A 57671-nucleotide genomic window follows, 5' to 3' on the forward strand; every position below is an offset into this window, starting at 1 on the left:
CTTCCGCCGCGAGACGACGGATACCTTCACGGTTCATGGTCAGCTGTGTTGCGCGCGCAGTCGGAATCACGACGGCGAGGCCGTCGCTTTCGATGGTGGCGAGCGCATCGGTGGCGATGGCCTCGATTTCCGGCACGATCAGATGCGGCTTTTCCGCTTCGACGAGCGCGCGCAGCGCGGCGCCGTCCGTCATGTCGATCACGTGCGCGCGGTGCGCGACCTGATGGCCGGGCGCATCAGCGTAACGGTCGACGGCGATCACTTCGACGCCGAGACGCTGCAGCGCGATGATCACTTCCTTGCCCAGTTCGCCTGCGCCGAGCAGCATGACGCGCGTTGCGGATGTCGACAGCGGCGTGCCGATCCGTTGACCGATCTGCATGGGGTCTCCAGAGAGAAATCGGTGGTTGAAAAGAGAACAGGCGATGTTAACATGCGCTCGCGCGCAGCCTGTCGAGTGCGTTACCCTTACGCCTTCGTTAGTTTTGAAGAGGAACGACGTCATGGCCCTCCGGTCTTTCGCGCGACATCACGCGCTTTCCGTCGCCCCGCTGCTCGCGCGCGTTCGCGCCTCCTTTCAGGGCTTCGGCGCATCCGGCTTCATTGCCCGCGCCGCGTCCGGTTCGCCGTGGCGCGCGCCGGTCGCCGCGCTCTGCCTCACCGGCCTCGTCACCGCGTGCTCGCTTCCCGTCCACACCGACGCCTCCGCCGAAGCGCCCGACCCGTTCAACCCGGCCGCCACCCAGCTGCTCGACAACACGACGTGGGAGCTGACCAGCTGGAAGCAGGCTGACGGCACGCTGCGCGACGTGCCGCACGGCGACAACGGCGAACCGGTCACGCTGACGCTGTCGACCGCCAATGGCCAGCGGCGCGCGAGCGGCTTTTCCGGCTGCAACCGCTATATGGGCACCTACGCGCTGAAGGACGGCAAGCTGTCGTTCGGACCGCTCGCCGGCACGCGGATGGCGTGCGCGACGCTGGGCGGACAGATCGAAGGCGCCTATCTCGACGCGCTTGCGCATATCGACCGCACGGGCGTGCAGATGCGTGCACCACAAGAATTGCAGCTGATTCCCGACAACGGCGACACGCTCACGTTCGCGCGACGCGGGCAATGAGCGGCCACGCGACGGACGCTTTCCGGATGTTTCCGGGTACGCCGCGAAGCAGGTGCGAAGCCGCGTCGGACGCGCTACCTGCCGCTCTTTTCGCTCCTGCGTTCCGGCGCCTGCCTTCGAAGCGTCGCGCTTCACCGGTTAAACTCGGCGGATCGCGTTTTCAGGCGTCCTTCATTCGTTGATGTCCAGCATGCACACGGTAGTTTTCAACTGGTTCGGCGCATCGGCCGTCTGGTTTATTCCTCTTTTGTGGCGTCTCGTGAAATCCGTTCTGCCGGGCGGCGTCGGGCTGCGCGGCCCGGGCACGATCCGTCTGTGGCTCGGCTTCGTCTGCGTGATGGTGACGAGCTGCACGCTGGAGGCGTCCCTCGTTCATATCCAGGGCATCGACGGTTTCGGGCACGCGCTCGCGTCCGGATTCGCGCAGCTGCTCGGACCGGTCGCGACGCCGCTCGTGATGGCGGCCCTGCTGCTCGTCTGCGTGCCGTGGCTCGTCGGCTTTCGCTGGTCGCAGGCCGCGATATGGGCCGACGGCGCGTTCGGCCTCGGCTTCTCGCGTGCGTTTTCGAAGCGCGACGATGAAGCGCGCCCGCGTCCGCGCCGCGCGAGTGCGGGCACTGGCGACACGTCATCCGCTCACATCACGCCCACACGCACGATGTCGCCGAAATCCGAAGGCCGTTACGCGCGGCCCGTCGGCTGGCGGCCGCCCGCTGTCGGGCGTGGCGCCGCGGCGGGCGCGACAGGCGCAGGCATCGCGGCATCGACGGGCGATGCGCGGGCTGCGGGTTCGCAAGCGGGTGCCAGCCGGTTTTCAGGCGCGCGCGCGGATGCGCCGCAGCCGGCCGACGGCACCGCTCGCACAGCCTCGATGACCCCGCCGCGGCAAAGCGCGCGCGCCACGTCGTGGACACCGTCGGAGCCGGTCGCGCCTGCTGACTGGCTTCGCGCTCCGGCAGCGACGCCGGGTTCGAATGCCTCCGTGGGTGGATCCGGTTCGACAGTGGCTCGCGCGAGCCGCGATGCGTTGCGCGCGGGGTTGCATGCCGCGGGCGCAGGTTCGGCGGCGGGTTTGCACGGTGTTGCTGCTGCGGGTATTACGACTGCGGGCAGTGCAGTTCCCGATGCATCGACGTCATCGAGCGCTGCACGCGGTGCGTCAGGCACCTCGTCCGGTTCCGTGCCGGGCGCTCTGGCGAAAGCTCGCTCCGATACGGCGATTCGCCCGAACGCGTCGTCCGGCGGTACATCGACGCCAGGATTGACGCACCCTGTTTCCGGCTCGGCTCCGGCACCGTCCCGCCCGGGACAACCTGCGCCGGGCACCGCTCACGCGCCGGCCTGGTCACGTCCGTCGATCAGTGCGCCACGCGTGAGGCCACCGGCGAGCGTGCAGGAAACGCTGCGCAGCATCGAGGAAAACGCGGCCCGCTGGACGACGCTCGCAGGCGCCGGCCTCGCGCGCATCAACGCGAGCGAAGCCCGCGACGCCAGGGCGAATGCGGCGCCAGGACCGAGCGCTCCCGATCATACGGTTGACGTTCAGCAACCCGTCGCCCCGGATAGTGCCGCCCGCATCGCGACTGAATCGGTTGAAGCGCAGGAACCGTCGCCCATCGAACCCGAGACGCGCGCCGGGACCACGACCACTACGCACGAATCGACCACGGCGGGCTCCGAGCCCTCAGTGACCGGCTCGTTCAGCGCGCCGACGGAACCGCCCCTTGTCGTGACCACAGTCGCGCAACCGGTCGTGACGACGCCGGACACAACCGCCACGCCGGCCACGAGCGACGAACCGCCGTACCCGGCGCCGTTAAACAAACCATCGACAGGTCTTGCAGACGCGACTTCGACCGCCGAGGAAATCCCGCTCGCACCGGGGACGTCGCCCGATGCGCCCGCCGAACATCACACGGCGCCACAAACACAAAACGAAGCTGGGTCCGCTGTCCCCCTCACCGCGACTGTTACGCCAATCGCACCAGCCACACCGGTCGCGTCGGCCACCGCACCCTTCATGTCAGTTACACCCGCCGCACCGGTCATCGCCCCCTGGGACACCGTGGAGGAAAACATCGACGACGTCGCCGAAATGCGAACCGGCTCGTCGATGGCTTCGCATCACGCGTCGACGCCCGCGCATGGCGATCCCACGTCGCGCCCCGCCGCGCCTGCGCTGCACGTCGTGAGCGCGAGCAAAGAGGACATTCCAGCGCAGCCTGCCCCGTCGAACGTCGTTCGCTTCCCTTTCGCACCGGTCGACGCGACGACGCCAGGCCTCGCCGCCGCAGCCGTCGAACCTCACGACGAACGCGTGAGCGAAGAAGCCACCCTCGACACCCCCGAAGCCCCGCCCGCGCCGCCCGTCATCACACCGCCACCGCCGCGCGGCCACGCGCCGACCGGTTTCGAATTCCACGCACCGGCCGCATCGATGGTCGAGTTGCCGTCGCTCGATCTGCTCGAACGCACCTCGTCCGACGTCGAACCGATCCCCGAAGACCAGCTCGCCGAAACCGGCCAGCTGATCGAGCAGCGACTGCAGGAGTTCAAGGTACCGGTGACGGTGGTCGGCGCCTCCGCCGGTCCCGTGATCACGCGCTTCGAGGTCGAACCCGCGCTCGGTGTGCGCGGCAGCCAGATCGTCGGGCTGATGAAGGATCTGTCGCGCGGCCTGGGTCTTACGTCGATCCGCGTCGTCGAAACGATTCCCGGCAAGACCTGCATGGGGCTCGAGCTGCCGAACGCGAAGCGCCAGATGATCCGCCTGTCGGAAATCCTCGAGGCGGACGTCTACCAGAACTCGCGCTCGAACCTGACGCTCGCGATGGGCAAGGACATCACCGGACATCCGGTGGTCGCAGATCTGGCGAAGGCGCCGCACATGCTGGTCGCGGGCACGACCGGCTCGGGCAAGTCGGTGGCGATCAATGCGATGATCGTTTCGCTGCTCTACAAGGCGACGCCCGAGGAAGTGCGCCTCATCATGATCGACCCGAAGATGCTGGAACTGTCGGTCTACGAAGGCATTCCGCATCTGCTCGCGCCCGTCGTCACCGACATGAAGCTCGCAGCGAACGCGCTCAACTGGTGCGTCGGCGAGATGGAGAAGCGCTACCGGCTGATGTCGGCCGTCGGCGTGCGCAACCTGGCGGGCTTCAACCAGAAGATCCGCGACGCCGAAGCGCACGGCAAGAAGCTCGGCAACCCGTTCTCGCTGACACCCGAAGCGCCGGAGCCGCTCGCGCCGCTGCCGCTGATCGTGGTCGTCATCGACGAGCTCGCCGACCTGATGATGGTCGCCGGCAAGAAGATCGAAGAGCTGATCGCGCGCCTCGCGCAGAAGGCGCGCGCCGCCGGCATCCACCTGATTCTCGCGACGCAGCGTCCTTCGGTGGACGTCATCACGGGTCTCATCAAGGCGAACATTCCGACGCGCGTCGCGTTTCAGGTGTCGTCGAAGATCGACTCGCGCACGATTCTCGACCAGATGGGCGCGGAGTCGCTGCTCGGCCAGGGCGATATGCTGTTCCTGCCGCCCGGCACCGGTTATCCGCAGCGCGTGCATGGCGCCTACGTCGAAGATGAAGAAGTCCACCGCATCGTCGAACATCTGAAGCAGTTCGGCGAGCCGCAGTACGAGGAAGGCATTCTCGACGGCCCGGCAACCGAAGGCGCGACGCAGGACCTGTTCGGCGAAGCACCGGATGCCGAAGCCGATCCGCTGTACGACGAAGCCGTGGCGTTCGTCGTGCGGACACGGCGCGCGTCGATCTCGTCGGTGCAGCGGCAACTGCGCATCGGCTACAACCGCGCGGCGCGGCTCGTCGAGCAGATGGAAAGCGCCGGGCTGGTTTCGGCGATGGGCATCAACGGCAGCCGTGAAGTGCTCGCGCCCGGACCCGCCGAGTAACCACGAAGCGACCGCGCTACCTCACGAAGTCACGAAGTCACGAGGTCATGAGGTCACCCCATCGCGGGGCGCATGAAGACGCGCCCTGCTCTTCCGGTCTAGTTCGGCGCGACCAGCTTGAAATCCACCGGCGCCGGAATATCGAAGCGCTTCGGGTTCGCGTCGAGCAATCCGGTCTGCGCGTCGCGACGGAACACATAGACCGTATCGCTGTTCTGGTTGCCGACGATCAGCCACTTGCCGGTCGGATCGATCGCGAATTCGCGTGGCGAAGCACCGAGGCTCGACTGATGCCCGACGAGCTTCAGATGCCCGTTGGCGGCATCGACCGCGAAGATCACGATCTCGTTCGCGTCACCACGATTGCTCACGTAGACAAAGCGTCCATCCGGCGACAGATGGATCGCCGCGGCGCCCACCGCGCCCTTGAAACCGGGCTTCGTGAGCGGGAGCGACTGCAGCAGCGTGAGCTTGCCGTGGTCATGGCGCAACGTGTCGACGGTCGCCGCCATCTCGCTGGTCAGGTACGCATACCTGCCGTCCGGGCCGAACACCAGATGACGCGGGCCGGAGCCGGGCTTCAGCGCCGTGTAGCGCGTTTCGGTGGGGCCGAGCAGGCCGCGGCTGCCATCGGGCGTGTAGCGATACGAATAGACCTTGTCCGCGCCGAGATCCTGCGCGAAGAGATACCGGCCATCCGGCGAAAACACCGTGGAATGCACGTGCGTATTGTCCTGCCGCCCCTTCACCGGGCCGCCGCCCTCATGATGAACGGTGAGCACCGCCGCGCCCACCTGGCCGTCCGGCTGAAGCGGAAACACCGAGAAGCTGCCGCCGGGGTCGGCCGCGACCGAATAGTTGGCGGCCGTCAGATACCTGCCGTCCGGCGAGATGCTCAGATAGCACGGGTCGTTGCCTTCCGATGAAACCTGGTTCAGAAACGTCAGTTGCCCGCTTTGCGGATCGAAGCCGAACGCGCTGACGCCGCCGCGCTGGTTCGCCGGTCCGTTGTCGCCAGGCAGCTCGTTGACCGCATACACGTGACGCCGGTCGCCGCTCACCACGAGGTACGACGGGTTCACCGTCTTCGCCGACGAAACGGGCGTCATGTCGCCGGTCTTCGTGTCGAAGCGGTAGACGTAGATGCCTTCACTCCTGCCGGCCGTATAGGTGCCGACCAGCAGGTCGTACACGCCATCGGCGGGAACGGCCGCGGCGCCCTGGGCAAGCGCCTGGGTTGCAACGATAGAGACCATGAGTACGAAGCCTTTTATGATCGAGCGGGCAGACGGTGGCACGGCGAATGCTGCTGCGCGATGACGGACAAGCATGACGGGCTCCCTTGACATCGTTCCGGTTTGACTGGTGTCACTGGTCTGCCGCGCGCCCCGTGTGATTGTTCTGTGTTCCGGCAAGTATAGGAGCGTTGCGCCGGAGTACACAGCCGGAAAGGCTGACGGCTGTGCTCCAGCCGTAGCTCCAGGCGAGTCTCACCGGCACCAGATGCGCAACGAAGCAGCACGTGGTTGCGTCACTGCTTCATGCATCATGCGTATGCCCGGCAAGTCGTACTTTCAATAAAAACAGTTCCAACCCGTGGAGTTTTCATGAACGTTACACTCAGTCTCGGTCCGCTCGTCTCCCTGATCGCCGGCATCCTGATTCTCGTCATGCCGCGCCTGCTCAACTACATCGTCGCGCTGTATCTGATCATCATCGGGATCATCGGTCTCTTCGGCATGGGCGGCACGCATTTCTGATTCGCGCAGGCCGCGGCAGGCGTGCGCGGACGCACGCGCGTTTGTCTCGCGCGCGTGCGGCTGAATCATGTTGCAGGGTCATCATGGACACGGACGGCACGATCGCCGCCCGTTGCGGGTCGTCTGGGTGAAGCCGCCCGGCGGGCGCTCAGCCGTTCGAGAGCTGGTCGAGGCGCAGCTTGCCCTGCAGCGACAGTCCACCGACGGCATAATGACCGTCGCTTTCCTGATAACGCGTAAAGCATGCGCGTTCGACGAGAAATGCCGCTGCCGTTTCCATCCCGTTGCGGGAAAGGCCGAGCCGGTCGGGATCGAGCGGAAGCATCGCGTCGTCGGCGAGGCTGCTGGCGGCGGAGAGTATGGTGATGCAATCCGATTTCGACAGGTTCAGCATGGCTTCAATCCTCGAAAAACAGCGTTACGTGGAAAGGGTGAAAGCGATACGAAACAGCAGAACGGTACACACACGACTATGACAGCGGATGCAGCGGGCAGTGCCCGGATCCAGTTTCCCAATTACTGGGCAGATGTCGGGATTGTAAGCACCCATATTTCAAAACGCCAGTCAGGGTTACCAATATTCCGTGCCGATGCTGACCCTGCCGCTTCCATACGAGTCAACGCAGGTTAATGTGCCGCCGTGCAAACGCCGCGCCCGAACCCGACTGACCCTCTCCATGCGCCCCCGACGCGCTCCAGATAGCTCTCTCCATGCCCTCACTCATTGAAGATTACGCACTCGTCGGCGATGGCCACACGGCCGCACTGATCGCCCGCAACGGTTCCGTCGACTGGCTCTGCTGGCCGCGCTTCGATTCAGGCGCGTGCTTCGCGGCCCTGCTCGGCACCGAGGACAACGGCCGCTGGCTGATCGCACCCGTCGTCGAAGAAGGCGCGCCCGCGCCTGTCACGTCGCGCCGTTATCGCGGCGAAACGCTGATTCTCGAAACCGACTTCGAAACACCCGAGGGCACGGTCACCGTCATCGATTTCATGCCGCCCGGTAATGGCACGTCCGAACTCGTGCGGATCGTCGTCGGCAAACGCGGCACCGTGCGCATGCAGATGGAACTGGTGCTGCGCTTCGACTACGGCTACTCGGTGCCGTGGGTCAGCCGCCTCGCCCGCGACAGCGGCATCAAGGCCATCGTCGGCCCCGACACCGTCGTGCTGCGCACGCCCGTCGACGTGCATGGCGAGAATCTGCGCACCGTCGCCGAATTCACGGTCACGGCCGGCGAGCGCGTGCCGTTCACGCTGACCTACACGGCGTCGCATCTGCGCACGCCGCCCGCGCGCGACCCGCACACGGCGCTCGCCCGCACCGAGAATCACTGGCTCGAATGGTCGGCGCGCGGCACCGTCACCGGCCGCTGGGCCGAGCCGATCCGCCGCTCGCTGATCACGCTGAAAGCGCTCGCCTACGAACCGACAGGCGGCATCGTCGCCGCGCCGACGACCTCCCTGCCCGAACAGCTCGGCGGCACGCGCAACTGGGACTACCGCTACTGCTGGCTGCGCGACGCGACGATCACGCTGCTCGCGATGATGCGCGGCGGTTACTACGACGAAGCGCGCCTGTGGCGCCAGTGGCTTGGCCGCGTGATGGCGGGCTCGCCGCAGCAGTTGCAGATCATGTACGGCATCGGCGGCGAGCGACGGCTGCCGGAGTTCGAACTCGACTGGCTGCCAGGCTACCAGGGCGCCAAACCGGTGCGGGTCGGCAACAACGCGGTCGACCAGCTGCAACTCGACGTCTACGGCGAAGTGATGAATGCGCTGCATCTGGCGCGTGTCGGTGGCCTGCAGGCGGACGAAACCGCGTGGAACATCCAGTGCGCGATGCTCGAACACCTCGAAAAGATCTGGAGCCAGCCCGACGAAGGCATCTGGGAAACCCGCGGCGGCCGCCAGCATTTCACGTTCTCGAAGGTCATGGCGTGGGTCGCGTTCGACCGCGCGATCAAATCGGCCGAAGCGTTCGGTCTGCCGGCGCCGCTCGATCACTGGCATGCCGTGCGCGCGCAGATTCACGCAGATGTCTGCGAAAAGGGCTATAACGCTTCGTTAAACGCGTTCACCCAGGTCTATGGCGGCGACGAACTCGACGCAAGCGTGCTGCTGCTGCCGCTGCTCGGCTTCCTGCCGCCGTCGGACCCGCGCATCGCGCGTACGGTCGCGGCCGTCGAAAAGTTTCTGCTGCATGGCGGTTTCGTGATGCGCTACCGCACGACCGGGTTCGACGACGGGCTGCCACCCGGTGAAGGCACGTTTCTCGCATGCAGTTTCTGGCTGGTGGACAACCTGGCACTGCAGGGCCGCGTGAAGGAAGCAACGGCGATGTACGAGCGCCTGCTGTCGCTCGCGAACGATGTCGGACTGCTTTCCGAGGAATACGACCCGGCGGCGAAGCGACTTGTTGGTAATTTTCCCCAGGGCTTCTCCCATGTTGCGCTGGTTCATACAGGCCTGAATCTGATGAAACACGAACAGGAAATGGCGAAGGCGACCGGCCAGCCCGCGCACGAAGGCGCCGCCCCCAACGGCCAGGCGGACAGTGCGCGGGCCACGACCCGGGAAGCGTTGCCGGGCGCGGCACCAAACCCTTGATTTATTTACATTCCATACGTGCGACACAGCACGGTTGCTGCGTTGCACAAGTGGTGTTTGTCCGATATCATGAAATTTCAGTATCGGCCGATAAACAAATGGTTCATTGATGATCCACGAACTCATAACGGCCCCGCCGCAACGCATTACGCGTTATTGCGCCGCCCCACGCGAACAACACTAACGCTGGAGCACCCATGCTCTATCAAATGCACGAATTCCAGCGGGCAGTCTTGAGCCCGCTGACCGCCTGGGCCCAGGCAGCGTCGAAATCCTTCGCGAATCCAGCCAGCCCGCTCGCCTATGTGCCGGGCGCAACCCGTCTGTCCGCCGGCTACGAGCTGCTATACCGGCTCGGCAAGGATTACGAAAAACCCGAGTTCAACCTGCACCAGATCGTTAAAGACGGCCACAAGATTCCGATCGTCGAGCAAACCGTCATCGAAAAGCCGTTTTGCCGCCTGCTGCGCTTCAAGCGTTACGCCGACGACAGCGACGCCGTCACGCAGCTGAAGGACGAGCCGATCGTGCTGGTGTGCGCGCCGCTGTCGGGCCATCACTCCACGCTGCTGCGCGACACCGTGCGCACGCTGCTGCAGGACCACAAGGTGTACATCACCGACTGGATCGATGCGCGCATGGTGCCGCTCGAAGACGGCGCGTTCCATCTCGACGACTACGTCGACTACATCCAGGAGTTCATCCGTCACATCGGCGCGAAGGATCTGCACGTGATCTCGGTGTGCCAGCCGACCGTGCCGGTGCTCGCGGCGATCTCGCTGATGGCGAGCCGCGGCGAGGACACGCCGCGCACGATGACGATGATGGGTGGCCCGATCGACGCCCGCAAGAGCCCGACCGCGGTGAATTCGCTCGCCACGCAGCACTCGTACGAATGGTTCGAGAACAACGTGATCTACACGGTGCCGCCGAACTATCCGGGTATCGGCCGCAAGGTCTATCCGGGCTTCCTGCAGCACACCGGCTTCGTCGCGATGAATCCGGAACGGCACGCCGCGTCGCACTGGGACTACTACCAGAGCCTGATGCGCGGCGACGAGGAAGACGCCGAGCAGCACCGCCGCTTCTACGACGAGTACAACGCCGTGCTCGACATGGCCGCCGAGTATTACCTCGAGACGATCCAGATCGTCTTCCAGGAATTCCGTCTGGCAGAAGGGACATGGGAAGTGGCCGGCGAGCTGGTGCGTCCGCAGGATATCCGGCGCACGGCGCTTTTCACGATCGAGGGCGAGCTCGACGACATCTCGGGCAGCGGTCAGACGCGCGCCGCCCAGGATCTGTGCAGCGGCATCCCGGAGAAGAACAAGCGGCACTTCACCGCCGAAAAGTGCGGCCACTACGGGATTTTCTCGGGGCGTCGCTGGCGCACGATCATCTATCCGCAACTGCGCGACTTTATCCTCGAGCACAACAAGCCGCTCAAGGCAGAGAAGAAGGAAAAGGTCGAAGCGCAGCAGGCTTGATGCCGCGAACAGGCAACGCGCCGCGCCGATGAACGGCGCGGCGCACGATGCATCCAGTCAAGTCACAGTCGCGGCCGGCCGCCTCGCGATGTCCTGGCCAGGCGACTAGCGCCGCATCAGGTAAGCCAGCAGCAACTCGGTGTTCATCTGCATGATTTCGCTGCGCTCGCTCGCCGAGCTGAAATCGCGGCCGAGCGTCGCTTCGAGTGTGAAGCGGTTCGACACGATGTAATACCCCATCCCCGACAACGTCACATAGAAGCGCAGCGGATCCACGTTCGTGCGAAAGAGCCCCGCGCGCTGGCCGCGCTCCAGGATGTTGCCGAGCGTCGTGACGATCGGCGAGATCATCTCGCGGATGCGCGTCGACTTCTGCATGTAGCGCGCCTCATGCAGGTTCTCGTTGTTCACGAGACGAAGCAGTTCGGGGTGATCGCGGTAGTAGTCCCAGACGAAATGCGCGAGCCGCGTGATGGCCTCGACGGGTGCGAAGCCGGCAAGATCGAGCGTGCGTTCGGCTTCGGTGAGCGCGCCGAATGCGTGCTCGAGGACCGCGGTGAACAACTGCTCCTTGCTACCGAAGTAGTAATACAGCATGCGTTCATTGGTTTCCGCGCGGCGGGCGATCTGGTCGACGCGCGCGCCGAATAGCCCACCATTTGCAAATTCCTCTGCCGCCGCGAGCAGGATGCGGCGACGGGTGCCTTCAGGATCTCTTTTGATTTTCGGCTGATTCATGGTGGCATCGTGCTTCGTGAGCCGCGTTATCCGGATCGTGCCGCCGGCCTCTCCTCTCCTCGGCCAGGTACCCGCGGCACTGAGCGGGCGCGCCATGGTTGGGGGACACCCTGTTGCGGTCTTTCGAGAAAGCGCTTCGATTATGGCACATGGTTTGCGAAGCACAATCAGGGAAATCGGCGATAATCCCTTATTTGGCGCAAGCCCCGTCGCGCAAGCGCTCCAGCCTTGCCGTACACCGTTGCCGTGCCTCCGGGTGGGCCGCTTCACGCCCCGCACCGGCCGCCGGCAAGCCCTGATGTCGTGACCGTGACCGATTCCATAACACTAGCCGATCGCATCGAATATCTGCTGCCCCAGACGCAATGCACAAAGTGCGGCTACCCCGGTTGCCGCCCTTACGCCGAAGCCATCGCCAGCGGCGAGGCCAGCTATAACCAGTGCCCGCCTGGCGGCGCCGGGGGCATCGCACGCCTTGCCGGTCTGCTCGGTCGACCGCTCGTGCCGCTGAACCCGGAGAACGGCGTCGAGCGTCCACGTCCGGTGGCCGTCATCGACGAAACCCTCTGCATCGGCTGCACGCTGTGCATGCAGGCGTGCCCGGTCGACGCGATCGTCGGGGCGCCTAAACAGATGCACACGATCATCGCCGCGCTCTGCACTGGGTGTGACCTTTGCGTTCCGCCCTGCCCCGTCGACTGTATCGCGATGGTGCCGGTCACCGGCGTGCACACCGGGTGGGACGCGTGGTCGCAACCGCTCGCCGACGCCGCCCGCGAACGCCACGACGCGCGCAACGCGCGGCTCGCGCGCGAGCGCGAAGCCGCCGAAGCGCGCGCCGCCGCGCGCCGGGCGTCAGGCGGAGCGGCGGCTGTCGCGGCCGCGTCCGGCGCGGTTGTGGCTGCTGCCACACCTTCCGCGCCTTCTCCAGGGCTTGCCGACGATCACGAAGCAAGGAAACGCGCAATCATCCAGGCGGCGCTCGAACGCGCCCGCAAGAAGAAGGAAGAACTCGCGGCGCAGGGCAAAGGCCCACACAACACACAGCAGGTTAGCGCCGACGTGCAGGCGCAGATCGACGCGGCCGAAGCGCGCCGTCGCCGGCTTGGCATCGCGCAGGATGGCGACGACATTGACCCGGCATCGGCGGAAGACGCTCCCGGCAACCCCTCACAGGAACCCTGACCGCCAGCATGAACGCGAACAAACGCCGCGCGATCTTCGAGACGCTGCAGGAACTCAACCCGCATCCAGCCACCGAACTCGAATACACGACGCCATTCGAGCTGCTGATCGCCGTCATGCTGTCGGCGCAGGCCACCGACGTGTCGGTCAACAAGGCGATGCGCACGATGTTCCCGGTCGCGAACACGCCGCAATCGATCTTCGCGCTCGGCGAAGAAGGTGTCGCCGGCTACATCAAGACGATCGGTCTTTACCGCACGAAGGCGAAGAACGTCATCGCGACCTGCCGCATCCTGCTCGACCGGTTCGGCGGCGAAGTGCCCGACGACCGCGAAGCGCTGGAGAGTCTGCCGGGCGTCGGCCGCAAGACCGCGAACGTGATCCTGAACACCGCGTTCGGCCATCCGGTGATCGCCGTCGACACGCACATCTTTCGGGTTGCCAATCGAACCGGACTCGCGCCGGGCAAGGACGTGCGCGCCGTCGAAATCGCGCTGGAGAAGTTCACGCCCGCCGCGTTCCAGCACGACGCGCATCACTGGCTGATCCTGCACGGGCGATATGTGTGCAAGGCACGCCGGCCGGAGTGCTGGCATTGCGCGATCGAGCCGCTGTGCGAATACCGGCCGAAGACGCCGCCACCGGAGCTTTGAGCGGCAGCGCCGTGCATCGGGTGACCCTGCCGGCGCGCTCTGTCGCCAGAACCCGCGCCGTCAGCGCGCGTTGGCCCAACCACGTAAAATAGCGGCTTGCGGTTGCGACAGGCACGCCGCCCCCCTTCGATACAGCCCACGATGTTCAATCCCAGCCGCGACGAAGTTCGCCTCTTTTTCACCGACACCTGGCGCAAGCAGCGCGCGGGCGAAATCCTGACGCCGCTCGAAGCGATTGCCGCCGACTGGATCGTCGAGCACCCCGAGTATCACGCCGATCTCACGAACGCCGAAGCCGCGCCGTCGCAGGATTACTCGCCGGAGCGCGGCCAGACGAACCCGTTCCTGCATCTGTCGATGCATCTGGCGATCACCGAACAGCTGTCGATCGACCAGCCGCCGGGCATCCGCGCGGCGCACGAGCGGCTCGCCTCGCGGCTCGGCTCGACGCACGACGCCCAGCACGCGATCATGGATTGCCTCGGCGAAACGATCTGGGAAGCGCAGCGCACCGGCACGCCGCCGGACACCGACGCGTACCTCGCCCGCATCGAGCGCCGCGCCTCACGCGACTGACCACCGCCAGACCGTCACTCCACCGGCGGCCGCCGGATCCGAAGCCCCAAAACAAAACACCCTGCCAGAAGCAGGGTGTTTTGTTTCGACTTGCTGAAAGACGCCGCGCTTACTTCTTCTGCACGAGATCGCCGTCGAGCGACTGGATGTAGGCCGCGAGGTCCTTCATGTCGCCTTGCGACAGACTTTGCACCTGCGCCTGCATGATCGGGTTGTTGCGACCGAGGTGCGGGTTGCTGGTGCCCATCTGATACTGGCGCAGCGCCCAGTAGACGTAGTCGGCATGCTGACCCGCGAGCTTCGGATAATCCGGGCTCACCGGCTTGTTCAGGTTCGGACCGTGGCAGGCCGCGCAGTTGTGCGCGTCGGCGAGCACCTTGCCGTTGGAGGCGTCGGCGGCATGCGCCGCGTTTGCCGCGACGAGGCCGGTGAATGCAACTGTCGCAACCGTCGCGCACGCGGCCTTCAACACCGTGTGGAGTGCCTGATGGGGCTTCTTCATGAATTCTCCTATCCCGCGAATGTGGTGAACTGTGAGTGACCTGTACCGGTCATTTGTCGGGATTGTTCTTCGAAGAGGATGTCTGCGCCGCGTAGTACGCCGCGACGTCCGCGATGTCCTGGTCCGACATCGACGACGTGATGGCATGCATCGTTTCGAAATGGCGATCGCCCTTCCGGTAGGCGCGCAGCGCGCTTTCGAGGTAGGCCTGGTTCTGGCCGCCCAGCATCGGCACCCGGTAGACCTCCGGGTACGCGGTGCGGTATTCGGGGATGCCGTGGCAGCCGATACACATCGCGACCTTGCCCTGGCCCGCCTTCGCGTTGCCAACGACATCCGCCGCCTGCGCGCTGGCCGCAAAGCCTGCGAGCGCTGACAGCGCTGCGATCACGAGGTGTTTGCCGACGATTCTGTTCATAGGTTCTAACCTGGCATGAGGGGAAAACGGGCGCCCGAAAAAGGCAACGGCCTGCGCCGTTATTCTTGTAGAGGTGCCACGCAGGCCAAAAAAATCGGGCTAATTGTACCGCGACGCCACGCCGGGCGTCCACATGGCAGGCGCAAGGCCGCCATGACCGCACCAGCCCGGCAGGCCGCCGCCTTCATCGCGGGCACGTCGAGGGGCCGTCGAGGGCACTGCGCGGACACCTCACCGGCACGGGCAGACGCGGGCCGCGCCGGGTTCACACCCTACCCGGACACGCTTCGGCGCAACAGGGCTTCTGACTTATACTGGACTTTTTCCACGAGAGCAGTTCGCCATGCGCTTCGAAGGCTCATCGCAGTACGTCGCCACCGACGATCTCAAGCTCGCGGTCAATGCCGCGATGACGCTCAAGCGTCCGCTCCTGATCAAGGGCGAGCCGGGCACGGGCAAGACCATGCTCGCCGAGGAAGTCGCGGCGGCGCTCGGCATGCCGCTCCTCCAGTGGCACATCAAGTCGACCACGAAGGCACAGCAGGGCCTCTACGAATACGATGCGGTGTCGCGCCTGCGCGACTCGCAGCTCGGCGACGAGCGCGTGAAGGACATCCGCAACTACATCGTCAAGGGCGTGCTGTGGCAAGCGTTCGACTCCGACGAACAGGTCGTGCTGCTGATCGACGAGATCGACAAGGCCGACATCGAATTCCCGAACGACCTGCTGCGCGAACTCGACCGCATGGAGTTCTATGTGTACGAGACGCGCGAACTCGTGAAGGCGAAACAGCGTCCGCTCGTCATCATCACGTCGAACAACGAGAAGGAACTGCCCGACGCATTCCTGCGCCGCTGCTTCTTCCACTACATCCGCTTTCCCGACGCGCAGACGATGCAGCAGATCGTCGAGGTCCACTATCCGGGCATCAAGAAGGAACTGCTGGCCGCCGCGTTGCAGAGCTTCTTCGAGTTGCGCAACGTGTCGGGCCTGAAGAAGAAGCCGTCGACGTCCGAACTGCTCGACTGGCTGAAGCTGCTGCTCGCCGAAGACATCCCGCCCGAAGCGCTGCGCTCGCCCGACCAGAAGCAGATCATTCCGCCGCTGCACGGCGCGCTGCTGAAGAACGAGCAGGACGTGGGCCTCTTCGAGCGCCTCATTTTCATGAACCGCAACAACCGCTAGGCCCGCACCCGGTGCGAGGACGCGAAGGCGCCAGGGTGCGACAGTATGTCGCGGGCCGCCTGCCCTGTCGGGATGCAAATCGATCGAACCCGTACGGAGAGCCGTTACATGAGCCGCTGGATAGAGCCCGTTACGCTGAAAGGACAGCACGTCACGCTTGAGCCGTTGACGCCCGATCACGAAGCGGCCATCGCCGCCGCGGCCGCCGACGGCGAACTGTGGAAGCTCTGGTACACCTCCGTGCCGGCGCCCGGCACCGAGCGCGCGTGGATCGACGCCGCGCTCGCCATGCGCGACAACCTCGGCGCGCATCCGTTCGTGGTGCGCGACGCGACCGGCGACATCGTCGGCTCGACGCGCTTTTTCAACGTCGACTCCGTCAATCGCCGGCTCGAAATCGGTCATACGTGGTACGCGCAACGCGTGCAGCGCACGCCGCTCAACACCGAGGCGAAACTCCTGCTGCTCACGCATGCGTTCGAATCGCTGCACGCGATCGCCGTCGAGTTCCGCACGCATTTCATGAACCATCAGTCGCGCACCGCGATCGCGCGGCTCGGCGCGAAGCAGGACGGCATCCTGCGCAGCCATCAGATTGGCAAGGACGGCGTGCTGCGCGACACCGTCGTGTTCTCGGTGATCGAACCGGAATGGCCCGCCGTGCGCGCCAACCTGAAATACAAGCTCGCGCGCTGACGCGCCCGCCACGACCAGCCATCACGAGCGCACGGGCCCGGACACGCAGAGGAAACAGCATGCTGATCGACTTCTTCTATTCGTTGCGCACCGCGAAACTGCCGGTTTCGGTGAAGGAGTACCTGACGCTCCTCGAAGCGCTCAAGGCGAACGTGATCGCGCCGTCGCTCGACGATTTCTACTATCTCGCGCGGCTCACGCTCGTGAAAGACGAGCAGTATTTCGACCGCTTCGACCAGGCGTTCGGCGCGTATTTTCGCGGTGTCGCGGGCAAGACGGAGCTCGCGTTCGACATTCCGCTCGACTGGCTGAAGAAGAAATTCGAACGCGACTTCACCCCCGAGGAGAAAGCGCAGATCGAGGCGATGGGCGGTCTCGACAAGCTGATGGAACGCCTGAAAGCGCTCTTCGAGGAACAGAAAGAGCGTCATGAAGGCGGCAACAGGTGGATCGGCACGGGCGGCACGTCGCCGTTCGGGCACGGCGGCTATAACCCGGAGGGCATCCGCATCGGCGGCGAGGCATCGGGCAACCGCAGCGCCGTGAAAGTGTGGGAGGCGCGCGCGTACAGGGATTACGATGATCAGGTCGAAATCGGCACGCGCAACATCAAGATCGCGTTGCGACGCCTGCGCCGCTTCGCGCGCGAAGGCGCCGCCGAGGAACTCGACCTGCCCGACACGATCCGCAGCACCGCGGCGAACGCCGGCTGGCTCGACCTGAAGATGGTGCCCGAGCGTCACAACAACGTGAAGGTGCTGATGCTGCTCGACGTCGGCGGCTCGATGGACGATCACATCAAGCGCACCGAAGAGCTGTTCTCGGCGACCCGGGCCGAATTCAAGCACCTCGAGTTCTACTACTTCCACAACTGCGTGTACGACTACCTGTGGAAGAACAACCGCCGGCGTCACGCCGAACGCACGCCGACGTACGACGTACTGCACAGGTTCACGCCCGACTACAAGCTGATCTTCGTCGGCGACGCGACGATGAGCCCGTACGAAGTCGTGCAGGCGGGCGGCTCGGTCGAGTACAACAACACCGAGCCGGGCGCCGTCTGGCTCAGGCGCCTCGCCGACCAGTTCCCGCATCACGCGTGGCTCAACCCCGAACCGGAAGGTCTGTGGGAATACCGCCAGTCGGTGTCGATCATCCGCGAGGTGCTCGGCCAGCGCATGTATCCGCTGACGCTCGCCGGACTCGAAACCGCGATGCGCGTGCTCAGCAAATAACGCCACGTCCACCCCTCTCACGAAAAAATCCGCATGACGCAGTCTTCCACGCCCGAACTCTCCCCCGCCGAAGTACGCCCCGCGAAGCTGCGGCCGTTTGCCGACACGTCGGTATCGGCGATCGTCGCAGGGTTCGTCGCGATGATGACGGGCTACACGAGTTCGCTCGTCCTGATGTTCCAGGCAGGCCAGGCCGCGCATCTCACCGACGCGCAGATTTCATCGTGGATCTGGGCGCTCTCGATCGGCATGGCGCTCACCTCGATCGGGCTGTCGCTGAAATTCCGCGCGCCGGTCGTCATCGCGTGGTCGACGCCCGGGGCCGCGCTGCTGGTGACGTCGCTGCCGCACGTCGCGTATCCGGAGGCGATCGGCGCGTTCATTGTCTGCGCGTTGCTGCTGACGGCGGTCGGCCTGACGGGCTGGTTCGACACGCTGATGAAGAAGATTCCGGCAGGCATCGCGTCCGCGCTGCTGGCGGGCATCCTCTTCGAGATCGGCATCGCGATCTTCCACGCGGCGCAGGTTCAAACCGCGCTCGTGCTCGTGATGTTCTTCACGTACCTCTTCATCAAGCGCGCGGCGCCGCGCTACGCGATCGTGACGACGCTGATCGTGGGCACGGCCTTCTCCGGCGCGCTGGGCCTCCTCGACTTCAGCCAGTTTCATGTCGCGCTGGCACACCCGGTGCTCACGATGCCGGCGTTTTCGGTTTCCGCGATCGTCAGTATCGGCATTCCGCTCTTCGTGGTCGCGATGGCGTCGCAGAACGTGCCCGGCATCGCCGTGCTGCGCGCGGACGGCTATACGACGCCCTCCTCGCCGCTCATCGCGACGACGGGCATCGCCTCGCTGATCCTCGCGCCGTTCGGGTCGCACGGCATCAATCTTGCGGCGATCACGGCGGCGATCTGCACAGGCCCCGAAGCGCACGAAAACCACGCGAAGCGCTACACGGCGGCCGTCTGGTGCGGCACGTTCTACCTGATTGCCGGTATTTTCGGCGCGACGATCGCGGCGCTTTTTGCTGCACTGCCGGATGCGCTGATCGTTTCGGTGGCCGCGCTCGCGCTGTTCGGCTCGATCATGAGCGGTCTTGCCAACGCGATGCAGGACGTGAAGCAGCGCGAGGCAGCGCTCGTCACCTTCATGGTGACGGCCTCGGGCCTGACGCTGCTGTCGATCGGCTCCGCTTTCTGGGGTCTGGTGGCGGGCGTGCTGACACAGTTCGTGCTGAACGCGCGCCGGGCATGACTTCAGCGCACCGGAGCCGGAGCCGGAGCCGGAGCCGGGCAGCGGAATACGCACACTGTCAAAACCCTATCACCCGATCCGCCATAGAATAGCGTTATTGGGCGGCGCTTCGCGGTAAGCTTCACAGTTCCATCGCATGAACGCCGCATGATGACCGCTGCCGCAGCGGCATGGCGGCAGTCCCATCTTTCCCCTGGACCACGGCGCGTGCGCGCCCAGAAGGCTCGACATGACAACCGCACTCGATCAACTCAAGCAGTACACCACCGTCGTCGCAGATACGGGCGACTTCCAGCAACTCGCGCAGTACAAGCCGCAGGACGCGACGACCAACCCGTCGCTGATCCTGAAGGCCGTGCAGAAGGACGACTACCGTCCGCTGCTCGAAAAAACCGTCCGCGATCACGCGTCGAAACCGGTCAGCGCCATCATCGACCAGTTGCTGATCGCCTTCGGCACCGAGATTCTCAAGATCATTCCGGGCCGCGTCTCGACCGAAGTCGACGCGCGCCTGTCGTTCGATACGAAGGCGTCGATCGACAAGGCCCACGAACTCATCGGTTTCTACAAGGCCGCCGGCATCGGGCGCGAACGCGTGCTGATCAAGCTCGCGTCGACGTGGGAAGGCATCCGCGCCGCCGAAGTGCTGCAAAAGGACGGCATCAAGTGCAACATGACGCTGCTGTTCTCGCTCGCCCAGGCCGCCGCGTGCGCTGAAGCGGGCGCGCAGCTGATCTCGCCGTTCGTCGGCCGGATCTACGACTGGTACAAGAAGAACGCCGGCAGCAACTGGGACGAAGCACGCGACGGCGGCGCGAACGACCCGGGCGTGCAGTCGGTGCGCCGCATCTACGCGTACTACAAGAAGTTCGGTTACAAGACCGAGGTGATGGGCGCGAGCTTTCGCACGACCTCACAGATCACCGAACTGGCCGGCTGCGACCTGCTGACCATCAGCCCGGACCTGCTGCAAAAGCTGCAGGACAGCAACGACACGGTCGAGCGCAAGCTGTCGGCGGAAACGGGCAGGAACGAGAACATCGCGCGCGTGCCGGTCGACGAGCCATCGTTCCGCTTCCTGCTGAACGAAGAAGCGATGGCCACGGAAAAGCTCTCGGAAGGCATCCGCACGTTCGCCGCCGACGCGGTCAAGCTCGAAAAGCTCATCGAAAGTCTGCGCTAGGGTCAACGTCCCAACGTCCGGCCGGGCCAGTAATACCGGTACCGGACAGCGCGTACTCACCAGACGAACCGCTTCACCTGCGCGTGACCCGCTCGCGGTCACGCGCACGGCCTTGCCGGCGCCTCGGGCGCTGCCCCGCTTTCGCCTCCTGACACACTGTCACAAACATCCGCGAAACAGCGTCTACACTCTTCTGCACGGTCGCTTTCCGGCGCGTTCCCGCACAACGGGACGGCCGGGGGCACTGCTTGCGCGGACACCCCGCGACACTCTCAAGGAGACGACGATGCAAGTTCAGCCTTATGTGTTCTTCAACGGCCGCTGTGAAGAGGCGATGAAGTTTTACGGCGAGAAACTCGGTGCCGAAGTGCTGCTCCAGATGCGCTTCAAGGACGCGCCGCCGTCCGCCGGCCATACCATGCCGCCCGGCAACGAAGAAAAGATCATGCACACGACGTTCAGGATCGGCGCGACCGAACTGATGGCCTCCGATGGCGACTGCAACAGCGCATCGCCGCGACCCGCCGGGTTCAGTCTTTCGCTCACCGCCGACGACGTCCCGTCGGCCGAAAAATACTTCAACGCGCTGGCGGAAGGCGGCAGCGTGATGATGCCGTGGCAGGCGACGTTCTGGTCGAACGGCTTTGGCATGGTCGTCGACAAATTCGGCATTCCGTGGATGGTAACCGTTCCCCACCAGGGCGGTTAAGCCCTTCGCTTGCGGCACCCTCATGCCGTGTACGCGCGCCCGCCTGCTCAGGCGGTGACGCGCGTGCCCTGCTCGATATTCCAGTTCGCCTCGGTTTCCAGTAACAGCGCGCGCAGGCTGTCGACCTGCTCCGCGAGCCGCAGCCCGAGCCAGTACGGGCCATGCAGGTCCACGGGCAGGCTTGCCAGCAGCGCCGGGTCCGGCTGCGTGGCGAGCGTCGATGCGCCGGGAACATGAAACCGCGTCGCGCCCGCGAAGCGCAATGCGCGCGCCATGCCGAGCAGCGCGGTGCGTACGGCATCCACCTCGATCCCGCATTCACGCGCGAAGGCCGCACGGCCGGCGGCGTCGAGATGCGCGATCGTACCCGTCGACATCAGCTCCAGCGCGCTTAGCACCGCCCGGTGCAGGCGCTGCATTTCCTCCAGCCGGTCCTGCGGCACGTCGATTTCCTTCGCCACCGATGGAATCAGCGAGCGCAGCTGCACGAGCCGCGCGTTGAGCGCGAGAAACGTCTTCAGGGTGTCGTCGGCGGATGGGGGGCTGCCCCGCACGAGGCGCGCATAGAGGCGCGCGCAGGCGCGCAGGTTGTCCGCCAGCAGGTAGCGCCACGAGTACGTGGCGTGCAGCGGCAGCGCGAAGGAAAACGCCAGCGCGATCGCGATGCCGACCAGCACGTTCAGCGTGCGCCAGAGGCCGACGTCCATCGGATTCTCGCCGTGACCCGCGACGATGCACATCGTGATCGCCGTCAGCAGCGCGACGTAGCCCGCCTTGCCGATCGCGAACCACGCGCAGATCGCCGCCACCACCGACATCAGCACATACGTGAGCGGCAGCGAGCCGATCAGGTCGCGCTGCACGATCAGCAAAAGCCCGATCGACGCGCCGAGCAGCGTGCCGGCCGCCCGGTCGGCGGCCTTCTTGCGGATGTTGCCATGGTGTTGCAGGCCGCCGATCACCACCAGCAGCGTCACCGATGCCCAGATGCCGTGCGGCACGTCGACGCCGGTCGTAGCCAGAATCGACACCAGCATGGCGAGACCGACGCGCAGGCTGTGAAAGAGCTTCGCGTGACGATAGCGGTAGTACGGCGAGACGATCGTGCGCAGCAGGCGCCGGGCGCGACCGGGGTGCGCGCGACGGGTTTGAAGGTGGTCGGAATCGGCTGTGGGCATGCGTATCGAGGCGGATTTCAGATGAAGGCGTTGAAAGACACGTTCAACGCATGCCCAGTATCCCGCACCAGAAGCAGAAACGCCCGCAACTTTCGTCGCGGGCGTTTCGGGTACAGCGAAGATCCGGATGCGCGCGGGGCGCCACCGGATGTCTTTCGATCAGCTTTCGACCACGTCCAGATAGTCTTCCGGACGCGTGCGGTCTTCAGCCTTTGTCATGCCGAACGTGCGCACCAGCAGGCTCACGATCACCGACACCACCAGGTTCACGATCAGCGACCACACTGCCGCGTAGCCCGGAATCGCGAGGCCGAACAGGTGAATCGTGAAGATCGAGCCCGCCAGCTTCAGCGAAATCGCCATCCACGTGCCGGTCGCGATGCCGACCGCCCAGCCAACCAGCAGGCCACGGTAGTCGAGCACGCGCGTGTACAGGCCGAGCACGATCGCGGGCAGCGTCTGGATGATCCAGATCCCGCCGAGCAGCTGCAACTGGATCGCGTAGGTCAGCGGCAGGCCGAGAATGAACGCCACCGCGCCGACCTTGACGATCAGCGAGACGAGCTTGGCGACGTTCGTTTCCTGCTCGTGCGTCATGTTGCGGTTCACGAACTCCTTGTGAATGTTGCGTGTGTACAGGTTCGCAGCCGCGATCGACATGATCGCCGCCGGCACCAGTGCGCCAATGCCGATCGCCGCAAACGCGACGCCGACAAACCACGACGGGAAGAAGTGCAGGAACAGCGCCGGCACCGCGAAGTTCGGACCGAACGCCTTGAAGTACGGCACGAATTCCGGCATGTCCTTCACGCCGGCCGCGAGCGCCATGAAGCCGAGCAGCGCGAGGAGACCGAGCACCAGCGAATAGGCCGGCAGCATCGCCATGTTGCGGCGGATCGTGTTACCCGACTTCGACGACAGCACGGCCGTGATCGAGTGCGGATACAGGAAGAGCGCGAGCGCCGAGCCGACCGCGAGCGTCGCGTACGCGCTATAGCCGTTCAGGTTGCTCACGTCCGGCGCCTTCAGGAGCAGCTTGGCGGGCGGCACGGCCGAGAAGATATGCCCGAAGCCACCGAGTTGCGGCGGAATCACGATGATCGCCGCGATGATCGTGATGTAGATCAGCACGTCCTTGACGACCGCGATCATCGCCGGCGCGCGCAGACCCGAGGTGTACGTGTACGCCGCCAGGATCGCGAACGCGATGATGAGCGGCAGGTCGCCCATGAAGCCCGTCGTGTCGAAACCGAGCGCACCGATCACCACTTCGATACCGACCAGTTGCAGCGCGATGTACGGCATCGTCGCCACGATGCCGGTCACGGCGATCGCCAGCGCGAGCATGCGGCTGCCGTAACGCGCGCTGACGAAGTCGGCGGAGGTCACATAGCCATGACGCTTCGCGACGCTCCACAGCTTCGGGAACACGACGAACGCGAACGGATAGATCAGGATGGTGTACGGCAGCGCGAAGAAGCCCGTCGCGCCGGCGCCGAACACGAGTGCGGGCACGGCCACGAACGTGTACGCCGTGTACAGGTCGCCGCCCAGCAGGAACCAGGTGACGATCGTGCCGAAGCGGCGGCCGCCGAGGCCCCACTCCTCCAGATGCGCGAGATCGCCGCGGCGCCAGTGGGCCGCGACGAAACCGAGAATCGTGACGCCGACAAAGAACAGGACGAAGACAAAGGTTGCGATAGCGTTCATTTCGCGTCCCCTTGCGAGCCATTGGCCGTCGGGCGCGTTTTGGTCTTGACGTACACGAGTGCGGTGATGACGGCGCTGATCAGCACCCACAGCAACTGGTACCAGTAGAAGAACGGGAAGTCGAACAGCTGCGGTTCGACCTTGTTGTAGGACGGCACCCAGATCATGGCGATCCAGGGAAGTAGCAACAGCCACAACCAGCCTTTGCTGGATTTGTTGGCGCCGGCGTCGTGAGCCATGACGTCTCCTCTTCTTTACTTTTATTGATTAGTCCGCCGATGTCGGCGGATACCGGCCCCCGTGGGCGGATAGCCGACGGGCACCCCGAAAGCTCCGAAAGAGTATAGGAGCCGCGAACATGCGGTCAAGCGGGTTCTTCCCGAGCGCGCAACACCCTGTCAAGTGGAAAAAGGTCGGATTCGGCTGCGTGATGTGCGACGCAGCGTCGCGTCCGATGCCGCGGCAGCGCTGTGGCGACGCCCCGTCCGCACGCTGCCGCCGGCGTGGTGCGCTGGCGTGGTTCGCCGGAAATGACGAAGGCCGCGACGGCCTGTGCCGTTCGCGGCCTTCGCTGTCGCCTTGACACGACGCGCTACCGCGCGCGCCCGTGAGCGCGTGGGGACGTCAGATCGAGAACGAACCGGACGTCTGTCCCGTCGACTCCTGCAAGCCCTTGAGCCACTTGCGCGCCGGCAGCGCGAGCGTGTCTTCGATCAGCTTTGCGCGCTGTTGCAGCGTGGCAAACGGCACATCGATGGCCGGACCCGAGAACGCAATCGCGACACGATTGCCGTCGTGTACTTCCGGCAACGCGAAAACGCGGCCGTCGAACGCTTCGTTCAGGCGCTTCATGTTGCGCACGAAGCTCGGATGGTCGCCGAACAGGTTGATCGTCACCACGCCCGCATCGGTCAGGCACGCGCGCACCGCGCGGTAGAACGCGACGCTGTCGAGCACCGGGCCGCGCGCCGTCGCGTCATAGACGTCGATCTGCAACGCGCCGATCGTGCGGTGATTCGCGCGATCGTTGACGAAGTCCCATGCATCGGTCTCATGCACGGTCAGGCGGGCGTCGTCGTGCGGCAGCTCGAACATCGTGCGGGCCGCCACCACCACGGCCGGGTTCAGCTCGACGGCCTCGACCTTCGCGCGCTTCAGGAAACGGTGCGCGAACTTGGTCAGCGCCGCGGCGCCCAGACCCAGCTGGACGACACGCTTCGGCGTTTCGAGAAATAGCAGCCAGGCCATCATCTGCTGTGCGTATTCGAGTTCGATGTGATTCGGCTTTTTCAGGCGCATCGCACCCTGTACCCACTCGGTGCCGAAATGCAGATAGCGCACGCCACCTTCTTCCGAGAACGTGACCGGCGCGAAACGCGGCTTTCTCGGTGCCTCGATGAGCGGCGCGTCGTCAAGGTCGTCGTCGCGGTTCCGGCCGGACGCGCGATGCTTCGCGCGCGACATTTTCTGCTTCGATTCCCCGGAATCAGCTTGCTTGTTGCGGAAAGCACGCGCCTCGGCGGATGCACGCTTGATCAGTTTCGTCATGTCAGGATGTCGCGCCAGAGACGCAATTTTTGGTCGAACGAGAGCATAGCATTCGCCGGACTCGACGAAGGCAATACGAGCGTTTCGTACCCTGCCGCACCGATCACTTCAGCAAACCGCCCCGCCGTCTTCCCGTTGAAGCAGACCTTCCTCAACAACGGTGCATGCTCGCGTAACGAAGCGAAGTCATTTGGCTGCGCGTTGCGAATCGCCGAATCGAGACTGCCCTCACGCTGACACGCATCTAGCACGTCCCAGATGCCGATGCCATGCGCAAGCACGCGTTCGAGTCGCGCATCGTAAGGCAACTCGTGAAGCGAAGCCTCACCGGTCACGGCACCCAAAAGCCGCCAGAACTGGTTGCGCGGATGCGCATAGTACTGCGTCGCCGCGAGCGACGCTTCGCCCGGGAAACTGCCGAGCACAATCGTGTGGGTATCGGCCGCGACCACGGGAGAAAAGCCGCGCAGCATCAGCGGCTTGCCTTGCGCGGTGCCCGTTCGAGGGGCTGCGTGGAATGTGCGCCGTACGCCGAATGGGCGCGCGACGTCGTGTGATCGAGCGGACGTCCATGTTCACGCGGATACACACGCCCCGGCGCGTCGTAGCCGGATTCGCGCGCATCATGCGTTCGCGTGCGCGAGGCAAGATGCGCCCACAGCGCGGGCAGCATGCATTCGGTGACCATCAGCGGTGCACCGTGTCGCTCGAACACCGAGCGACGCGCGACGAGCCCGTGTGGCACAGCCGCTTCGATCTCACGCGAAGCGAGCCGGTACAGCGGATGTCGCGCGTTGAGCCGACGGCTCACCAGCGCGGATCGTGCGACGCTGCCGTCGCTGTACAGAAGTTCGGCGAGCGGCCGGTTGCGCAGGCGCCGCATCGATTGCCACACACCGACGCTCGCGGCGAGCGGCGCGATGCTGTGCGCGGCGACGAACGGCGTGCCGTCGATGGACAGCACGACTTCGCGCACCCAGACCGGCGCACGCGACGTGACACACAACGCAGCGCATTCATCGTCCCACGCACGCGCGACCATTTCACGCGTCACGCGGATGGTGACCACGCCGAGCGTCGCGAGATGGGCGGTCAGCGAACCGCCGCGGGTGAGCCAGTCTTTCTGGTCTGGCGAGAAACCGGGCATGGGCGCCACGCGCCAGTGCGCGTCGGCGGCATCGAAACGGATAGACATGCGCCACATTATAAGATGCACCCCGCCCTGCTTTCCGCACGGCGACGTTTTACGTGGACTGGCGCGTCGACGCTGCCGCGAGCTGCTGCAACCGCGCGATCACGCGCTCGACAACCGGTGACCAGTCGCCCGCCCGCGGCTGACGGAAAAGGTCGACCGTGTCGTACCACGGCTGCGCTTCCGCGACGCCCCAGCACCAGTGCGACACGTAATCGAGCATCGCCAGCACCGGACGCCCAAGCGCGCCGCCCAGATGCAGGGGCGCACTGTCGATGCTCACGAGCGCATCGAGCGCCGCGACGTGAGCGGCCAGATCGTCGAAGCCTTCGATGTAATGGGCGGTCAGGTCCGTCATGCGGGTACCCGCGCAGGCAACGTTGAACGCGGATGCCAGTTCTGCGCCGCTGCCTGGCGTCAGGGGATGGAACACGACATCCGGCAACTCAAGCAAAGGGGCAAGCGCCGCGAGCGGAATCGAACGCTTTGCGTCGCGTCGATGCGAAGGACTTCCGCGCCACACCAGACCGACCTGCAATTTCGTCGACGAACCGCCCGCGTTCGCGCTCACACGCTCACGCCACGACGCGGCTTTCCCCGCATCCGCGCGCAGATAAGGCGTGCCATGAACCTGCTCCGGCTGAAGGCCAATCACGAACGGCACGCTCATCATCGGCAACGTGAAGTGACACCGGCCGGGCGTATCGTCTTCGATCGACACGCAGTCCGCGAAATAGCGCGAGAACAGCGGCTTGAGCGCGCGTCGGCAGGCCAGCGTGACGCGACCGCCCTCGTCCCGCACGCGCGCCGCCAGCATCGGCAGAAAACGCACCATCTGGATATCGTCGCCGCTACCCTGCTCGCTGTACACGAGCAGCGTCTTGCCCGCGAGCGGCTCGTTGCGCCAGCGCGGACCGCGTCGCGCCATCACGTTGACGATGTTCTCCGCCGTGCGGTCGCCGCGCGCGAGGCGTGCCTCGTAGCGCGGCCATGCGTCACGCCACGCGCCGCGACGCAATTCCAGTTCGGCCAGGTCGACCGCCGGCATGACCGCGCCCGGGTCCAGCGCAAGCGCCGCGTGTAGCGCGGCTTCGCTGTCGGCATACCGCGCCTGCTCGGTCAGATACAGGCCGATGGCCGCCACCACGCTCGCGCTGCCTGGTGCGGCGCGGTCGACGGCGCGCATGGTAGCTTCGGCCGCGGCTGCGTCGTTGCGCTGCCATTGCGCGTGACTGAGCTGCCAGGCCATTTCGGCATCGGCGGGATGTTTCGCGAGCGCTTCGCGGGCCACGCGCTCCATGAGGTCCCATGCGCGCATCTCGCGGCAGGCGATGGCAAACTGCAACGGCAAGTCGGGATGAATCGCGGGATCGAGCGACCAGGCACGGGCGAGCGCAGCGTGACGCTCGGCCGAAGACTCCGGGTTCGCGATTGCCGCAAGGGTTTGCGTGAGCCACCACGGCGCGCGGGCGTCGTCCGGGAAACGATGTCCGTACGCGCGCAGCATGTGCGCGGCAGCCGGATGCGCCGCGCAGCGATTGCTCAACCACACGATCCATTCGATGCTCGCTTCGCGGGGCTGCACGAGGACGGCCTGCTCGCTATAACGCGTCGCCGCGTCGGTATCGCCGAGCGCATCGGCGAAGAGCGCGAGCCGCGCGAAACGCGCACCCGGGTTCCCATCCGGCGCACTCATCGTGGCGAGATGCCACGCGCTTTCGAAATCGCCGGCGCTTGCGCACAGTTCGGCGTGACCAGCCGCTGGCACGCCATCCACCGCAAGCGTGGGCGCGCATTGCAGCGCTGCGTCGAAACCCTGCTGCCGCAAGGTCGACCATACGATGAAGACAGATTCGGACACTGACGCAAACACTGGCTCTGACATGGGAAGACTGCTCGGCGCAACAGATTGACGTGTCGCAGAACACGGTCGAATCCGACCGCCTCTGCCCGCGGACGCCCGACGGCGCGGGCAGACGGCAGATTACGACGCCACGGCTTCACGCCATCTCACAAACGATTCTGAAAGCGCCGGTGCTCAACGGCATGCGTCGTTATCCATACTGTTTCGCGCGGCCCGCGTCCTGCGGGTCGTGTCATTTGAACCGGAACAGGTCCGCAAACAGGGAGAAGAGATTGACCATCAACACAAAACACACGTCCGACCGCATTGCCCATCTTGCCGCCGTCGTGCTGGCAACGCACGGCGCGTCGCATCAGGAAAAAGAACTGGCCGGTTCGGCGCTCGCGCAGCATCACACGGCGAAGCAGTCGAGCGTCGCGATGGGACGGCTCGCGGCACACGTACTCGACGACAGGCACGCGACCGAAGCCGCGAAGGAACTGGCCGGGTCCGTCCTCGCGCAGGTTCGCCGGCTGATTTAGATCAGGCGGCCGGTGTGCCGCCACGCAAGGCAAAAAAAAACGCTGCCCGAAAAACGGCAGCGTTTTTTTCACCATGACACATCACACGAAAGCCGGGGCACGCAGCCCCGTTTTCACGCGCTGCGAGCCAGCAGCAGCGCGTTGGTCCGCTTCACGAAACTCGCCGGATCTTCCAGCGCGCCGCCTTCCGCGAGCAGCGCCTGATCGAACAGCAGATGGCACCAGTCGTCGAAATTCGCGCTGTCGGTGTGCAGGTTCTTCACGAGCGCGTGCTCCGGGTTCACTTCCAGGATCGGATGCGACGCCGGCGCCTGCTGCCCCGCCGCCTTCAACATGCGCTGCAGGTAGCCGCTCATGTCGCCTTCGTCGGCCACGAGGCACGACGGCGAATCGGTCAGCCGGAACGTCAGGCGCACGTCCTTCGCCTTGTCCTTCAGCGCTTCTTTCATGCGTTCGACGAGCGGCTTCAGTTCTTCACCGACCTTTTCCTGCGCCTCTTTTTCCGCGTCGTTCAGCGCGCCGAGATCGAGGTCGCCCCGCGCGACGCTTGCGAGCGGCTTGCCGTCGAATTCGTTCAGGAACGACAGCATCCATTCGTCGACGCGGTCCGTCAGCAGCAGCACTTCGACGCCCTTCTTGCGGAACACCTCGAGATGCGGGCTGTGCGTCGCGGCCTGGAACGTGTCGGCGGTGACGTAGTAAATCTTCGACTGTTCCGGCTTCATGCGCGAAACGTAATCAGCCAGCGAAACCGTCTGTTCCGGCGAATCCGTTTGCGTCGACGCGAAGCGGATCAGCTTCGCGATGCGTTCCTTGTTCGCGAAGTCCTCGCCGACGCCTTCCTTCAGCACCTGACCGAATTCCGTCCAGAACGTCGTGTACTTTGCCTTGACTGCTTCGTCTTCCGAATTCGCCAGTTCCTCGAGCATCGACAGCGCGCGCTTCGTCACGCCTTCGCGGATCGCCTTCACGTCGCGGCTTTCCTGCAGGATTTCGCGCGACACGTTCAGCGGCAGATCCGCCGAATCGACCACGCCCTTCACGAAGCGCAGATACGACGGCAGCAGCTGTTCGGCGTCATCCATGATGAATACGCGCTTCACGTACAGCTTCAACCCGCCGCGATGATCGCGGTTCCACATGTCGAACGGCGCGTGCGCCGGCACGTACAGCAGCTGCGTGTATTCGCTGCGGCCTTCGACGCGGTTGTGCGTCCACGTCAGCGGATCCTGATGGTCGTGCGAGAGATGCTGGTAGAACTGCGTGTACTGTTCGTCGGTGATGTCGCTCTTCGAACGGGTCCACAGCGCGCTTGCCTGGTTGACGGTCTCGTCTTCATCCTTCGTGACCATCCCGCTCTTTTCCGCGTCCCACTCTTCCTTTTGCATCAGGATCGGCAGCGCGACGTGATCCGAATACTTCTGGATGATCGACTTGAGCTTGTAGGTGGAGAGCAGTTCGTCCTCGTCGGCGCGCAGATGCAGCGTGATCGTCGTGCCGCGTGCCGCGCGCCCGATCGAATCCACCGAGAAATCGCCCTCGCCCGCGCTTTCCCAGCGCACACCTTCGCTGGCGGGCAGGCCGGCGCGACGCGTCTCGACCGTGATGCGGTCGGCGACGATAAAGCCCGAGTAGAAACCCACGCCGAACTGGCCGATCAGCGCCGCGTCTTTCTGCTGGTCGCCCGAGAGCTTGCCGAAGAATTCCTTCGTGCCGGAGCGCGCGATCGTGCCGAGGTTCGCGACGGCTTCGTCGCGACTCATGCCGATGCCGTTGTCGTCGATGCTGATGGTGCGCGCGGTCTTGTCGTACGACACGCGGATGCGCAGGTTCGGATCGTTTTCGTACAGCGCGCTGTTTTCGATGGCCTCGAAGCGCAGCTTGTCGGCGGCATCCGACGCGTTCGAAATCAGTTCGCGAAGAAAGATTTCCTTGTTGCTGTACAGCGAATGAATCATCAGATGCAGAAGCTGTTTCACTTCTGCCTGAAAGCTCATGGTTTCTTGTGCCATGGTCGGATGTCCTCTCTGTTGCTGGATGGTTCAAAACAGGTGTGTTCCGCGCGTTCCGCACGGGTCGCGCGACGTCGCGATGCGCTTCGGGCGCATGCGCGGCGCGCGCGTGCGGTGCATCAGCGCAAAACGCGAATTGCCGGCGTAAATGGGGTCGCCCGCGCCCGTTTCAAGAGGCGCGGCGCGCGACGCTGTCCAGATAGCGGCACAGAAACACCGACAGCGCCGGATCGCCACAGTTCGCGATGTTAAAGCGCATCCACGTGGCGGGCGACTGGTTCGGCGAGAACAGGCTGCCGGGCGTCAGCAGGAAACCTTCCTCGTGGCCGGCGGCGGCGAACACGTCGGCGTCGACGCCCGTGTCGGCCCACAGGAACATGCCCGCGCCCGGCGCGAAGAATATCTTCATGCCGGCTTTTTCGAGCATGCGCACGGCCTTGTCGCGCACGCCGTCGAGCCGCGCGCGCAGCCGCTCGACGTGCCGCCGGTAGTGGCCTTCGGTCAGGATCTTGTAGAGCACGCGCTCGTTCAACTCGGGGCTCGTCATGCCGACCAGCATTTTCTGGTCGGTGATCGCGTTCGCCACCTCCGGCGCGCACGCGATGAAACCGACGCGCAGGTTCGCCGCCAGCGTCTTCGAAAAGCTGCCGAGGTAAATCACGCGCTTGAGCTGGTCGAGGCTCGCGACGCGCGTCGCCGCGTAGCCGGACGGGCACAGATCGCCATAGATATCGTCCTCGACGACGATGAAGTCGTGTTCCTCGGCAAGCCGCAGGATGCGAAACGCCTGCGCGGCGGTGAGCGATGTGCCGGTCGGATTTTGCAGCACGGAGTTGATGACGAGCATTTTCGGGTGCCACGTCTGGATCAGCTGTTCCAGAGCGTCGAGATCGGGACCGTCGGGCGTGTACGGCATGCCGACGAGCCGCGCGCCCTGCGACGCGAAGCGCCCGAACATCTGGAACCACGCTGGATCGCCGACGATCACCGCGTCGCCCGGCTGGACGTAAATGCGTGAGATCAGATCGATGGCCTGCGTGATGCCGGACACCATCACGATCTGCTCCGGCGAGGCGCCGATTTCCAGCTCCTCCAGCCGCGTCTGCAACTGCTGGCGCAGCGGCAGAAAACCCTGCGGCGTGCCGAAGCCGAGCATCTGCGCGCCGCTTTGCCGCCCGAGCGTGCGCAACGCGCCCGTGATCAGGTCGCCGTCGAGCCAGCGGCCCGGCAGATAACCGAGACCGGGGCCTTTCTCCGGACGCGTCGACGAATGCAGCATGTTGCGCAACAGCCAGACGACGTCGATCGTGCCCGGCGCCGGCGCCGCCTCGGTGAGCGCGCGGCGCTCGCCCGGCAACGGGCCGACGGCGCGCTCGCGTACGTAGAAACCCGAACCGCGCCGCGAATCGAGGTATCCCTGTGCGACGAGCCGTTCGTACGCCTCGACCACCGTGAAGCGCGACACGCCTTTTTCGAGCGCGAGCGTGCGGATCGACGGCATGCGCATGCCGGGCCGGAACACGCGTTCCTCGATGCGGCGGCGCGCCCATTGCACCAGCTGGTCGACGAGCGTCAGCGACGACGCGTCATGGGGCGCGGGAATCAGGTCGAGCGGGACGGACATGGTGGGGCTCCAACTGTACCGAACAGTATCGAACCGATTGTACCGTTACTGTGCCGGTCGCAGGCGCTACATTGGGCTCTATGCTGCGCGCAGCGGCGTGCGCACGTGTGTTCGTATTTTCCATCTGCCCGGCATCCGGCTGATCGCGGCCATGCCGCGCATCGCATAGCCCGCCGGTCAGGTGAACGGTTATGCTGGCAACCCGGGTCGCATGACCTTTCGCGTCGTCCGATGGTGCGTGGCGATGCGCCCGCCCTTCGCTGAAAACCGTCTTTTATCGTGTGCCCATGACCGTCCAGAAGCTGCATCTCGATCACCTCGTTGTCACCGCCCGCACGCTCGACGAAGGCACGCAGTACGTCGCCGACACACTCGGCGTCACGCCGGCCGGCGGTGGTGCGCATCCGCTGATGCGCACGCACAACCGGCTGCTGAACCTGTGGGGCGGCGTCTATCTGGAAGTGATCGCGATCGATCCGCAAGCCGATGCCCTTCCCGCTGAACCTGGCATTGCGCCGCGTCCGCGTCTTTTCGCGCTCGACGCGCCCGCGACACACGCAAGGCTCGAAAGCGGACCGTACCTGTCGCACTGGGTCGCGCGCGTCGAGCGCCCTAAAAACCTGCCGCGCTGGCGCGAGCAGTATCCGGAGCGGATCGCGCCGGTCGTGCCGATGTCGCGCGGCGACTTCACGTGGGGCCTCACCGTGCCGGACGACGGCGCGTTTCCCGCGTGGCAGGGTGCGGGCGACGGCATCGCGCCTTCGCTGATCCAGTGGGATACGGCGCTGCATCCTTCGGCGGTGTTGCCGGAGCCGGAAGTCGCGCTGAAGTCGCTAAAGGGTTTCCACCCACAAGCCGACGTGATCCGCACGCAACTGGAGTGGCTCGGTGCGGCGCATCTGATCGTGCTCGACACCACGCCGGGTAGTGCGGGCCTCGTCGCCGAATTCGACACGCCCGCCGGGCTTCGCACGCTCAAGTAGCGTGCGTCATCGCCCACGAACTGAAGCTGGATCAAGAGAGTAAAGAGAGACCCCCGCAATGAAACCGCGCGAATCCCAAGGCATGATGCTTGGCCTCATCGGCGTCATGATCTTCAGCCTGACGCTGCCAATGACACGCATCGTCGTGCAGGAATTTCATCCGCTGCTCAACGGCCTCGGCCGCGCGCTCGCCGCCGCGGTGCCTGCCGCAGCGCTACTCGCATGGCGCCGCGAGCGCCGGCCGAGCTGGCCGCAGGTCAAGAGCCTCGCCGTGGTGTCGCTTGGCGTGATCATCGCGTTTCCGGTGTTTTCCGCGTGGGCGATGAAGACCGTGCCGGCTTCGCATGGCGCGGTCGTCAACGGCCTGCAACCGCTGTGCGTCGCGCTGTACGCCGCGTGGCTCTCGCACGAACGGCCTTCGAAGGCGTTCTGGGCGAGCGCGCTTGCCGGCAGCGCGATCGTCGTCGCGTTCGCGCTGCAATCGGGCGGCGGCTCGCTGCAGGCGGGCGACCTGCTGATGCTCGTCGCGGTCGGCATCGGCGCGCTCGGTTACGCGGAAGGCGCCCGGCTCGCGCGGCAGATCGGCGGCTGGCAGGTGATCTGCTGGGCGCTGGTGCTCTCGGCACCGTTCCTCGTGATTCCGGTCGGCTGGCTCGGCTGGGAACATCACGTGCAGCATCCCGGCCCCGTCGCGCTGAAGACGTGGCTCGCGTTCGGCTACGTCACGATCTTCTCGCAGTTCATCGGCTTTTTCGCGTGGTACGCAGGGCTCGCGATGGGCGGCACGGCGCGCGTGGGCCAGGTGCAGCTGCTGCAGATCTTCTTCACGATGGCGTTTTCCGCGATCTTTTTCGGCGAGCACGTCGCGGCTTCCACCTGGCTTTTCGCGGCCGCCGTGATCGCCACCGTCATGCTCGGCCGCAAGGCGACCGTGCGCACCGTACACGTACCCGCGCGCGCGGCCTGACAAAGACGCGCGATAATCACGCATTCGACCGACCCCTTTCAGCTTCAGCACCACACCAGCAATCGAGGAGACCATGGACCAAAGCGACCTTCAAGCCCCGACGTGGCAACTGTCCGAACGCGCGCGCAAGCTCACCAGCTCGGCGATTCGCGAGATCCTGAAGGTCACCGAACGGCCCGAAGTCATTTCGTTCGCGGGCGGGCTGCCTTCGCCAGCGACCTTCCCGGCCGAACGGATGCGCGAAGCGTCCGACTGGATCCTGCGCCACGACCCGGCGGCCGCGCTCCAGTACAGCGCGACCGAGGGCTATCTGCCGCTGCGCGAATGGATCGCCGCACGCTACTCGGCAAACGGCGCGGCAAAAGGCGCGGCGAACGGCGCCGCGATCCGCGCGTCGCAGGTGCTGATCACGACGGGTTCGCAGCAGGCGCTCGACCTGCTCGGCAAGGTGCTGATCTGCAAGGACAGCCCGGTGCTCGTCGAAACGCCGACGTATCTCGGCGCGCTGCAGTCGTTCTCGATGTACGAGCCGCACTACGTGCAGGTGCCGACCGATGAGAACGGCCTGATCCCCGAAGCGCTCACGCCAGACCTGACGGCGGGCGCGCGCCTGCTGTACGCGCAACCGAATTTCCAGAATCCGACGGGTCGCCGTCTGCCGCTCGAGCGCCGCCGCGCGCTCGCCGCGTTCGCGAAGACCGCGCCGTTCCCGGTCATCGAAGATGATCCATACGGCGCGCTCGATTACGCGGGCGAACCGCTGCCAACGATGCTCTCGATGTCGCCCGATCACATCGTTCATCTGGGCTCGTTCTCGAAGGTGCTCGCGCCGGGTCTACGGATCGGCTACATCATCGCGCCCGAGGAACTGCACTTCAAGCTGGTGCAGGCCAAACAGGCCACCGATCTGCACACGCCGAGCTTCACGCAGCGCATCGTGCACGAGGTCGTGAAAGACGGCTTTCTCGACACGCACGTGCCGACGATCCGCGCGCTCTATCGCGACCAGTGCGCCGCGATGCTGGCTTCGCTCGAACGCTACATGCCCGAAGGCGTGAGCTGGAACCGTCCGGAAGGCGGCATGTTCGTGTGGGTCACGCTGCCCGCGCAGATGAACAGCATGAAGCTGCTCGAGGAAGCGGTCGCGCAGAACGTCGCGTTCGTGCCGGGCGGCCCGTTCTTCGCGAACGAGGCGCAACACAACACGCTGCGCCTGTCGTTCGTGACCGTGTCGCCGACGAAGATCGACGAAGGCGTCGCGAAGCTCGCCGCATTGATCCGCGCGCGAATCTGATTACCCATCCATTTCACCGATTTCATCCAGAGATAAAGGACACGTCATGGCTCAAGCAAATGTGTATGACCGGCTGAAGGAACTCGGCATCGAACTGCCGACCGCGGGCGCACCCGCCGCCGCTTACGTGATGAGCGCGCAGGCCGGGAACACGGTGTATCTGTCCGGTCACATCGCGAAGAAGGACGGCAAGCCGTGGGTCGGCAAGCTCGGCGACACGCTGACGACCGAAGAAGGCAAGGTCGCCGCGCGTTCGATCGCGATCGACCTGCTCGCCACCCTGCATGCGCACGTCGGCGACCTGAACCGCGTGACGCGCATCGTCAAGCTGATGAGCCTCGTCAATTCGACGCTCACGTTCACCGAACAGCATCTGGTGACGAACGGCGCATCGGAACTCGTCGCCGACGTATTTGGCGAGCGCGGCAAGCACGCACGCTCGGCGTTTGGCGTCGCGCAGATTCCGCTTGGCGCATGCGTCGAGATCGAACTGATCGCTGAAGTGCAGTAGCGCTTTTTGAATGGCGCGATCAAGTCACGGCTCTAAAATATGAAGAATCGCGTTGACTCAATTCCGGCATCGGGAACGGGCGAAACTTATGCTTAGTCGCTTCAAGCAGGTCGATGTGTTTACCCGTGTCCCGTTCAAGGGCAATCCGCTCGCGGTAATCCTGGAAGGCGACGGCCTGGCCGCCGACCAGATGCAAACCATCGCACGCTGGACGAATCTGTCCGAAACCACCTTTGTGCTGAAGCCGACCGACCCGGCCGCCGATTACCGGGTGCGTATCTTCACGACGGGCGGCGAGCTTCCGTTCGCGGGTCACCCCACGCTCGGCACCGCGCATGCGTTGCTCGAAAGCGGCTATACGCCGAAAGAGCCAGGCCGGCTTGTGCAGGAATGTGGCGTTGGCCTTGTCGAACTGGCCCAGCAGGACGCGCACGTCTGGGCGTTCGCCGCGCCGCCGGCTCGCGTCACGCCCCTTCCCGAAACGCAGTACGCCGCGCTGCGGGCGGCCCTGAAAACCGATGCAATCGATTTCAGCGCGCCACCCTGCGCGATCGACAACGGTGCGGCGTGGCTCGTCGTGCGCCTGCAGTCCGCTCACGCCTGCCTCGCGCTGACACCGGATGCACAGCAACTCGCCGACATCGTCCATGCCGCCGATACACACGGCATCGCCGTCTACGCACCGCATGCCGCCGGGGACCCCGCCACGTTCGAAGTCCGCTGCCTGATGGCAGGCGGCGCGTTCGGCGTCGGCGAAGACCCGGTGACGGGCAGCGCGAACGCCGCGCTGGCGGGCCTGCTGACGCAGCAGAATCGCCGGCCGGGCACCGGATACACCGCGCGCCAGGGCACCGCGATCGGCCGCGACGGCCGCATCGTCGTGACCTACGACGACGCCACCGGCAAGACGTGGATCGGCGGCTCATCCGTCACGGTGGTCGACGGGACGTTCCTGCTGCCCTGAGCCGCAGGTACACGCGCTTCCCTGCCAGCGCAATGCGTACTGGATAAACCAGCGACGTTGTTCTACGCAACCCCTACGCAGCGAACATCATCTAAAGCCTTCGTTACGACGAAACCCGTGCAGCGTGGGCTATCGACTGACCCGACTGACCCGGCCGCAACGCAGGCGAGCCGCGTCGGGCTGCTCGCGTCGCGTGCCTGGTCAGGCGAGCGTATACCCGATGCGCGGACGCTTCCTTAACCCTTCCTTAATCTTTTGGCATTCAGTAATATCGAAAGGTCCAGGTGACCACAGGACGCCGGCACGACGCCGCGTCCTCCTACCCCCGCGCACCCGGTACCGTTCATCATGCAACCAACTTCGAACCTCGGGCATTCGTCGTACCCGGAGCCGCTGCGGCAAGGCACACGCCCCTGGTCAGCACGATGAGTCATTTCCGCGTTTCCACGACACGCGACGGAAGACTCCGCGATCCCGCGGTATCGCGCCGCCGTGCGCTGCTCGCCATTCCCGCACTCGGCGTACTGGTATTGATCCTGCTGTGGGTCGTCATCTTCGCGCGCCTGTCGGTCGAGAAGGAGACGACGTATCGGGAAGCGATGGCATCGTCGGCGATCCTGTCGGCGGCGCTTGAACAACACACGGTCAAGGCCATCCACCAGGTCGACCAGATCACGCGCTTCGTCAAATACGAATTCGAGAAGGCGCCGGATCACTTCGACCTGTCGGGCACGGTCGAGAAAGGCGTCGTGCAGAGCGAGACGCTCGTGCAGGTTTCGCTGATCGACGAGCACGGCAAGCTGATCGCGAACACCGCCGATCCCAATCCGAAACCCATCGACCTCTCGGACCGCGAGCACTTCAAGGTACACGAACACGAGAACGACGACGCGCTCTACATCAGCAAACCGGTACTCGGGCGCCTGTCCGGGCACTGGACGTTGCAGATGACGCGCCGCCTGAATCATCCCGACGGCTCGTTCGCGGGTGTCGTGGTGGTGTCCGAGGACCCGAGCTACTTCACGAGCGACTTCTACAACAACGCAGCGATCGGCCGCGACGGCGTGATCGCCGTCATCTCCGATTCGGGCACGGTGCTCGCGCGCAGCACCGGCAGCGCCGAGCGTGCGGACGGCACGTTCTCGGCGAGCGGCACGTACCCGACGTCGGAACACGTGTCGGGCACCTACGTCGATCCGATCGACCAGGTGACGCGCATCGTGTCGTACCGTCATATCGACGGCTATCCGCTCGGCGTGATCGTCGGCCTCTCGCACGCGGAAGAATTCGCCGACTACAACCATACGCGCAACGTCTATCTGCTGATGGCCGGTTTTATCTCGCTCGCGATGCTGAGCTTCTTCGCCGTCGCCACGGGGCTGATCGGCAAGCTGCTCGGACGCGAACGCGAGATGACGCACCTCGTCGAATACGATCTGCTGACCGGCCTGCGCAACCGCTACGCCACGCTGCAGAGCCTGCGGCACGACGTTGCGTTACCGGTGAACGTCGGCCGCCTCGCGATCCTGTTCATCGACCTCGACAACTTCAAGACCGTCAACGACACACTCGGCCACAACGCCGGCGACATCGTGCTGCAGATGACCGCGTCGCGGCTCGCGGATGCCGTCTCCGATCTGGGCTCGCTGAGCCGCATCGGCGGCGACGAATTTGTCGTGATCGTCAAAGGCGAGAACGTCGAAAAGCGCGCCGTCGACCTCGCCGAGCTAACGGCCGACGTCTTCGCGAGGCCGTTCGAAGTGCGCGGCAGCGCGTTCGTGCTGCACGCGAGCATTGGCATCGCGCTGTACTCGGTCGCCAACGAAAGCGAAATCGACCTGCTGAAAAAAGCCGACCTCGCGATGTACAGCGCGAAGGATGCCGGCAAGAACTGCTACCAGTTCTATTCGCCGCAGCTCTCGCACCGCGCGGACCATCTGATGAAGTGGGAGCAGCAGCTGCGCGTCGCGCTGAACGAGGGGCAACTGTTCCTCGCGTACCAGCCGAAGGTCGACCTCATGCGCCGCTGCATCACCGGCTTCGAGGCGCTGGTGCGCTGGAATCATCCGCAGCACGGCCTGATTCCGGCCAACGAGTTCATCCCGGTCGCCGAGTCGACCGGCCTGATCGTGCCGATCGGCGACTTCGTGATCGAGACCGCCTGCCGGCAGCTGGCGCTGTGGCAGCAGCAGGGCTACGACCCGCTTTCGCTCGCGGTCAACATCTCCGCCGTGCAGTTCTGGCGCGGCGACCTGTACCAGACGATCTCGCGCGCCATCGAGGAAACCGGCATTTCCGCGCGCCGCCTGGAACTCGAAATCACCGAGACGGCGATGATGGAATATCCCGATCTCGTCTCCGAAAAAATCTTCGCGCTAAAACGCCTGGGCGTGCGGATCGCGCTCGACGACTTCGGCACCGGCTATTCGTCGCTGTCGTACCTGAACCGCTTTTCGGTCGATACGCTGAAGGTGGACCGCTCGTTCGTGCAGGCCATTCCCGGCGATCGCAGCGTGTGCGTGATGGTGACGGCGATCGTCAATCTGGCGCGCTCGCTGGGCCTGACGGTGGTCGTCGAAGGTACGGAGACGGAAGAGCAGATCGCGTGGCTTGCGGCGCTCGGTCATATCGAGGCACAGGGTTTCCTGTTCTCGCGACCGGTGCCGTCGGATGGCATACCGGCGCTGCTCGACCGGTTCGGCGTCTGCGGCATGCCGGACCGCCGCGCGACGCAGGAACCCGATCTCGACAGCATGGGCGTTGCACCGAGCGCGAGCGGGTTGTCTGCGTGACTTGAAGTTCTATACGTTCAAGATGCGTTCATGGCGTGTGAACGCAGGTTGCGTGGATGCGCGAGCGCGATGCGGTTCCGCTGACTGACGCTTAAAACCCGCGCGACATCACGGCGACGCCGATCGTCACGACACCCAGCACCAGGTTGATCACCACCAGACGCCGCACCGTGCCGACCGCGCGCGCCCCATCCGGCCAGTTCTGCGCCTGCACCGCGCGACGGATGCGCGGGAACACGGCAAAACGGATGTGCCCGAAGAGCAGCATCATCACGATGCCGAGACCGGCCATCGCATGCAGCGTCCACGATGCGTGGCCGCCGCCGAACTGCATCAGCAGGAAGCCGCCCGTGATCAGGATGACGAGCACGGCGGCGCCGACCCAGTTGAAAAAGCGCGCGAAGACCGACTCCCACAGCGGCAGACGCAGCTGCGGCGAGAGATCGGCGAGTGCCGGCCGCAGACAGAAATGCGCGAACACCATGCCGCCGACCCACACGGCCACACCGAGCAGATGCAGAAAGAGCGCGAGTTCAATGGCTTTGGTCATCGTTGTTTTCCCTTTTCCCTGTGCGGTGTGGAACTGTCGTGCTTCACTTGAAGCCTCCATTGAGCGCATTCGACCACGGCTCAACAGCGCAGTTCATCTTTATGTTTTATTTTGACGTTTGCCCGCAACGGTTTCATCGTCAGGCACGATGCTTCGATTCGCCTTACTGCATCTCTGGCGAGTGTAACGGCACTCGCGCGCTGCGCGGCTCCGACGCTGTTCCGAAGCTGCTCCGGCATGCGAACGACGAAGGGCACCGATGCGAGCCCTTCGTCCCTGCTCTGCCTTGTGACCGGATTGCCAGCGTCCGGGAAAGCCGCCCTAGCCCGCCAGCGCCGGCCTCAACGCCTGCACCTTCAGCTTCGTATCCGGCGCGCGACCCTTGCGTGCCCGCTTGCCCACGTGCGGCGCGAGCGCCGCGCCCGCCAGCGTTTCCTCTTGCTGCTTGCCGCCGCGCCCGGTGCCCTGCAGAACGACGCCCGCCTTGCCGATCGCCAGCGCCTGCGCGAGCGCTTCCTTGTCGTCGAGCGCCATCAGCGTGACGCCGCGTCCGCCGCCGGAAAGCGTCTTCATCTCGTCGAAGCTGAACACCAGCAAGCGCCCCGCACCCGACAGACACGCCACCTGTGCCGCATCCGGCAGCATCGGCATCGGCGCGAGCGGCGTCGCGCCTTCGTCGATCGTCATGAACGCCTTGCCGGCCTTCACGCGGCTCACCATGTCGCCCACCTTCGCGACGAAGCCAAAGCCGTTGCTCGAAGCAAGCAGCAACGCCTGATCCGTCGAAGCCGCGTAGTAATGCATCAGATACGTGCCCGATTCGAGCTCGATCAGCGACGTGACCGGCACGCCGTCGCCACGCCCACCCGGCAACGTCGCGACCGGGACGGAATAGACGCGCCCCTTGCTGCCCCACGCGATCAGCATGTCCGGCGTGCGGCACTGGAACGCCGCATACAGGCCGTCGCCGGCCTTGAACGTGAAGCCGGCCGGATCGAGTGCGTGGCCCTTGAGCGCACGCACCCAGCCCTTCTGCGACACCACCACCGTGACCGGTTCATCGACGACGCGCGCTTCGAACGTCGCGCGCTTTTCCTGCTGGATCAGCGTGCGGCGCGCGTCGCCGTACTGCTTCGCGTCGCCTTCGATTTCCTTGATGAGCAGACGTTTCATCGCCGGTTCGCTGCCGAGCAGTTCTTCGAGCTTCGCCTTCTCGTCGCGCAATTCGGACAGTTCCTTCTCGATCTTGATCTTCTCAAGCCGCGCCAGTTGACGCAGACGAATCTCAAGAATGTCTTCAGCCTGCCGATCCGACAGACCGAACGCTGAGATCAACGCGGACTTCGGTTCATCTGACTCGCGAATGATCCGGATGACTTCATCGATATTCAGGAAGACGATCATCCGCCCTTCGAGAATATGAATCCGGTCGTCGACCTTCATCAGGCGATGCTGCGTGCGGCGCGTGACGGTCGCGAACCGGAAACCGATCCACTCGCCAAGGATTTCGCTGATGCCCTTCTGGCGCGGCCGGCCGTCGGCCCCGACCATCACCAGATTCAGCGACGCGTTCGATTCCAGGCTCGTGTGCGCGAGCAGCGTGTTGACGAATTCGGTCTGGTCGATGCGGCTCGACTTCGGCTCGAACACGAGGCGCACCGGCGCGTCCTTGCCCGATTCGTCGCGCACGGCGTCGAGCAGCGCAAGCATCGTCTGCTTCGTCTGCAACTGTTCGGGCGTGAGCGTTTTCTTGCCGAGCTTGATCTTCGGGTTGGTCTGCTCCTCGATTTCCTCGAGCACCTTCTGGCCGGACGTGTTCGGCGGCAATTCGGTGAACACGACCTGCCACTGGCCGCGCGCCATCTCCTCGATCTTCCAGCGCGCGCGCACCTTCAGGCTGCCGCGGCCAGTTTCGTACGCGGCGGCAATTTCCGCCTCGCTGGAGATGATCTGGCCGCCGCCCGGAAAGTCGGGGCCCGGCACGAGCTGCATCACCTCGGCGTGCGAGAGCTTCGGGTTGCGGATCATCGCCACCGCCGCCGCCGCGACTTCGCGCAGGTTGTGCGACGGGATTTCCGTCGCGAGGCCCACCGCGATACCGGACGCGCCGTTCAGCAGCACGAACGGCAGGCGCGCCGGCAACAGTTTCGGCTCTTCGAACGAGCCGTCGTAGTTCGGCATGAAATCGACCGTGCCCTGGTTGATTTCATCGAGCAGCAGCTTTGCGATCGGCGTGAGACGCGCCTCGGTGTAGCGCATGGCCGCCGCGCCGTCGCCGTCGCGCGAACCGAAGTTGCCCTGGCCGTCGATCAGCGGATAGCGCATCGAAAAATCCTGCGCGAGCCGCACGAGCGCGTCATACGCCGACTGGTCGCCGTGCGGGTGATACTTGCCCAGCACGTCGCCGACGACGCGCGCCGACTTCACCGGCTTCGCGTTGTCGGCGAGGCCCATCTCGTTCATCGCGTACAGGATGCGGCGCTGCACGGGCTTCTGGCCGTCGCAGACGTCGGGTAGCGCGCGGCCCTTCACCACGCTCACCGCGTAGTCGAGATACGCGCGTTCCGCGTAGTTGCCGAGCGTCAGGAAATCGTCGGCCGGTACCGCTTCGGTGAAAAGATCGGGAGTGTTATCGTCCATCTGGATGTCGTGTCCGTTTTTTGCGTGAGGGCATGCGCTCGCGGGATGCCGGGGTGCCGGAATGCGTCAGCGCGCTCGCTCAGATATCCGCTTCGACTTCGTTGCCCTTCTCTTCGAGCCAGCTGCGGCGCGACGCCGCTTCGCCCTTGCCCATCAGCATCGTCATGCGTGCGACGGTCGCGTCGAAATCGAGCGCGCCGAGCGCGACCGGCGAAAGACGCCGCGTGTCCGGGTTCATCGTGGTGTCCCACAGCTGCTCGGCGCTCATTTCGCCGAGGCCCTTGAAGCGGCTGATCGTCCACTGCGACTCACGCACGCCGTCCTTGCGCAGCTTGTCCAGAATCGCTTCGAGTTCGCCTTCGTCGAGCGCGTACAGCTTCTGCGCCGGCTTCTTGCCGCGCGCGGGCGCATCGACACGAAAGAGCGGCGGACGCGCCACGCACACATGGCCGCGCTCGATCAGCTGCGGAAAATGCTTGAAGAAGAGCGTGAGCAGCAGCACCTGGATGTGCGCGCCGTCGACGTCCGCGTCCGACAGGATGCAGATCTTGCCGTAGCGCAGGTTCGACAGATCGACCTTGTCGTCGGGGCCATGCGGATCGACGCCGATCGCCACCGAAATGTCGTGTACTTCGTTATTGGCGAAGAGCCGGTCGCGTTCGGTCTCCCACGTGTTCAGCACCTTGCCGCGCAGCGGCAGAATGGCCTGATACTCCTTGTCGCGGCCCATCTTGGCCGAACCGCCGGCCGAATCGCCCTCGACGAGGAACAGTTCGTTGCGGCCGATTTCCGTCGATTCGCAATCGGTCAGCTTGCCAGGCAGCACCGCCACGCCCGAACTCTTGCGCTTCTCGACCTTCTGCCCGGCGCGGGTGCGCGCCTGCGCCTGCTTGATGACGAGGTCGGCGAGCTTCTTGCCGTGCTCGACGTGCTGGTTCAGCCACAGCTCGAGCGCCGGACGGGCGAACGACGACACCAGCTTCACGGCGTCGCGGCTGTTCAGCCGTTCCTTGATCTGACCTTGAAACTGCGGGTCCAGCACCTTAGCCGACAGCACGAACGACACGCGCGCGAACACGTCTTCGGCGAGCAGCTTCACGCCCTTCGGTTGCAGGTTGTGCAGTTCGACGAAGCTCTTCACCGCCTGGAAGAGCCCTTCGCGCAAGCCCGATTCGTGCGTGCCGCCCGCGGGTGTCGGAATCAGATTGACGTAGGACTCACGCGTGAGCGGGCCTTCCTCGCTCCACGCGACAACCCATGCGGCGCCCTCGCCTTCCGCGAAGGTTTCTTCGTTCGAGCGCGAGCTTTCCGCATAGCGCTCGCCTTCGAAGAGCGGAATCAGCAAATCGCTGCCCGCCATGCCTTCGAGCAGATAGCCGCGCAGACCGTCCTCATATTTCCAGCTTTGCTGCTCGCCGGTTTTCTCGTTGACGAGCGTGACTTCGACGCCCGGCAACAACACGGCTTTCGATCGCAGCAGACGCTGCAAGTCGCCGAACGGCAGGTTCGCCGAGTCGAAATATTTCGGATTGGCCCAGGCGCGCACACGCGTGCCGGATTTCTTGTCGCCGCGCTGGGCGGGACGCACTTCGAGCGGCTTGACGACGTCGCCGTCGGCAAAGCCGAGTTCGGCGATCTTGCCGTCGCGCCAGACGGTGACGTCGAGGCGCGTGGACAGCGCGTTCGTGACCGACACGCCGACGCCGTGCAGGCCGCCCGAGAACGTGTAGGCGCCGCCGGACGCCTTGTCGAACTTGCCGCCCGCGTGCAGGCGCGTGAACACGATTTCGACGACCGGCACGCCTTCTTCGGGGTGCATGCCGAACGGAATGCCGCGCGCGTCGTCTTCGACGGATACGGACTGGTCGGCGTGCAGCGTGACGGTGATCTGGCGACCGTAGCCGCCGAGCGCTTCGTCGGCGGCGTTGTCGATGACTTCCTGAATGATGTGCAGCGGATTTTCGGTGCGCGTGTACATGCCGGGCCGTTGCTTGACCGGCTCCAGGCCCTTCAGCACCTTGATCGACGCTTCGCTATACGCGGCGTTTGGCTTTTTCGTAGACATGGCTTGCTGTGGTCCGTCGGTTCATCGTTGTCCACAGGTCCTGTGGACATCTGCGTGGACAAACCGTTGAGTATTCAAAAAAAGCGAGACGAAACAACGGGGTGAATCAATGTGCCTGCCGTTGAGGCAGTGCGTCTCAGTGCCTCTTATTGCCTCTATCAACTGCTCGTGTCGCGACATCGGGTTGCGAGCTGCGTGCATCGACCGCCCGGCAGTATCGCCGCAGATGCGTTCGCGGGGTATTTTACTGATTTCAATACGCGCGGCAATTTGCTGATGCAGACGTTAGCCGTCTGGCCAGGTGCAGACATCGCGCCTGGCCCGCGGCGCGCCGCTCACGCCCGACAACACGCCTTTGCGCTGCCCGCGAGCTAAAACCAGGCTATCGCACGCCCGACGCGACTGAGCACACAAGACCAGGCGACTTACTTGCGCTTCGCCTCCAGCGCTTCCCAACGCTCGAGCGCCATCAGCAGTTCATCGTCGATTGCCGCATAGCGCCCGGTCAGGCGCGTGCCTTCCTGCGCGTCCTTCGCGAAGATCGAACCGTCTTCGAGTTGCTCGCCGATCGTCTTCTGCTCCGCCTCGAGCGCGGCGATCTGCTGCGGCAACGACTCCAGTTCGCGCTGCTCCTTGAACGACAGCTTGACCGTGCGCTGCGCGTTGCGCCCCGTGGCGCTGTCCTTAGGCGCTGCGTCTTTCAGCGGTTCTTTCTGCGCGTCGCTCTGCGCGAGTTGCTGCGAGCGCCCGCGCTGCACCTGCCAGTCTGTAAAGCCGCCGACGTATTCCCGCCACCGGCCCTCGCCTTCCGATGCGATCACCGACGTCGCGACGTTATCGAGGAACGCCCGGTCGTGGCTGACGAGCAGAACCGTGCCGTCGTAGTCGGTCAACAGCTCTTCGAGCAGTTCGAGCGTGGGGATGTCGAGGTCGTTGGTTGGCTCGTCGAGCACCAGCACGTTTGCCGGCCGCGCGAAGAGACGCGCCAGCAGCAGGCGGTTGCGCTCGCCGCCCGACAGCGACTTTACCGGCGAGCGGGCGCGCTCGGGCGCGAACAGGAAGTCGCCGAGATAGCTCATCACGTGCTTCTTCGTGCCGTTGACTTCCACCCACTCGCTGCCCGGGCTGATCGTGTCGCCAAGGCTTTTCTCCAGGTCGAGCTGCGCGCGCATCTGGTCGAAATACGCGACCTGCAGATTCGTGCCGATGCGCACCTTGCCTTCGTCCGGCGTCAGTTCGCCGAGAATCAGCTTCAGCAGCGTGGTCTTGCCCGCGCCGTTCGGCCCGATGAAACCAATCTTGTCGCCACGCATGACAGTGGCCGAAAAACGGTCGACCACCGTGCGCGAGCCGTAGCGCTTCGTCACGTCGGTCAGTTCGGCGACGATCTTGCCCGACTTCTCACCTTGCCCCACGTCGAGCTTGACGTTGCCGAGCGCATTCCGGCGCTCGGCGCGCTCGTTGCGCATCTGCACGAGCCGCGCGATGCGCCCGACGCTGCGGGTGCGCCGCGCCTCGACACCCTTGCGGATCCACACTTCTTCCTGGGCGAGCAGCTTGTCGGCCTTTTCGTTTTCGATGCGCTCGACTTCCAGCTGCTGCGCCTTGCGCGTCTGGTACGCCGAAAAGTTACCCGGATACGACAGCAGACGCCCGCGATCGAGTTCGACGATGCGCGTGGCGACACGATCGAGAAACGCGCGATCGTGGGTGATGAAGAACAACCCGGCACGCTGCGAAACCAGGAGTTCCTCGAGCCAGCGGATACCGTCGAAGTCGAGGTGATTGGTCGGCTCGTCGAGCAGCAGGATGTCGGGCTGCACAACCAGCGCACGCGCGAGCGCCACGCGTTTTTGCATGCCGCCCGACAGCGCGCCCACGCGCGCCTCGCCGTCGAGCCCGATCTGCGCAAGCGTCGTGGACACGCGCGTGCGCCAGCTCCAGGCATCGGTCGTATCGAGCGAGGACTGCAGCGTGTTCATGCGTGCGAGCAGCGCGTCGTGCTGCTCGCCTTCCGGCGTTTCCGCGAGCGCATGGGCGACGGCGTCGTATTCGTCGAGCAACGCGCGCGCATCGACCAGGCCGGCCGCGACGGCGTCGAACACCGACATGTCGCTGTCGAACTCGGGTTCCTGCGGCACATAGACCGTGGTGAGACTTTGCTGACGCGTGACGAGGCCGTCATCGGGTTTCGTGAGATCGGCAACGATCTTGAGCAGCGACGACTTGCCCGCGCCGTTGCGGCCAATCAGCCCGACGCGCTCCCCCGCTTCGAGAGAGAAATCGGCGTGATCGAGCAACGCGACGTGACCGAACGCCAGTTGCGCTCCGGTAATGGTGTAAAGCGACATGGGGAGAAGGAAGAAGACCGCAATGAATCGGAACCGCCCATTGTACCGGTCGCGCGATCGAACGCATCCCGGCCGGATGGCATAGCCCGTTTGGCCAGATTGAATTCGCCGGGCCGGTGCGCACAGAATGGCACGACTAACCCAGGCAAAGCGGCCGGCTTACAGCGGATGCGTGAACATCCGGGCGTACATGCGCGGGCCTGTGCCGGCACGCGAAATCGTGCCCTGCGACGCCCCTGTGCAGCGGGGCCTGGACGAATTCCGGTAAGATTGCGGCTCGCCGCGTCCTGACCGGAAAAGGGGCGGAACGCGCGGGCCATTGCATTGAACTGAAGAAAGAGTACGTCGTGAGCGAAGTCATTGAATACAAAAGCTGGGTCTGCCTGATTTGCGGCTGGATCTACAACGAGGAAGAAGGTCTGCCGGAAGAAGGCATCGCGGCGGGAACGCGTTTCGCCGAGATCCCGGAAGACTGGCGCTGCCCGCTGTGCGACGTGGGCAAGGCGGAATTCACCGTCGTCGAGTTCTGAAGCCGTCGCGGGCCGCGGGTTTTGCCCGCGCTCCGTGTTGTCGCGAGTCCACCGCCGCTTTCCCCCGTCAGTCGCGCATCGCCACCACCACGAGTTCCCGGCTGGCGGCATCCACAGGTTCGCGCGACCAGCCACCATACCAGGTCACCGAAACGAAGCCCGCGTCGCGGAGCGTACACGCCAGCGCGGCCTGGCTACGAAACCGCAATTCGCTTTCGGCGACGATCTCCTCGTCGTCGCGCTCGAACCGGTAGTGGGTGGCAAACCGTACACATTCATCCGTGACGTCGACAACCCGATGCCACACGTCGACCCGGCCGTACTTCTGCGATTCGACGCGCCGGCGTGACGCCTCCGGCGTCCACGGGCGCCAGGGTGCGCACGCTGGATTGCGGCTCTCGAAAGCAAGGCAGCCACCCGGTCGCAACGCGTCGTATGCAGCCGAAAGCGTCTGCCGCCAGCTTGCGTCGTCGATGAAAACCTGCGCGACGTGCCCTGTCATCACGGCAAGATCAGCATCGATTGAACGCGCCGCGTGCGCGTCGCCCTGGATCCACCTGACGCGCTCGCCGCCCGCGCGGCTGCGCGCGACCGCCAGCATCGCCGCTGACGGATCGATGCCGGTCACGTCGTGCCCCTGGCCCGCAAGCGCGCAGGCCAACAGGCCCGTTCCGCAGCCGATATCGAGCACCCGCGCGGCGTCGAGGGAGTGCGCGAGGTGGAGGTAGAACGCCGTGTCGGCGGCGGCGGGATTGAGCGCGTCGTACAGATCGACGAGGCGCGGGTCGCCATGGAGGTTCGGGGCGGTCATCGCTGGATGATAACGGCACGGCGCCATGCGTCGCGCAGGGCCATTCTCGTCGCGAGGCGCGTTTGCTATACTCTGGCCCCTGCGGCGCGATTCCTGCGCGCGTGGAGCGGGTCGTCCAGCGCGACGATTCTCCTTCACGCTGCACGAATCAACGCGGTTCCAGCTACGGTGGGTCACTTAGGAACGTAGCGATTGCGGAACACGCGGGTCATTCGCCTCGCCGCGTAGGGTTCCGTCTCCCTGTAGTTCAATGGATAGAACAAGTGCCTCCTAAGCGCTAGATACAGGTTCGATTCCTGTCAGGGGGACCAGTCCGATAAGGGTTTCATCTCACCCTGTGACACGCTTACTGTGTCACACCCGCTTCATCCTCCCGGTTCCAGGCACACAACTGCATCGCGATCGCGCCGCGGGACGAAACGCCGCCCGCCAAACGATCCACCGACAGATGACGGCTGCGCCAACCGCACCCACAGTAATCGATCATGCGCGACATCCATGACACCCGCGCGGAAAGTCTTCTGCGGCACATGTCCGGAGCATCGTAAAGCCCCCGTAACCTCCGGTCACAATTCCTTCCGAACTTCGATCGCCCGCTTCTCTCCCTATATAAAGAGAAGGAGCACATCATGATCAGACTCACATTAATGATCGGACTATTCGCCGCGCTGTCGGGGTGCGTCGCCTACCCCGCGGACTACGGATACGCCGCCCCAGGCTACGCTTATGGCCCCGACTATGTCCCTGCGTATGGCTATGGCAGCATCAACATATGGGGCGGCGGTGGCGGGGACTACCATCATGGCGACTATCACCATGGCGGCGGAGATCATGGCTACGGGCACGGTCATTGGGAAGGCGGCCGCGGCGGTGGACATGGTGGCGGCCATGGCGGTCACGGGCATTAAGCAGTCCCATGGCGAGCCAGGCGGAATCACCGCGCACCCTCCCCGCGCCGCGCCGCGCCGCTCCCCGTACCCGCCGAACTGGCGAACTAACCGCCCTCTGATCGCCGGATTGCGCGCGTTCACGTCCCGTTACGCTTCATCCATCGCGACATCCGGGCGCCGCCCGATCCAGGCAGGCAGAATACGCGACGAATACGACGGGGCCTTCCGATGGTTACCTTGATCGATCACGACATCGCACACATCGCACGCATCATGCGGCCGTCGCTGCATGGCAACGCCGGCGGCCCGATCCTGCCGACGTCGTACTGGCGCAACCGTCTGCACCATCTGCTCGACGCGTGGCACGTGACGAAAGCGCAGTTGCGTACCATCGACAGCCTGCTGCTCGAACTGGATCACTACGACCGCGGCCAGGAACGTCCGGCCACGAGCGAACCGGTCGTCTGCCCGGCACGCGTGGCGCCGGCTTCCCGCACGGGCGCGCACCAGCGCCGCCACGCCTGCGCGACATAACGCGCGAACGCGACCAGCAATGCCCTCGTGCCTGAAACGCACGCGGCTTCGGTGTCAAAATACGGGGCTACCGGCCGGAGGGCCATCGATTTCCCCCATCAGCAAGGAATCCCGTGGACACCAGTAAACAGATCGCCGCACTGACCGTTTCCGGCATGCAGACCGCCGGCGCGAGCCAGGCTACCGCCATCGCCCTTCACGTTCTGATCCGTCACCTGAAATCGCCCGAACTGCTCAGTGAACTCACGACGGCGTTCGAACAACATCAGGCGTTGATGCTGCAAAAACCGTGGCCGGAGCAGATGCTGGCTTCGTTCGAAGCGACACGCCGTTTCCTCGAAAGCGCCGCGCGCAGCGACAGCGGGCCCGAGGCGACCCGCACCGCGGGCTAAAACCGGATCGTCCACGCGGTGTTCGCGCCGCGTTCCCCGTTTTTCAGGCTCATGACCCATCCTTACAACATCGCGGTCGACGCCGTCCTGATGATCGTCGTTGTTCTCATCCCGGCGTGATCGCGCGGGTGATGAACTGAGTCGGCGATTCAACCCGCCGCATCGAAAAAAGGTGTCGAAGCGCCTTTTTCCTGGCCTGCCGGCGATGAAAAAAACCGCGTCGCCGCTCGCGAACCCTAAGGCATCGATTGCCGGTGCCGTTAACCGGTTATGGACCGCCCATCCTCCGCACGCACCGGCTCTTTTCAGGCCACGCTGATCGATCAGGACATCGCGCATATCGCGCGTGTCATGCGACCGGCGCTTCAGGGCGATCTCGGCGGCCCGATCCTGCCCGCCTCTTACTGGCGGCAACGTCTTCATACACTGCTCGACGCCGATTTCCTGACCAGCGGCCAGCTTCGCGCCATCGACAGCCTGCTGCTTCAACTCGAACACTTTCCGCTTCGTGACCACCCGCCGGTCACGCCTACCGCCGACGCCGCCAACGCGAACACCGCGACGCCCGGCGTGACCGGCTTCGTTCAGGGATAAGTCGCGAGCGTCACGCCCCAACCACTTCGGCCACACGACCGTATGCGCCACCCCACGGCGTGAAAGCCGCTGCGGTACACATCCACCCGCGAAGCTGCAACCGCCAGTTTTTTCGCCGTCGCCGGGCGATATATCAAAAAGGGACGTGTCCAGGTCATAATGTCCGCAAAAATCCCCAGCAAGGACCGATAGTGACTCAGGCCACGCTGCCAGCCCTGCTCGCGCAGGCTCGCGCCCGCTACACACAACGAGAGATCGCCGATCACGTCGGCAAGGACATCAAGACCGTCCGGCGCTGGGAAAAAGGCGAAACGCCCTGTCCGGCCATGCTCGGCCCGGCGCTGCGCCTGCTGCTCGCCACCGGAAACGCCAGTAGCGCCCGGCGCACCGGCACGCCCGCGCGCTTTTCCTTCATCGACCTGTTCGCCGGTATCGGCGGCATCCGCATGGGCTTCGAGGCAGAAGGCGGCGAATGCGTCTTCACGAGTGAGTGGAACGATTTTTCGAAGAAGACGTACCTCGAGAACCATGGCGCGGATCACACGTTCGTCGGCGACATCGTGTCGTTTCCCGCCGAGGACGTGCCCGCCCACGACATCCTGCTCGGCGGCTTTCCCTGCCAGCCGTTTTCGATTGCGGGCGTGAGCAAGAAAAACGCGCTCGGCCGGCCGCACGGTTTCGAGTGCGCGACACAGGGCACGCTCTTTTTCGACGTCGCGCGGATCATCGCGGCGAAGCGCCCCACTGCGTTCCTGCTCGAAAACGTGAAAAACCTGCTGTCGCACGACAAGGGACGCACGTTCGACGTGATCCTGCAGACGTTGCGCGACGAGCTCGGCTACGAGGTGCATTACCGCGTGATCGACGGCCAGCATTTCACGCCGCAACATCGTGAGCGGATCATCATCGTGGGCTTTCGCGGCAAGACGTCGTTTTCCTGGGACGACCTGCGTCTGCCGGAACAGGGGCCGCGGCTCGCGTCGATCCTGCATCGCACGGACGGCGGCGAGCCGCGCCTGCCGTGGGACGACGGGCGCTTCTTCGATCACGCGGCGCGATGCGTGCAACCGAAATACACGCTCACGCCGAAGCTGTGGGCCTATCTGCAGCAGTACGCCGACAAGCATCGCGCAGCCGGCAACGGCTTCGGTTTCGGCATGGCGTATCCGGACAGCGTCACGCGCACGCTGTCGGCGCGTTATCACAAGGACGGCTCCGAGATTCTCGTCCATCAGGGCGAAGGCCAGCGGCCACGACGCCTCACGCCGCGCGAATGCGCGCGCCTGATGGGCTTTCCCGACACGTTTCGCATTCCCGTCAGCGACACGCAGGCTTACCGGCAGTTCGGCAACAGCGTCGTGATGCCGGTCATGCGGGAAGCGGCGCGCATCATGACGCCGCATGTGGAAGCGCTGCTGTCCAGCAACGGCGAACCCGCCGCCACGCCGCCGCGGGACATCGCGCTCGTCGCCTGAGATGGTCGACGTCGTCGACGCCGCGACGCGAAGCCGGATGATGTCCGGCATTCGCGGACGCAACACGAAGCCCGAGCGCCTGATCCGCAGCCTGCTGCATCGACGCGGCTTTCGCTTCCGGATCGACGTGCGCGATCTGCCGGGCCGCCCCGACATCGTCCTGCCGCGTTATCGCGCGGTGGTGTTCGTGCATGGCTGCTTCTGGCACGGCCACGGCTGTCATCTCTTCAAATGGCCCCAGACGCGCCCCGAATTCTGGCGCGAGAAAATCGGCCGCAACCGCGCCAACGACGAGCGCGCCGTGGCGGCACTACGCGCGGCCGGCTGGCGCGTGGCGATCGTGTGGGAATGCGCATTGCGTGGAGCGAACCGGGACGTCGAAGGCGTGATCCAGCAACTCGCCGACTGGCTGAAGGACGAGCGCGGCGCGGATCAATCCACCGCGACCACCGCGGGCAGCGGCGATCACGACACGCTTGAACTGAGCCTTTGAACCGGCGCCCGGGCGCACCCCGATGGGCGCTGATGGTCGCCGCGCAGCGCTTTGCGGCACAGCCACAACGACCCGCGGTGCTACACTCGATCAGCGCATCACGAGTACCCACGCGCCGCAAGTGCGAGCGCGGGACAGCGTCCGTTCCATCTCAAGAACTTTCCTTGAAGGAGGCATCCGATGGCTGATTTCCGACTCTGGTCCGATGAGTTTCCTGCTAACGGCTTCATGCACAAGGCGCAGGAATTCAACGACAAATCATTCGGCGTCGATGGCGAGAACATCTCGCCCGCCCTGCAATGGGACGCACCGCCCGCCGACACGCAAAGCTTCGCCCTCACCGTCTACGATCCGGATGCGCCGACGGGAAGCGGCTTCTGGCACTGGGTGATCGTCAACATTCCGCCCGAAGCGCGCTCGTTGCCGCGCAACGCTGGCAAGGCCGACGGCAGCCTGCTGCCGCAGGGCGCGCTGCAGGTGCGCAACGACTACGGCACGGTGGGTTTCGGGGGCGCGGCGCCGCCGCGCGGCGACAAGCCGCATCGCTACATTTTCCGTCTGCACGCACTGAAGGTGGCGCACCTGCCGATCAACGCCGAGGTGACGAACGCGGTCGCGCGCTTCATGACGCATCTGAACGAAATCGATTCGACGACCTGGACGGGTCTGTACGAACTGAAGTAACCTGCCGAACCACCCTCACGGCGGGTAAGGCGGACGACGCCCCGTTGGCGCACCGCATGGCGCCCGCCGTCTGTTTGCCGGTCGCGCTGGTTGTGCGGGTTGTGCCGGTCGTGCCGGATTGCCCCGGCGTCGGGCACGTGTCCGCGCACGCCGCACCGCCTCGCGCCGGCGACAGGAACGATGCGCGCACAACCTTCCTGTAAGGCGGGTTTCGTACAATTCGGCGTCTGCTTACTAACGGCCCGTGCCGATGAATCCAGAACAAGGCCTGCCTCTTCCGCAACGTTATGGCGCGATCTTCGTCGTGGCGCTCGGCATCACCCTTGCCGTGCTTGACAGCGCCATCGCCAACGTCGCGCTTCCGACTATCGCGCGGCATCTGCATGCAAGCGCCGCCAGCTCGATCTGGGTCATCAACGCATATCAGCTTGCGATCACCATCTCGCTGCTGCCGCTTGCCTCACTCGGCGATCGCATCGGTTACCGGCGCGTGTATCTGGCGGGCCTCGCGCTCTTCACGGTCTCGTCGCTCGGTTGCGCGCTCGCCACCTCGCTGCCGGCGCTCGCCTTCGCCCGCGTGATCCAGGGCTTCGGCGCGGCCGGCATCATGAGCGTCAACACCGCGCTCGTGCGCATGATCTATCCCCCCGACCAGCTCGGGCGCGGCATCTCGATCAACGCGATGGTGGTCGCGGTGTCGTCGGCGGTCGGGCCGACGGTCGCTTCCGCGGTACTCTCCGTCGCGACGTGGCCGTGGCTCTTCGCGATCAACGTGCCGATCGGCATCGCCGCGTTCGCCTTCGGGCTGAAGGCGCTGCCGCGCAACACGCCGCACAGTACGCCCTACGATTTCCTGAGCGCGGTGATGAATGCGTTCGTGTTCGGCCTGCTGATCTTCGCCATCGATGGCTTCGGTCACGGTGAGCATCGCGGCTATGTGATCGCGGCGCTCGTCGCGGTCGTGGTGATCGGCTACTTCTTCGTGCGGCGGCAGCTCGGCCAGCCCGCGCCGCTCCTGCCCGTGGATCTACTGAAGATCCCGATCTTCGCGCTGTCGATCGGCACGTCGATCTGTTCGTTCGCCGCGCAGATGCTGGCGTTCGTCTCGCTGCCGTTTCTGATGCAGGACACGTTCGGGCTCACCCAGGTGCAGACCGGTTTGCTGATGACCCCGTGGCCACTCGTCATCGTCGTCGCGGCGCCGCTGGCGGGCGTGCTCTCGGATCGCTACTCGGCGGGCATTCTGGGCGGCATCGGGCTCGTCACGATGACATGTGGACTGTTGCTGCTCGCCACGCTCGGCGCACATCCGGAACCGTTCGCCATCGCGTGGCGCATGGCCGTGTGCGGCGCGGGCTTTGGCCTCTTCCAGTCGCCGAACAACCGCACGATGCTGTCGTCCGCGCCGCGCTCGCGCAGCGGCGGCGCAAGCGGCATGCTCGGCACGGCGCGCCTGACCGGACAAACGCTCGGCGCGGCGCTGGTGGCGTTGATCTTCGGCGTGGCGCCGCAACGCGGGCCGACCATCGCGCTCTACGTCGCGGCGTCCTTTGCGATCGTCGCGGCGGCGGTCAGCATGTTGCGCATCGTGCGGCGCGAGGCGACCGCTTCGACCTGATTGCTGTCGGTATGCATCGCACCGGGCATCGAATACCGCATGCGCCGCTCGCGCAGCACATGTCCGCGTCCAGCCCTCGCCAGCATGCGTGCGTGAACATCACGAGCCGGCCTCACGCTTCATCACGGCAGACGAAAAACGGCGGCCAGAACAGGCCGCCGCACAAATCAAGCGTCGCTTTTCTTGCGTTTCGGGTCGGACGCCGGGCGTCTAGTTCGCCGGCGCGTGCGCGAGCTTGACCGCCTTTGCCGTCGCCGATGCAGCCGTTGCCACGTTGCGCAGATCGGCGAGGAAGTTATCCCGCCACACGGAAAGATTGTTCTCGCGCAGCGGCGCCATCATGTCCGCGTGACGCGCCTGGCGTTCCGCGAGCGGCATCGACAGTGCGCGCTCCAGCGCTTCGGCCATCTGCGACAGATCGAACGGATTCACGACCAGCGCGCCCGGCAACTGCCCGGCGGCGCCGGCGAATTGCGACAGCACGAGCACGCCCGGGTCGGCCGGATCCTGCGAAGCGACGTATTCCTTCGCGACGAGGTTCATCCCGTCGCGCAGCGGCGTCACGTAACCGACCTGCGACTGACGGAACAGCGCCATCAGCAGATTGCGGTCGTACTTGCGGTTCAGGTACTGGATCGGCGTCCAGTCGAGCTGCGCGAAGCGGCCATTGATGCGCCCCGCTTCGCCTTCCAGCGTCTGCCGGATACGCTGATAGGTCGATACATCGGAGCGCGTCGGCGGCGCGATCTGCACGAGCGACACGCGGCCGTGCCAGCCCGGCGCGTTCAGCAGCAGACGCTCGAACGCCTGGAAGCGCTCGACCAGCCCCTTCGAGTAATCGAGCCGGTCGACACTCATGATCAGCTTGCGGCCGCGCATTCCTTCACGCAGGCTGCGAACCGGCTTGCGATCGGTGAACTGCTCCGCGGCCTTCGCAATCGCATCCGGATAGATGCCGATCGGATAGGCGCCGACCTTCAGGAAGCGGCCGTACGCGTGCATCATGCCGTCCTCGCTCGACGTGCCATGCTGCCCGCGCTCGATAAAGTCGACGAACGACTGGCGATCCGCATCGGTCTGAAAGCCGACGACGTCGTAACTGCACATGCACTTCACGAGCTCTTCGTGCGGCGGCACGGTGCGCAGCACTTCGGGCACCGGAAACGGAATGTGCAGGAAGAAGCCCACCGGATTCTTCACGCCGAGATCACGCAGACAGCGCGCGAACGGCAGCAGATGGTAGTCGTGTACCCAGATGATGTCGTCGGGCTTGAGCAGCGGCTTCAGCTGCTTCGCGAGCGTCACGTTGACGCGCAGATAACCCGAGTATTCCTGCCGGTCGTAGCGCGACAGGTCGTTGCGATAGTGGAAGGTCGGCCACAGCGTGGCGTTCGAGAAACCACGGTAATACTGGTCGTAGTCACGCTTCGTGAGACCGACGGTGGCGTACGTCACGTTGCCCTGCTTTTCGATGACAGGCGCCGCCGGTTCACCGACGGTCTCGCCACTCCAGCCGAACCACACGCCACCGGTTTCCTTCAGCGCATCGAGCACGCCGATCGCGAGACCGCCAGCGGCCTGACGGCCCTCCTGGGTCGGCGCGACACGATTCGATACCACGATCAATCTGCTCATTCGGCTCCACCTCATTCAGT

51 protein-coding genes and 1 tRNA gene (1 of these 52 only partly in view) are annotated in these 57671 nt (G+C 65.0%); 31 read left to right on the forward strand and 21 right to left on the reverse strand.

Annotated features, from left to right (window positions below):
* A protein-coding gene (gene purT, locus BLV45_RS07705) for a formate-dependent phosphoribosylglycinamide formyltransferase (protein WP_090531486.1) crosses the window boundary here: on the reverse strand, positions 1-382 show its 5' portion. Its footprint begins 833 nt before the window's first position; 382 of the gene's 1215 nt are visible here — the first part of the coding sequence; the start codon lies at positions 380-382; the stop codon falls past the left edge of the window.
* Between the two features lie 121 nt (positions 383-503).
* Here purT and BLV45_RS07710 point away from each other — a divergent pair, with 121 nt between their 5' ends.
* Entirely contained in the window at positions 504-1121 is a 618-nt protein-coding gene (locus tag BLV45_RS07710) for an META domain-containing protein (RefSeq protein ID WP_090531488.1), read from the forward strand.
* Positions 1122-1311: 190 nt separating this feature from the next.
* Positions 1312-5037 (forward strand): DNA translocase FtsK, encoded by a 3726-nt coding sequence (locus BLV45_RS28305; RefSeq protein ID WP_090531490.1) that lies wholly within the window; start codon positions 1312-1314, stop codon positions 5035-5037.
* Positions 5038-5135: 98 nt separating this feature from the next.
* Here BLV45_RS28305 and BLV45_RS07720 read toward each other — a convergent pair whose 3' ends face one another.
* A complete protein-coding gene (locus BLV45_RS07720; RefSeq protein ID WP_245753158.1) occupies positions 5136-6368 on the reverse strand; it encodes a lactonase family protein in 1233 nt (410 codons plus the stop codon).
* 276 nt (positions 6369-6644) lie between these two features.
* On the opposite strand from BLV45_RS07720, the gene BLV45_RS07725 reads away from it, so the two are divergent.
* The gene (locus tag BLV45_RS07725) at positions 6645-6797 is read left to right on the forward strand and encodes a DUF3096 domain-containing protein (protein WP_090531495.1); all 153 of its coding nucleotides are present in this window, start codon (positions 6645-6647) and stop codon (positions 6795-6797) included.
* 148 nt (positions 6798-6945) lie between these two features.
* Here the strand turns inward: BLV45_RS07725 and BLV45_RS07730 are convergent, their stop codons facing one another.
* Positions 6946-7191 carry a hypothetical protein gene (locus BLV45_RS07730; RefSeq protein WP_090531497.1) on the reverse strand — a complete coding sequence of 82 codons (246 nt, stop codon included), beginning with the start codon at positions 7189-7191 and terminating at the stop codon, positions 6946-6948.
* A gap of 317 nt (positions 7192-7508) precedes the next feature.
* On the opposite strand from BLV45_RS07730, the gene BLV45_RS07735 reads away from it, so the two are divergent.
* On the forward strand, positions 7509-9407 hold the full coding sequence (locus BLV45_RS07735; RefSeq protein ID WP_090531499.1) for a glycoside hydrolase family 15 protein: 1899 nt from the start codon (positions 7509-7511) through the stop codon (positions 9405-9407).
* A 197-nt stretch (positions 9408-9604) separates the two neighbouring features.
* The gene (locus tag BLV45_RS07740) at positions 9605-10894 is read left to right on the forward strand and encodes a polyhydroxyalkanoate depolymerase (RefSeq protein WP_090531501.1); all 1290 of its coding nucleotides are present in this window, start codon (positions 9605-9607) and stop codon (positions 10892-10894) included.
* 105 nt (positions 10895-10999) lie between these two features.
* On the opposite strand, the gene BLV45_RS07745 is transcribed toward BLV45_RS07740, so the two are convergent.
* Positions 11000-11632: a TetR family transcriptional regulator gene (locus BLV45_RS07745; RefSeq protein WP_090531503.1), complete on the reverse strand. Its 633-nt coding sequence runs from the start codon at positions 11630-11632 to the stop codon at positions 11000-11002.
* A 303-nt stretch (positions 11633-11935) separates the two neighbouring features.
* Between BLV45_RS07745 and rsxB the strand changes: the two genes are divergently transcribed.
* From rsxB to BLV45_RS07760, 3 genes are all read left to right on the forward strand, one after another.
* Positions 11936-12817, forward strand: coding sequence for an electron transport complex subunit RsxB (rsxB, locus tag BLV45_RS07750; protein WP_176954102.1), 882 nt, complete (start codon positions 11936-11938; stop codon positions 12815-12817).
* An 8-nt stretch (positions 12818-12825) separates the two neighbouring features.
* On the forward strand, positions 12826-13470 hold the full coding sequence (gene nth, locus BLV45_RS07755; RefSeq protein WP_090531505.1) for an endonuclease III: 645 nt from the start codon (positions 12826-12828) through the stop codon (positions 13468-13470).
* Positions 13471-13611: 141 nt separating this feature from the next.
* Positions 13612-14046, forward strand: a complete 435-nt coding sequence (locus tag BLV45_RS07760) for a DUF1841 family protein (RefSeq protein ID WP_090531507.1) — start codon at positions 13612-13614, stop codon at positions 14044-14046.
* Between the two features lie 109 nt (positions 14047-14155).
* Here the strand turns inward: BLV45_RS07760 and BLV45_RS07765 are convergent, their stop codons facing one another.
* Together BLV45_RS07765 and BLV45_RS07770 are read right to left on the reverse strand one after the other, a co-directional pair.
* Complete coding sequence (locus BLV45_RS07765; protein WP_090531508.1) at positions 14156-14548, reverse strand: c-type cytochrome; 393 nt, start codon at positions 14546-14548, stop codon at positions 14156-14158.
* 49 nt (positions 14549-14597) lie between these two features.
* Positions 14598-14966, reverse strand: coding sequence for a c-type cytochrome (locus BLV45_RS07770; protein WP_090531510.1), 369 nt, complete (start codon positions 14964-14966; stop codon positions 14598-14600).
* Positions 14967-15309: 343 nt separating this feature from the next.
* Between BLV45_RS07770 and BLV45_RS07775 the strand changes: the two genes are divergently transcribed.
* From BLV45_RS07775 to BLV45_RS07800, 6 genes are all read left to right on the forward strand, one after another.
* Positions 15310-16152: an AAA family ATPase gene (locus BLV45_RS07775; RefSeq protein ID WP_090531512.1), complete on the forward strand. Its 843-nt coding sequence runs from the start codon at positions 15310-15312 to the stop codon at positions 16150-16152.
* A 108-nt stretch (positions 16153-16260) separates the two neighbouring features.
* On the forward strand, positions 16261-16848 hold the full coding sequence (locus BLV45_RS07780; RefSeq protein WP_090531514.1) for a GNAT family N-acetyltransferase: 588 nt from the start codon (positions 16261-16263) through the stop codon (positions 16846-16848).
* Positions 16849-16907: 59 nt separating this feature from the next.
* Positions 16908-18083 (forward strand): vWA domain-containing protein, encoded by a 1176-nt coding sequence (locus BLV45_RS07785; RefSeq protein WP_090531516.1) that lies wholly within the window; start codon positions 16908-16910, stop codon positions 18081-18083.
* A gap of 33 nt (positions 18084-18116) precedes the next feature.
* Positions 18117-19337, forward strand: a complete 1221-nt coding sequence (locus tag BLV45_RS07790) for a benzoate/H(+) symporter BenE family transporter (protein WP_090531518.1) — start codon at positions 18117-18119, stop codon at positions 19335-19337.
* 229 nt (positions 19338-19566) lie between these two features.
* Positions 19567-20520, forward strand: a complete 954-nt coding sequence (tal, locus tag BLV45_RS07795; protein WP_090531520.1) for a transaldolase — start codon at positions 19567-19569, stop codon at positions 20518-20520.
* A gap of 286 nt (positions 20521-20806) precedes the next feature.
* Positions 20807-21229, forward strand: coding sequence for a VOC family protein (locus BLV45_RS07800; RefSeq protein ID WP_090531522.1), 423 nt, complete (start codon positions 20807-20809; stop codon positions 21227-21229).
* 47 nt (positions 21230-21276) lie between these two features.
* On the opposite strand, the gene BLV45_RS07805 is transcribed toward BLV45_RS07800, so the two are convergent.
* From BLV45_RS07805 to BLV45_RS07835, 7 genes are all read right to left on the reverse strand, one after another.
* The gene (locus BLV45_RS07805) at positions 21277-22407 is read right to left on the reverse strand and encodes an FUSC family protein (protein WP_090531524.1); all 1131 of its coding nucleotides are present in this window, start codon (positions 22405-22407) and stop codon (positions 21277-21279) included.
* A gap of 159 nt (positions 22408-22566) precedes the next feature.
* Positions 22567-24117: a monocarboxylate uptake permease MctP gene (gene mctP / locus BLV45_RS07810; RefSeq protein ID WP_090531526.1), complete on the reverse strand. Its 1551-nt coding sequence runs from the start codon at positions 24115-24117 to the stop codon at positions 22567-22569.
* Positions 24114-24356, reverse strand: coding sequence for a DUF3311 domain-containing protein (locus tag BLV45_RS07815; RefSeq protein ID WP_090531528.1), 243 nt, complete (start codon positions 24354-24356; stop codon positions 24114-24116). The genes mctP and BLV45_RS07815 overlap by 4 nt, the downstream gene beginning before the upstream one ends.
* 385 nt (positions 24357-24741) lie before the next feature.
* Complete coding sequence (locus BLV45_RS07820; protein ID WP_090531530.1) at positions 24742-25665, reverse strand: class I SAM-dependent methyltransferase; 924 nt, start codon at positions 25663-25665, stop codon at positions 24742-24744.
* Positions 25662-26138 (reverse strand): DNA-deoxyinosine glycosylase, encoded by a 477-nt coding sequence (locus BLV45_RS07825; protein ID WP_090531532.1) that lies wholly within the window; start codon positions 26136-26138, stop codon positions 25662-25664. The genes BLV45_RS07820 and BLV45_RS07825 overlap by 4 nt, the downstream gene beginning before the upstream one ends.
* Complete coding sequence (locus BLV45_RS07830; RefSeq protein ID WP_090532787.1) at positions 26138-26860, reverse strand: chorismate--pyruvate lyase family protein; 723 nt, start codon at positions 26858-26860, stop codon at positions 26138-26140. Before BLV45_RS07830 ends, BLV45_RS07825 begins: the two co-directional genes overlap by 1 nt.
* Before the next feature lie 49 nt (positions 26861-26909).
* Entirely contained in the window at positions 26910-28742 is a 1833-nt protein-coding gene (locus BLV45_RS07835; protein ID WP_090531534.1) for a glycosyltransferase family protein, read from the reverse strand.
* A gap of 251 nt (positions 28743-28993) precedes the next feature.
* Here BLV45_RS07835 and BLV45_RS07840 point away from each other — a divergent pair, with 251 nt between their 5' ends.
* The gene (locus tag BLV45_RS07840; RefSeq protein ID WP_090531536.1) at positions 28994-29242 is read left to right on the forward strand and encodes a hypothetical protein; all 249 of its coding nucleotides are present in this window, start codon (positions 28994-28996) and stop codon (positions 29240-29242) included.
* Between the two features lie 113 nt (positions 29243-29355).
* Here the strand turns inward: BLV45_RS07840 and htpG are convergent, their stop codons facing one another.
* Positions 29356-31254 (reverse strand): molecular chaperone HtpG, encoded by a 1899-nt coding sequence (gene htpG / locus BLV45_RS07845; protein ID WP_090531538.1) that lies wholly within the window; start codon positions 31252-31254, stop codon positions 29356-29358.
* 169 nt (positions 31255-31423) lie between these two features.
* A complete protein-coding gene (locus tag BLV45_RS07850; RefSeq protein WP_090531540.1) occupies positions 31424-32878 on the reverse strand; it encodes an aminotransferase-like domain-containing protein in 1455 nt (484 codons plus the stop codon).
* A gap of 287 nt (positions 32879-33165) precedes the next feature.
* Between BLV45_RS07850 and BLV45_RS07855 the strand changes: the two genes are divergently transcribed.
* The 6 genes from BLV45_RS07855 (at position 33166) to BLV45_RS07880 (ending at position 40389) form a co-directional block, all read left to right on the forward strand.
* A complete protein-coding gene (locus tag BLV45_RS07855; RefSeq protein WP_090531542.1) occupies positions 33166-33861 on the forward strand; it encodes a VOC family protein in 696 nt (231 codons plus the stop codon).
* A 58-nt stretch (positions 33862-33919) separates the two neighbouring features.
* On the forward strand, positions 33920-34828 hold the full coding sequence (locus tag BLV45_RS07860) for a DMT family transporter (RefSeq protein WP_090531544.1): 909 nt from the start codon (positions 33920-33922) through the stop codon (positions 34826-34828).
* A 73-nt stretch (positions 34829-34901) separates the two neighbouring features.
* A complete protein-coding gene (locus BLV45_RS07865) occupies positions 34902-36122 on the forward strand; it encodes an aminotransferase-like domain-containing protein (protein WP_090531546.1) in 1221 nt (406 codons plus the stop codon).
* Between the two features lie 46 nt (positions 36123-36168).
* A complete protein-coding gene (locus tag BLV45_RS07870; RefSeq protein ID WP_090531548.1) occupies positions 36169-36633 on the forward strand; it encodes a RidA family protein in 465 nt (154 codons plus the stop codon).
* A gap of 88 nt (positions 36634-36721) precedes the next feature.
* Complete coding sequence (locus tag BLV45_RS07875; RefSeq protein ID WP_090531550.1) at positions 36722-37597, forward strand: PhzF family phenazine biosynthesis protein; 876 nt, start codon at positions 36722-36724, stop codon at positions 37595-37597.
* Positions 37598-38022: 425 nt separating this feature from the next.
* Positions 38023-40389 carry a bifunctional diguanylate cyclase/phosphodiesterase gene (locus BLV45_RS07880; RefSeq protein WP_245753159.1) on the forward strand — a complete coding sequence of 789 codons (2367 nt, stop codon included), beginning with the start codon at positions 38023-38025 and terminating at the stop codon, positions 40387-40389.
* A 91-nt stretch (positions 40390-40480) separates the two neighbouring features.
* Here the strand turns inward: BLV45_RS07880 and BLV45_RS07885 are convergent, their stop codons facing one another.
* The 4 genes from BLV45_RS07885 to BLV45_RS07900 form a co-directional block, all read right to left on the reverse strand.
* Positions 40481-40939, reverse strand: coding sequence for a CopD family protein (locus tag BLV45_RS07885; RefSeq protein WP_090531552.1), 459 nt, complete (start codon positions 40937-40939; stop codon positions 40481-40483).
* Between the two features lie 321 nt (positions 40940-41260).
* Positions 41261-43579, reverse strand: a complete 2319-nt coding sequence (gene parC / locus BLV45_RS07890) for a DNA topoisomerase IV subunit A (RefSeq protein ID WP_090531553.1) — start codon at positions 43577-43579, stop codon at positions 41261-41263.
* A 79-nt stretch (positions 43580-43658) separates the two neighbouring features.
* Positions 43659-45644 carry a DNA topoisomerase IV subunit B gene (locus tag BLV45_RS07895; RefSeq protein WP_090531555.1) on the reverse strand — a complete coding sequence of 662 codons (1986 nt, stop codon included), beginning with the start codon at positions 45642-45644 and terminating at the stop codon, positions 43659-43661.
* A gap of 425 nt (positions 45645-46069) precedes the next feature.
* Complete coding sequence (locus BLV45_RS07900) at positions 46070-47995, reverse strand: ATP-binding cassette domain-containing protein (RefSeq protein WP_090531557.1); 1926 nt, start codon at positions 47993-47995, stop codon at positions 46070-46072.
* Between the two features lie 347 nt (positions 47996-48342).
* Here BLV45_RS07900 and BLV45_RS07905 point away from each other — a divergent pair, with 347 nt between their 5' ends.
* Entirely contained in the window at positions 48343-48525 is a 183-nt protein-coding gene (locus BLV45_RS07905; RefSeq protein ID WP_090531559.1) for a rubredoxin, read from the forward strand.
* A gap of 67 nt (positions 48526-48592) precedes the next feature.
* Here the strand turns inward: BLV45_RS07905 and BLV45_RS07910 are convergent, their stop codons facing one another.
* Complete coding sequence (locus BLV45_RS07910; RefSeq protein ID WP_245753160.1) at positions 48593-49336, reverse strand: class I SAM-dependent methyltransferase; 744 nt, start codon at positions 49334-49336, stop codon at positions 48593-48595.
* A gap of 236 nt (positions 49337-49572) precedes the next feature.
* Here BLV45_RS07910 and BLV45_RS07915 point away from each other — a divergent pair.
* The 9 genes from BLV45_RS07915 to BLV45_RS07955 all read left to right on the forward strand — a co-directional run bounded on the left by BLV45_RS07915 (position 49573) and on the right by BLV45_RS07955 (position 56016).
* A tRNA-Arg gene (locus BLV45_RS07915) sits at positions 49573-49647 on the forward strand.
* Positions 49648-49965: 318 nt separating this feature from the next.
* Positions 49966-50244 carry a hypothetical protein gene (locus BLV45_RS07920; protein ID WP_090531563.1) on the forward strand — a complete coding sequence of 93 codons (279 nt, stop codon included), beginning with the start codon at positions 49966-49968 and terminating at the stop codon, positions 50242-50244.
* Between the two features lie 210 nt (positions 50245-50454).
* A complete protein-coding gene (locus tag BLV45_RS27450) occupies positions 50455-50760 on the forward strand; it encodes a hypothetical protein (protein WP_176954103.1) in 306 nt (101 codons plus the stop codon).
* 113 nt (positions 50761-50873) lie between these two features.
* On the forward strand, positions 50874-51152 hold the full coding sequence (locus tag BLV45_RS07930; RefSeq protein WP_090531565.1) for a hypothetical protein: 279 nt from the start codon (positions 50874-50876) through the stop codon (positions 51150-51152).
* Between the two features lie 270 nt (positions 51153-51422).
* Complete coding sequence (locus BLV45_RS07935) at positions 51423-51746, forward strand: hypothetical protein (protein ID WP_090531566.1); 324 nt, start codon at positions 51423-51425, stop codon at positions 51744-51746.
* A 191-nt stretch (positions 51747-51937) separates the two neighbouring features.
* On the forward strand, positions 51938-53221 hold the full coding sequence (gene dcm, locus BLV45_RS07940; RefSeq protein ID WP_090531568.1) for a DNA (cytosine-5-)-methyltransferase: 1284 nt from the start codon (positions 51938-51940) through the stop codon (positions 53219-53221).
* A 1-nt stretch (position 53222) separates the two neighbouring features.
* Positions 53223-53714, forward strand: coding sequence for a very short patch repair endonuclease (locus BLV45_RS07945; RefSeq protein WP_090531571.1), 492 nt, complete (start codon positions 53223-53225; stop codon positions 53712-53714).
* A gap of 180 nt (positions 53715-53894) precedes the next feature.
* Positions 53895-54398 carry a YbhB/YbcL family Raf kinase inhibitor-like protein gene (locus tag BLV45_RS07950; protein ID WP_090531572.1) on the forward strand — a complete coding sequence of 168 codons (504 nt, stop codon included), beginning with the start codon at positions 53895-53897 and terminating at the stop codon, positions 54396-54398.
* Positions 54399-54648: 250 nt separating this feature from the next.
* A complete protein-coding gene (locus BLV45_RS07955; protein ID WP_090531575.1) occupies positions 54649-56016 on the forward strand; it encodes an MFS transporter in 1368 nt (455 codons plus the stop codon).
* Between the two features lie 210 nt (positions 56017-56226).
* On the opposite strand, the gene otsA is transcribed toward BLV45_RS07955, so the two are convergent.
* Complete coding sequence (gene otsA / locus BLV45_RS07960) at positions 56227-57651, reverse strand: alpha,alpha-trehalose-phosphate synthase (UDP-forming) (protein WP_090531578.1); 1425 nt, start codon at positions 57649-57651, stop codon at positions 56227-56229.
* Between the last annotated feature and the right edge of the window lie 20 nt (positions 57652-57671).

The organism is Paraburkholderia sartisoli, assembly GCF_900107685.1.
Classification (GTDB): Bacteria; Pseudomonadota; Gammaproteobacteria; order Burkholderiales; family Burkholderiaceae; genus Paraburkholderia; species Paraburkholderia sartisoli.

What these genes read in the sequence shown, in the direction of transcription:
- BLV45_RS07895 (WP_090531555.1), bottom strand. Translation starts at nt 45,644, where the DNA reads ATGTCTACGAAAAAGCCAAACGCCGCGTATAGCGAAGCGTCGATCAAG.
- BLV45_RS07835 (WP_090531534.1), bottom strand. Translation starts at nt 28,742, where the DNA reads ATGTCAGAGCCAGTGTTTGCGTCAGTGTCCGAATCTGTCTTCATCGTA.
- BLV45_RS07900 (WP_090531557.1), bottom strand. Translation starts at nt 47,995, where the DNA reads ATGTCGCTTTACACCATTACCGGAGCGCAACTGGCGTTCGGTCACGTC.
- nth (WP_090531505.1), top strand. Translation starts at nt 12,826, where the DNA reads ATGAACGCGAACAAACGCCGCGCGATCTTCGAGACGCTGCAGGAACTC.
- BLV45_RS07945 (WP_090531571.1), top strand. Translation starts at nt 53,223, where the DNA reads ATGGTCGACGTCGTCGACGCCGCGACGCGAAGCCGGATGATGTCCGGC.
- BLV45_RS07785 (WP_090531516.1), top strand. Translation starts at nt 16,908, where the DNA reads ATGCTGATCGACTTCTTCTATTCGTTGCGCACCGCGAAACTGCCGGTT.
- BLV45_RS07865 (WP_090531546.1), top strand. Translation starts at nt 34,902, where the DNA reads ATGGACCAAAGCGACCTTCAAGCCCCGACGTGGCAACTGTCCGAACGC.
- BLV45_RS27450 (WP_176954103.1), top strand. Translation starts at nt 50,455, where the DNA reads ATGGTTACCTTGATCGATCACGACATCGCACACATCGCACGCATCATG.
- BLV45_RS07740 (WP_090531501.1), top strand. Translation starts at nt 9,605, where the DNA reads ATGCTCTATCAAATGCACGAATTCCAGCGGGCAGTCTTGAGCCCGCTG.
- BLV45_RS07710 (WP_090531488.1), top strand. Translation starts at nt 504, where the DNA reads ATGGCCCTCCGGTCTTTCGCGCGACATCACGCGCTTTCCGTCGCCCCG.
- BLV45_RS07935 (WP_090531566.1), top strand. Translation starts at nt 51,423, where the DNA reads ATGGACCGCCCATCCTCCGCACGCACCGGCTCTTTTCAGGCCACGCTG.
- mctP (WP_090531526.1), bottom strand. Translation starts at nt 24,117, where the DNA reads ATGAACGCTATCGCAACCTTTGTCTTCGTCCTGTTCTTTGTCGGCGTC.
- BLV45_RS07870 (WP_090531548.1), top strand. Translation starts at nt 36,169, where the DNA reads ATGGCTCAAGCAAATGTGTATGACCGGCTGAAGGAACTCGGCATCGAA.
- BLV45_RS07800 (WP_090531522.1), top strand. Translation starts at nt 20,807, where the DNA reads ATGCAAGTTCAGCCTTATGTGTTCTTCAACGGCCGCTGTGAAGAGGCG.
- BLV45_RS07760 (WP_090531507.1), top strand. Translation starts at nt 13,612, where the DNA reads ATGTTCAATCCCAGCCGCGACGAAGTTCGCCTCTTTTTCACCGACACC.
- BLV45_RS07775 (WP_090531512.1), top strand. Translation starts at nt 15,310, where the DNA reads ATGCGCTTCGAAGGCTCATCGCAGTACGTCGCCACCGACGATCTCAAG.
- BLV45_RS07765 (WP_090531508.1), bottom strand. Translation starts at nt 14,548, where the DNA reads ATGAAGAAGCCCCATCAGGCACTCCACACGGTGTTGAAGGCCGCGTGC.
- BLV45_RS07730 (WP_090531497.1), bottom strand. Translation starts at nt 7,191, where the DNA reads ATGCTGAACCTGTCGAAATCGGATTGCATCACCATACTCTCCGCCGCC.
- BLV45_RS07825 (WP_090531532.1), bottom strand. Translation starts at nt 26,138, where the DNA reads ATGCTGCGCGGCTTTTCTCCCGTGGTCGCGGCCGATACCCACACGATT.
- BLV45_RS07880 (WP_245753159.1), top strand. Translation starts at nt 38,023, where the DNA reads ATGAGTCATTTCCGCGTTTCCACGACACGCGACGGAAGACTCCGCGAT.
- BLV45_RS07955 (WP_090531575.1), top strand. Translation starts at nt 54,649, where the DNA reads ATGAATCCAGAACAAGGCCTGCCTCTTCCGCAACGTTATGGCGCGATC.
- BLV45_RS07745 (WP_090531503.1), bottom strand. Translation starts at nt 11,632, where the DNA reads ATGAATCAGCCGAAAATCAAAAGAGATCCTGAAGGCACCCGTCGCCGC.
- BLV45_RS07780 (WP_090531514.1), top strand. Translation starts at nt 16,261, where the DNA reads ATGAGCCGCTGGATAGAGCCCGTTACGCTGAAAGGACAGCACGTCACG.
- BLV45_RS07855 (WP_090531542.1), top strand. Translation starts at nt 33,166, where the DNA reads ATGACCGTCCAGAAGCTGCATCTCGATCACCTCGTTGTCACCGCCCGC.
- BLV45_RS07725 (WP_090531495.1), top strand. Translation starts at nt 6,645, where the DNA reads ATGAACGTTACACTCAGTCTCGGTCCGCTCGTCTCCCTGATCGCCGGC.
- tal (WP_090531520.1), top strand. Translation starts at nt 19,567, where the DNA reads ATGACAACCGCACTCGATCAACTCAAGCAGTACACCACCGTCGTCGCA.
- BLV45_RS07950 (WP_090531572.1), top strand. Translation starts at nt 53,895, where the DNA reads ATGGCTGATTTCCGACTCTGGTCCGATGAGTTTCCTGCTAACGGCTTC.
- BLV45_RS07720 (WP_245753158.1), bottom strand. Translation starts at nt 6,368, where the DNA reads ATGCTTGTCCGTCATCGCGCAGCAGCATTCGCCGTGCCACCGTCTGCC.
- BLV45_RS07920 (WP_090531563.1), top strand. Translation starts at nt 49,966, where the DNA reads ATGATCAGACTCACATTAATGATCGGACTATTCGCCGCGCTGTCGGGG.
- BLV45_RS07850 (WP_090531540.1), bottom strand. Translation starts at nt 32,878, where the DNA reads ATGTCCGTCCCGCTCGACCTGATTCCCGCGCCCCATGACGCGTCGTCG.
- BLV45_RS07790 (WP_090531518.1), top strand. Translation starts at nt 18,117, where the DNA reads ATGACGCAGTCTTCCACGCCCGAACTCTCCCCCGCCGAAGTACGCCCC.
- BLV45_RS28305 (WP_090531490.1), top strand. Translation starts at nt 1,312, where the DNA reads ATGCACACGGTAGTTTTCAACTGGTTCGGCGCATCGGCCGTCTGGTTT.
- BLV45_RS07860 (WP_090531544.1), top strand. Translation starts at nt 33,920, where the DNA reads ATGAAACCGCGCGAATCCCAAGGCATGATGCTTGGCCTCATCGGCGTC.
- BLV45_RS07815 (WP_090531528.1), bottom strand. Translation starts at nt 24,356, where the DNA reads ATGGCTCACGACGCCGGCGCCAACAAATCCAGCAAAGGCTGGTTGTGG.
- BLV45_RS07885 (WP_090531552.1), bottom strand. Translation starts at nt 40,939, where the DNA reads ATGACCAAAGCCATTGAACTCGCGCTCTTTCTGCATCTGCTCGGTGTG.
- otsA (WP_090531578.1), bottom strand. Translation starts at nt 57,651, where the DNA reads ATGAGCAGATTGATCGTGGTATCGAATCGTGTCGCGCCGACCCAGGAG.
- BLV45_RS07820 (WP_090531530.1), bottom strand. Translation starts at nt 25,665, where the DNA reads ATGACGAAACTGATCAAGCGTGCATCCGCCGAGGCGCGTGCTTTCCGC.
- BLV45_RS07875 (WP_090531550.1), top strand. Translation starts at nt 36,722, where the DNA reads ATGCTTAGTCGCTTCAAGCAGGTCGATGTGTTTACCCGTGTCCCGTTC.
- htpG (WP_090531538.1), bottom strand. Translation starts at nt 31,254, where the DNA reads ATGGCACAAGAAACCATGAGCTTTCAGGCAGAAGTGAAACAGCTTCTG.
- BLV45_RS07805 (WP_090531524.1), bottom strand. Translation starts at nt 22,407, where the DNA reads ATGCCCACAGCCGATTCCGACCACCTTCAAACCCGTCGCGCGCACCCC.
- BLV45_RS07910 (WP_245753160.1), bottom strand. Translation starts at nt 49,336, where the DNA reads ATGACCGCCCCGAACCTCCATGGCGACCCGCGCCTCGTCGATCTGTAC.
- parC (WP_090531553.1), bottom strand. Translation starts at nt 43,579, where the DNA reads ATGGACGATAACACTCCCGATCTTTTCACCGAAGCGGTACCGGCCGAC.
- BLV45_RS07770 (WP_090531510.1), bottom strand. Translation starts at nt 14,966, where the DNA reads ATGAACAGAATCGTCGGCAAACACCTCGTGATCGCAGCGCTGTCAGCG.
- BLV45_RS07735 (WP_090531499.1), top strand. Translation starts at nt 7,509, where the DNA reads ATGCCCTCACTCATTGAAGATTACGCACTCGTCGGCGATGGCCACACG.
- BLV45_RS07830 (WP_090532787.1), bottom strand. Translation starts at nt 26,860, where the DNA reads ATGTCTATCCGTTTCGATGCCGCCGACGCGCACTGGCGCGTGGCGCCC.